The organism is Novosphingobium silvae (genome assembly GCF_009856825.1).
GTDB lineage: Bacteria > Pseudomonadota > Alphaproteobacteria > Sphingomonadales > Sphingomonadaceae > Novosphingobium > Novosphingobium silvae.
This window is the reverse complement of record NZ_WVTD01000008.1, coordinates 1-57,105: the sequence shown is the minus strand read 5'-3', so window position 1 is coordinate 57,105 and position 57,105 is coordinate 1. Positions and strand designations below refer to the sequence as shown.

Genomic DNA, 57,105 nt, shown 5'->3' with positions numbered 1-57,105 from the left:
AACCCGCAAGCGGGCGCGCGGTTGCGGGGTAGGCCAGAGCGCCTCGTGGTAGAGGCTTCGTGATAGGGCCGGGGTAGACCGGCGCGGCCGGAGGGCAAGCGCGGATCGTGCAAGGCGTGCCGCGAACGCGCCGGTCAGGCGTTGAGGCCGCCGTTCACGCTGATAACCTGCCCGGTGATCCGCCGGGCGCCCGCGCTGCACAGGAACAGCGCAAGCGGGGCGATGTCCTCAGGCCCGGGAAGGCCGAGCCCGGCGCGTGCGGCGGCGCGGGCCATCCGCTCGGAACCGAGCGCCTCGGCACTGGCGCTGCCCGCCACGAAGCTAGGCGAGATGACGTGCGCGCGGATGCCGTCGCGCGCCGCCTCCACCGCGAAATTGCGGATGAAGCCGATGGTGCCCGCCCGCGCCGCCCCGATCAGCGTCTGGCGCGGCGCCGCGTAGATCCCGGCGTCCGAGACGAAGGCGATCAGCGTGCCGCCCTGCTGCGAAATGTAGGGGTAGGCCGCGTGGGCAAGCCGCTCGACCCAGCCGACAGAGACATTGAGGAAATCGCCGAAGACATCGGGCGCGGTCTCGGGAAACAGGCCGGTGATGCCTTCGGGACCAGTGGCCGTGCAGTCGATCACGGCATCGATCCGCCCGAACTGTTCGGCAACTTCGGCCACCAGCACTTCGGCGGCATCCTCTTCCCGCAGGTCGGCGACGAACCCGTCGAGCGTGCCGAGAGGCGCCATGCCGGCGACGAGGGCCTGCACTTTGTCCGGACTGCGCCCGTGGAGCGCCACGCTCCACCCCTCGTCCAGCGCCATGCGCGCGATCGCGCTCCCGATCGAACCGGAACCCCCGGCGACGAGGAGCACGCCGCGCTCCATCATGGCCGGCCCGTCATGGCCGGAGCCTCGCCGAAGGCGCGCCGGGACGCGGGAGGGATCGCCCGCGCAAGCGTCAGTCGCTTTCGAATGCGGCGCGCATGTCGTCGGGCGCGAGGTCGGAGAACTTGGTGATCCGCGCCTCGAAGCGCAGGCGCACCTTTCCGGTGGCGCCGTGGCGCTGCTTGGCGATGATGAGCTCGGAAAGGCCGGTGACCTCCTCCATCTTCTGGCGCCAGGTTTCCCACTTGTCCTTGACGTCAGGGCCGTCCATGTCACTCGGGAACTTGGGCTCGGTCGCCTTGACGTAGTAGTCCTCGCGATAGACGAACCAGACCATGTCGGCGTCCTGCTCGATCGAGCCGGATTCGCGAAGGTCGGACAGCATCGGCCGCTTGTCCTCGCGCTGTTCCACCGCGCGGGACAGCTGCGAGAGCGCGATCACCGGCACGCTCAGTTCCTTTGCCAGCGTCTTCAGCCCGCGCGAGATTTCCGAGATCTCGTTCACGCGGTTGTCGTTGGCGCGGCCCGAGCCCGTCAGCAGCTGCAGGTAGTCGATGATGACGAGGCCGATGTTGTGGCGGCGCTTCAGGCGACGCGCGCGGGTGCGCAGGCCCGCGATGGTGAGGCCGGGGGTATCGTCGATGTAGAGCGGCAGTTCGGCAAGCCGCTGGCTGGCGAAGGACAGCTGCTGGAAATCTTCGCGGCTGATCTTGCCCATGCGCAGCGCTTCGGAGCTGATGTTCGACTGCTCGGCCAGGATACGCGTGGCCAGCTGGTCGGCGCTCATTTCGAGGCTGAAGAAGGCAACCGGAGCGCCGACCGACTTCTCGGGCGCGATGCCGTCGCGCTCGGTGTCGTCGACATAGCGCTGGGCGGTGTTGAAGGCGATGTTGGTGACGAGCGAGGTCTTGCCCATGCCCGGGCGGCCGGCAAGGATAATGAGGTCGGAATCGTGCAGGCCGCCGATCTTCTGGTTGACCGAGGTCAGGCCCGTGGTGCGGCCCGAGATGTGGCCGCCCGAGTTGAACGCCTTCTCGATCGCCTGGATCGCGGTGCGCGTGGCGACGCCGAAGCTCTGCGCCTCGCTGGCGGTGGCGGCGCCTTCGGCCACCTGGTAGAGCGCGGCTTCGGCGCGTTCGATCTGCTCCTGCGGCTCCACCGATTCGGAGGTGTCCATCGCGCTCTCGACGAGGTTGCGCCCCACCGAGATCAGTTCGCGCAGGAGCGCCAGGTCGTAGATCTGGTCCGCCAGCTCGCGCGGGGCCAGCAGGCCCTGGCCGTCCGCCGTCAGCCGCGCGAGGTACGAGACGCCGCCCAGCGCCTTCAGCGCTTCGTCGGCCTCGAAATAGGGGCGCAGCGTGACGGGCGTGACCACCGCCTTGCGGTCGAGCAGCTGAAGGATACGCTCGTAAAGGCGCGCGTGGACGGGTTCGAAGAAGTGCTGCGGCCCAAGCTGCGTCTGCAGTTCCTCGATCACGCGGTTGTCGATCAGCACCGCGCCGAGGAAGGCGGCTTCCGCCTCGACGTTCGCGGGAAGGGCGCGCACGGCGGCCGGAGCGCCGTCATCGGCGCGGACGAGAAGATCTTGCTGGGCCATAAGCGCGGCACAATGCTCGCGGCGAGTGAATCGGGCAAGCCGGGGCAAGGCCGATATTAATCCACAAGCTGTGGAAGGCCCGGGGATCGCCCTGACAGAGCTGGCGGCCGGCGCGGCTTGTTGCATGCTTGCACCGGCCCGGGCGCTTGTTGCCGATATGTATCGCAAGCCCACTTCCCCCCCATGCCGCAAGCGCGTAAAGGCTCCACGATCATGGCGGACCCGCGCATCTCCCACATCGAGCTCGACGATGCGACCATCCTGTGGCGCAACGCGGACATCGAGCAGGAGCGGCGCATCGCGATCTTCGACCTGATCGAGGACAACGTGTTCCGCCCCTTGCGGGCGAGTGCGGCCGGGCACGAGGGCCCCTACCGCCTGCGCCTTGCAGTGCGTGACGGCCGCCTCAGCCTCGACATTTCCGCCGACGATGGGACGGCCCTGGAAACCCTTGTGCTGGGCCTTGGCCGCTTCCGCCGCCCGATCCGCGAATACTTCGCGATATGCGAAAGCTACTACCAGGCGATTCGCAAGGCGAGCCCGCAGGAGATCGAGACGATCGATATGGCCCGGCGCGGTGTCCACAACGAGGCCGCCGAGCTGTTGATCGACCGCCTCCACGGCAAGGTCGAGACGGACCATGCCACCGCGCGCCGCCTCTTCACGCTGATCTGCGTCCTCCACATCCGCGGTTGAGGGCAGGGCGATGGCGGCAAGGAAGGGCGGCGGATCCGCAAAAGGCGGCGCATCTTCGAAAGGGGATTGGCGCCTGCGCCTGCTGGGCGCGCTGGTGCTGGCGGCTATCGGGGCGGGCGCATGGGGCTGGTGGCACTTGCGCCACTGGACGCCGGAGCGCGGCGTCTACGCGGTACAGGGCGTGGAGATCGGCGCGGACGACGGCGAGGTCAGCTTCAGTGCGTTGAAGGCGATCGGCGCGGATTTCGCCTATGTCGATGCCAGCGCCAGCGCTTTCGCGCGCGACCCCCGCTTCGTCGAGAACTTCGAGGCGGCGCGGGCGGCCGGGATGGAGGTGGGCGCGCTCCACCGCTACGACCCGTGCCAGCCCGCCGGAACCCAGGCGGCGAACTTCGTCACCACGGTTCCGCGCGACGCGCGCCTGCTGCCGCCGGCAGTCGAGCTCGACATGCTGGCCGATGCCTGCCCGGTGCGGGTCAGCGACGCCAGAGTGGAAAGCGAACTCATGACGTTCCTGAACCAGGTGGAGACGCATACCGGCAAGCCGGTGATCCTCAAGGTGACGCCGCCGTTCCAGTCGCGCTATGCCGTCGCCCACAAGCTCGACCGCAACCTGTGGCTGGTGCGCGACCGGTTCGAGCCGGCGTATGGCGGGCGGCCCTGGGCGCTGTGGACGGCGAACTCCGCGCTCGCCACCGAGGTTGCGCAAGATGGCCTGCGCTGGGTAGTGATGCAGCCATGAGCGATACCTGCCAGACCCTGATCGCCGCCGCGCGCGAGGCCGCCGGCTCTGCCTATGCCCCCTATTCGCGCTTCCACGTGGGCGCGGCGCTGCTGATGGCGGACGGCTCGATCGTCACCGGCGCCAACGTGGAGAACGCGAGCTACGGGCTTTCCCTCTGCGCCGAGACGGTGGCCGTGGCCAAGATCCTGTCCGGCAGCCGGGGGGCGGTGCAGGCCGTGGCGGTCACCGGCGGCGCTCCGGGAGAGGCGGGGCAGGGCGAGCATGTCACCCCCTGCGGTCGGTGCCGACAGGTGCTGAACGAGATCGCGCAGGTGGGCGGCACCGACCCGGTGATCTGGTGCGACGGCGCTACAGGCCCTCTGGAGATGCGCCTTTCCGAGCTGCTGCCGCGCGCTTTCGGGCCCGCGAACCTGCTCTGAGCCGCAGCCGGCGAGCGGCAAGGGAGGCCATCGCCGCGCCGTGAGCGAGGATCGCTCCGTCGCAGCCATATTGTCTATCGCTAAACTTGAGAAAACATCCGTTTCCAGTCGGGACACGGACAGAGTCGACCGGCGGAAAGTCCAAGCAACTGGAGATTCCCATGGCAACCCCTCACAATCCCCATGCCGAGCCATCCACTCCCCTCGTGCTGCTGGTGCCGGGGAGGCCGCTGGCGCCGGGGCACTGGATGCATCGCTGGGCGCGGATGAGCGAGCATAGCGAAGTGCTGGAACTCGGCCTCTGGGACGAGCCGCATCGCAATACCTGGGTCAACAAGCTCAATCTCGCGATCCGGCGTGCGGACCGCCCGGTGGTGGTGGTGACCGACGACATCGCGGCGCTGGCGCTTGCCTGGTGGGTCGAGTTCGAGCATGTGGCGGCAGTTGGCGCCGTGCTTGGGCCCATGCCCGGCCCTGTATTGGGCCCCGTACTGGGCGCAGTGATGGTGGGCGTGCCCAACGTGGACCTGCCGGGTGCCGACCCGCGCCTCGCCCGCTTCGGAGCCTGCCCGCGCCAGCCGCTGCCTTTCCCTTCGTTCCTCGTTACCGATCTTGGTGCAGAGGCGGCGCACCAGCGCGCCGCCGCGCGTCTGGCGCAGGACTGGGGCGCGTCCCCGGTGTCCGACGATACGCGGGGCGGCTGGGCTCCGGGATGGCTGCTCGTCCAGGAACTGCTCGGCACGCAGCCTGCCGGAACCCTGCGCCCGCACTGGACGCGCGACGAGAATCTCGCGGTCAGAGAGGTGCTGCGCCAGTGGGCTGGCTTCTGACCTTGACTTTGTGAACCATTTAGGTTATACGCCGCAGCATCGATTGCGATCCTTGGATCACGATCGAGCAAAGCGGCGGGCCGGGAGCGTGTAGCTGACGCTTCCTTCGTTCCCGGCGCGGTCGGCGCTTCGGTCGTGGACACCGGAACAGCCACAAAGGGATGCGTGGACGAAGATGGGGGTATGCCCTCAGGGAAGACGGCATGGGATGCGAGCCCTGCCCGTCACCCCCGCGCACCGCACGGGCTCGGCTCTCGGGAGTTTTTCATCGCCTCTCCCGGGGCCCTCGGCGAACAAAAGGCCTGAAACCGGCAGCCCTTGCGTGATGCCCGCAAGGAACCCCAGCGCCGACCGCCTCGCCGTCCGCTGAACCTTTCCCCGGCGTTACCCCGCACTCGCCAGCGGGCGATAAGGCGTGCCTTGCACGACCTCTGCGCCTCAGGCGCCTTCGCGCTCCACCAGCCATTCCAGCAGCGCGCCCATGCAGTCGCGGCCCAGCTGCGCCGAGCGTTCGGGGCTCCAGCCCTGCCGCGTGTCGGCGGCGGGGTTGTGATCCTTGAAAGGCATCTCCAGCGTCATCGACACCGCGCCGAAGCGCTCGGCCAGCTGGTTCGTCGACATCGTGAGATTGCCCGTGCCCGGCCGCGTCAGCGGGTAGCCGAGCTTGGTCTGGAAGTCCGGCGTACGGCGTTCCAGCAGCGCGGCATAGCGGTTGTAACCGGCCAGCTGCTCTTCCTTGAGCGAGGGGATGCCTTCGAACCCTGCGAGGAAGACGGCGGGGATCGCCTCGTCGCCGTGCACGTCCATCGCGAAGTCGACGCCGCTCTCGTCCATCGCGCCGCGCAGGGCCACGATCTCGGGAGAGCGCGATGCGCTCGGCTCCGCCCACTCGCGGTTGAGGTTCACGCCCGCGGCATTGGTCCGCAGGTGTCCCCGGCGCGAGCCGTCGGGATTGACGTTGGGCACGACATGGAAGCGGCAGCGCCTGCGCAGTTCGCGGCCCACCGAATCGGCCGGATCGGTGAGCAGGTCGAGCGCGCCTTCCATCCACCACTGCGCCATCGTCTCGCCCGGGTGCTGGCGGCCGTAGAGCCAGACCTGCACCGGACCCGAGCCCATCTCCAGACAATCGATCGGCTGCCCATCGAGGCTGAGGCCGAGCGAGCGGTGCGCCACCCCTTCCGCTCCGGCGGCATCGGCCACGAGATCGTGGTGCCGCTCCATCGAATAGGGCGCGAAGTACGCGAACCAGGCAAGATCACCTTCGGGCCTGTAGCGGACGGTGAGCGTGCCGCCGTCCAGCCCCTCGTCGTAGCGGCTCTCGGCGCGGCCCCAGAACTGGCGGTCTTCCGAAACGACCGCATCGTATCCGGGCCACCCGCCCGGATAGGCCGAGGCGCCGAGCCCGGTGATGCGCAGCGTCAGCTCACGCCCCGCCGCGCCGCTCACCCGGAAGTGGAACCACTGGAAGAACTCCGACTGGTGATCCTTCCGGATCGCGAGGCGGGCGTCGGTGCCGTCGACCGACAGGACTTCGATGTTGCCCGCGTCGAACGCGGCGGTGATGCTGATCTCGTTCATTTTACCTGGATAGTTTCGCCCGACCGTCCCGGGAACCCCTTGAACAGCGCTTCCGTCATTTTTGCCGAGCCGAGAGGGGCCTGGGCGAGCGGCGAATCGGCGCGGACGACGAATTCGGCCCGGCCTTCCCACAAGGCAGTCGCCGTGGCCGGCGCGGCGCGCTCGCGGATGGCGACGAACATGCGCGTGCCGATCTGGTCCTTGGGCGGTCCTGACAGGTCGAAGCCGAGGCCAAGCCCCACGCCCGAGCCATACCCGCCGGTCGCGCCGCCCACGCCGACCGACACGGGCCCGCGCTCGCGCTGCGGCTTGAAGGTCTGCCGCTCGAGCGTGAGCAGCGCCACCTGCGCGCTGGGCGCCTGTCCCGGCAGCACCTCGGTATAGCCAAGCTTCGTCAGCTCGCGCGCGACCGAACCGGCGTAAGTGCGGAACTCCAGCGAATCGGCTTGGCCCTGGGCCGGCTCCACCGTGATCGTGCCACGACCGAGCCGCGTGATGTCGGGCGCGTGGAAACGCGTGACTTCCACCGGCCCCACCGGCGCGACGCAGGCGGAAAGCGCGAGCGCCGCCGCGGCGGGAAAGAATGCGGCAAATGTACGCCTCGAGGCAAGTGTACGTCTCGCGGTAAGTGTGCGCTTCGTCATCGTTCCTCTCCAGCCCGTCCACGCCTGCCAGTGCATCCTCGCGCCGGCTTCCACAAGCCGCGCGATCGGTCGCGGTCTACCGGCAAACCCTCAGGAGATCGCAGATGTTCCTTGCGGTTTCCCCAGATCAGCCTTCGCGGCCGGTGCCCGGCACCGCGATGGCGTCGGCCTTGGGAAATTCGTCGAACAGCACGCCCGCGAGCTTCGTCGCGATCATGGTGTCGTTCCACTTGTCGTCGCCCTCGCGCGTGGCGATCGTGGCATAGCCTTCCCACAGGACCTTGCCGCTCTCCTTCTCGACGATGCGCGCGTCGAGCCGGGTGGAGAGGAGCGCCGTGCGCGGCTTGGTAAGATCGACGTTGATGCCAAGTCCGTAGGACTGGCCGTAGGTGCCCACTTCCATCGCCGCCGTGCCGCTGACCGGGCTGCGCTTCTCCTCGGCCGGGGCGAGGACCTGGCGCGAGATGCGCAGTGTGGCGGTCTGCGGCTGCGGCACGTCGGGATGAAGCGTGTCGTAGCCTGCGCCCACCAGCGCATCGACGATGGCGGCCTCGAACGTCCGGCGCGTGCCCGCATCGACCCAGCTTCCCTGACCCGATTCGCTCTCGACCGAGACCGGCCCCTTGCCGAGTTCGGCCGCGGCAGCGGGGTCGGTGGAAACAAAGCGGCTGACCTCCACCTGTCCTTCGCGCGAATCGCGGGAGGAGCGGGAATCTCGGCGCGGCGAATCGAGCATCGAGCCGCGTCCTCCACTCCAGCCGCGCCCTCCGCTCCAGCCGGGGCCGCCCCAGCCGGGCCCCCACTGGGCATGGGCGGCAGGGGCCGCGAGCAGGATCGCGGCGGTGGCGGCAAGCAGCGCCGTGCCCTTGAACATGTGCATGATGGCTTTCGTTTCGTCCGGATTTTGGTGGAGTCGCGCCCGGAGGATCGTTATGGGGGAGGCAACTTGCCCGTCGATGAACGGGAAGGCCAGCGCACCTCTCGCCGCCGCGTGACTTGGGCGGGAAAAGCGCAGGCCGCTTGACTTTGCATGCGCCGGCCACTAACGGCGCCACTTCGAATTTCCGGCGGTCGGTAACCGCCAAGGCCACACGGACGAGACAGACAATGAAGATTCGCAACAGCCTGAAGTCGCTCAAGGACCGCCACCGGGACAACCGCGTGATCCGTCGTCGCGGCCGCACCTACGTCATCAACAAGACGAACCGCCGCTTCAAGGCCCGCCAGGGCTGATCCGTTTCGCCGGGCTCGCCGCTTGTGGCGGGCGCTGCCTGGCGGATGGCTTCGCGCGCGAAGCATGAGGCCCCCGCCGATCGCGGGGGTCTTGTCATGTCTGCCGTTCCCTTATCTGCGCCGGTCGAGGCGGTCGTCTTCGACGTGGGCCGCGTGCTCGTCCAGTGGGACATGCGCGCGCTGTTCGGCCAGCTGATCGCCGACGAGGGCGAGCTTGACCGCTTCCTGTCCGAGATCGTTTCGGAGGAATGGCATTTCGAGCATGACGCCGGCCGCGATCTTGCCGAGATGGTCGCTGCCCGCAAGGCCGAGTTCCCCGGCCACGACCACCTTCTCGACGCCTACGCCACCCGCTTCGGCGAGACCCTGCCCGGCGATGTGCCCGGCACGCACGAGATCGTGCGGGAGCTTGCCGGGCGCGGCGTCCCGCTGTTCGCGATCACCAATTTCGCCAGCCCCTTCTGGCGCGACTACCGCGCGGGCGAAGCGCTGTTCGACCTGTTCGCGGACATCGTCGTCTCGGGCGACGAGAAGATCGTAAAGCCCGACGCGCGCATCTTCGACCTCGCTGTCCGGCGCTTCGGGCACGCCCCCGGCGCGATGCTGTTCATCGACGACAATGCGGCCAACATCGCGGCGGCCCACGGGCTGGGCTGGCAGGTGCACCACTTCCACGACGCGGCCGCCCTGCGCGCCGACCTTGCGAGACGGGGCCTGCTCGGCTGATGCGTTGCACAATTGCGTGCACCCCGTTGCCGTAATTATCTTCGCAGGCGCAGCGGTAATCCTTGGCAAGCATTCATCCCTGTTGCACAACTTGTGTAACAGGGAGTCATGATGTCGGCTGTGAGCGGTACGAATTTCGACGAGATGCTCGATGCGGATGGTTCCGTCCGTCCCGCTTACGCAGAATTCCGCGATTGGTTCGATGGTCAGGACAAGGCGTGGCTCCAGCGCCAGGACGCGGAGGCGGAGCGGTTCTTCCGCCGCATTGGCATTACTTTCAACGTCTATGGCGATGATGCCGCGGAAGAGCGGCTGATCCCATTCGACATGATCCCGCGCATCATCACCGCGCGCGAATGGCGCAAGCTGACGCGCGGGATCGAACAGCGCGTAAGAGCGCTCAACGCCTTCCTGCAGGACCTGTACCACAGGCAGGAGATCATCCGCTCGGGCCGCCTGCCGATCGAGGCGCTGCGCAACAACGAGGCTTTCCTCACCCAGATGATCGGCTTCACGCCGCCGGGCGGGGTCTATACGCACATCGTCGGGATCGACCTCGTCCGCACCGGGCCGGACGACTTCATGGTGCTCGAGGACAACGCCCGCACGCCGTCCGGCGTCTCGTACATGCTCGAGAACCGCGAGACGATGATGGCGATGTTCCCGGAGCTGTTCACCCGCATCCCGGTGCGTCCCGTGTCGGACTATCCGCGCCGCCTTGCCCGGTCGCTGCGCGCCTGCGCGCCGCCCGCCTTCCGGGGCGACAAGGGCAGCCGTCCGGTGGTGGCGGTGCTGACGCCCGGCATCTTCAATTCCGCCTACTTCGAGCACGCCTTCCTTGCCGACCAGATGGGCGCCGAACTGGTGGAGGGCAACGACCTTCGCGTGGTGGACGGGCGCGTGTGCATGCGCACGACCACGGGGTACAAGGCGATCGACGTGATCTATCGCCGGGTGGACGACGACTTCCTCGACCCGCTCAGCTTCAATCCCGCCTCGCAGCTGGGGATCGCAGGCATCTTCGACGTCTACCGGGCGGGCGGCATCACCATCGCCAACGCGCCCGGCACCGGCATCGCCGACGACAAGGCGATCTACAGCTACATGCCGGAGATCGTCGAGTTCTATACCGGCGAGAAGCCTATCCTCCAGAACGTGCCCACGTGGCGCTGCTCGGAGGCGGATTCGCTCGGCTACGTGCTCGACAACCTCGCCGACCTGGTCGTCAAGGAAGTCCACGGTTCGGGCGGCTACGGGATGCTCATCGGCCCCACCTCCTCGAAGAAGGAGATCGCCGAGTTCGAGGCGAAGCTGCGCGCCAAGCCGGCGAACTACATCGCCCAGCCCACGCTTTCGCTCTCCACCGTGCCGATCTTCCAGAAGGAGGGCCTGGCCCCGCGCCACGTGGACCTGCGGCCCTTCGTCCTCGTCTCGCCGGACGGCATCGACATAACGCCGGGCGGGCTCACCCGCGTGGCGCTCAAGAAAGGATCCCTCGTGGTCAACTCGTCGCAGGGCGGAGGCACCAAGGACAGCTGGGTGCTGGACGAGTGATGGGGGGCGCACTGTAATGCTGGGTCGTGCCGCAAACGGCGTATTCTGGATGTCGCGTTACCTCGAGCGGGCGGAGAACACCGCGCGCCTGATCGACGTGGGTTTTCACCTCGCGCTGACCCGGGGCAGCCGCCAGTCGCAGGACGAGGAGTGGAAATCCGTCCTCACCACCACCGGCCTCCTCGACGACTACTGCGCGAAGCACGCCGACTTCGCCGGGCACCAGGTGTTCAACTACCTGCTGCGCGACCGCGACAATCCGGGCTCGGTGCTGTCGATGGTGGAGAATGCGCGCACCAACGCCCGCGTCGTGCGCACCAGCCTCACCAACGCGGTGTGGGAGACCACCAACGAGGGATGGATGCACCTGCGCGACCTGCTGGCGCGGCCCGTGCGCGAGACCAACCTGGGCGAGGTGCTGACCCAGATCCGCCGCACGGGAACGCTCGTGCGCGGCGCCATCGAAGGCACCATGCTGCGCAACGAGGTGTTCAACTTCTCGCGCATCGGCACCTTCATCGAACGGGCGGACAACACCGCGCGCATCCTCGACGTCAAGTACTACGTCCTCCTGCCAAGCGCAGCATGGGTGGGCTCCAGCCTCGACAACGTGCAGTGGGACACGCTGCTGCGCTCGGTGGCGGGCAACCGCGCCTATTCCTGGCTCAACGCGGGATCGATGGACCCGCGCGGCATCGCCCGCTTCCTCATCCTCGACGGGCAGTTCCCGCGCAGCCTGATCTTCTCCTACGAGAAGATCCGCAGCAACATGGCGGGCCTTGCCAAGCAGTACGGCCACGAAGTGCCCGCGCACGAACTGCTGCGCGATGCCGGCGCGCGCCTCCACCAGCTCACCATCGAGGAGATCTTCGAGGGCGGGCTGCACGAATTCCTGCAGGACTTCATCGGCAAGACCATCGAGATCGGCAACGCCATCGCCGCCGATTACCGTTTCAACGCGTAGGAGGGACCGTGCTCCTCACAGTCAAGCACACCACCCGCTACACTTTCGCAGGAGAGGTCACGCACGGCCTCCAGCGCCTGCGGCTCAAGCCCAAGTCCACCCACGGGCAGGAAGTGGTGGACTGGCGCATGGAACTGGACGGCGCGCTGCCCGAAGCGGCCTACGACGACCAGCACTTCAACCACGTGGACCTGGTCTCGATCCGGCCCGGCGCGCCCGAGGTCGTCGTCACGTGCGAGGGGACGGTCCGCACCGTCGACAACAACGGCATCACCGGGCCGCACACCGGGCTCATGCCGCTCTGGTGCTTCCTGCGGCCGACGCCGCTGACCCGCCCGGGATCGCGCGTGCGCCAGATGCTCGCCTCGATCGAGGCAGACCGCTCGGATGTGCTGGGTTTCCTCCACGTTCTGTCGACGCGCATCGGCGAGATGGTGGAGTATGTCGCGGGCGCCACCGACGCGCACACCACGGCCGAGCAGGCGCTGGCGGCGGGCAAGGGCGTGTGCCAGGACCATGCGCATATCATGATCGCCGCGGGGCGGCTGCTCGACGTGCCGATGCGCTATGTCGGTGGATACCTGCGCATGGACGGGCAGACCGAGCAGGAAGCCGGGCATGGCTGGGCCGAGGCGCACGTGGCGGGGCTGGGCTGGATCGGCTTCGACGTCTCGAACGCGATCTGCCCGGACGAGCGGTATATCCGCGTCGCCACCGGCTGCGACTATGCCGAGGCGGCGCCGATCACGGGTATCGCGATGGGAGCGGGGGAAACCCGGCTCGACGTTCATTTGTCGGTAGGCGAGGATGGGGTACAGGCCCAGCAGCAGCAGTCCGCTTCCGGCGGGCAGCAACAGGTGCAGGGCGGCTGAAAGGGCCGCCCGAAAGTTCGCGCCGGTCTCGCCACGAGAAAAGGCGGGGCGGGTCACGGGTTGGCAAGGGCTTTTGATTCGATGACCTACTGTGTTGGCATGATGCTCGATCGCGGGCTCGTCCTGATGAGCGACACCCGGACCAACTCGGGCGTCGATAACATCTCGACCTTCCGCAAAATGTACCACTGGGAGATCCCCGGAGAGCGGATCATCACCGTGATGACCGCGGGCAACCTGGCGACGACGCAGGGCGTCATCAGCCAGCTTGAGGAACGCAACAAGGCCCCGTCCGAGCGGCACAACTCGCTGCTCGAGGCGCCCACGATGTTCAAGGTCGCCTCTATCGTGGGCAACCTGCTGCAGGATACGATCGAGGAACGCGCGGCCGACAACGGGCAGAAGGCAGGGGCGGGCACCTTCAGCGCCTCGATGATCGTGGCCGGGCAGATCAAGGGCATGGAGCCGCGCCTGTTCCTCGTCTACCCCGAAGGCAACTTCATCGAGGCCAGCTTCGACACGCCCTTCTTCCAGATCGGCGAGACCAAGTACGGCCGCCCGATCCTGATCCGCGGCTACGACCGGGGCATGAGCTTCGAGAGCGCGATCAAGCTGATGACCGTCTCGTTCGATTCGACGCTGAAGGCCAATCTCTCGGTCGGCCTGCCGCTCGACCTGCTGGTGATCGAGCGGGACAACTTCACCCCACGGCACGAACGCCGGATAGACGCTTCGGACCCCTACTTCGCCTCGGTCTCGGCCAGCTGGAGCGAGGCCCTGCGCAGCGCGCTCGACGGGCTGCCGGACTACCGGATGGAGCCTGCCGTGCGCCCGGTGGCGGAACGCCGCGGGTAACAGCGTCCGCGCCGGGAGCGCTGCAGGCCTAGGCCGCGCCCTCCCGCCCGGGCATCCGCGCGGTGTCCCAGACCAGCGGCAGGTTGCGGATCGAGAGCAGGCCCGGGAACACCGAGGTATCCGAGCCCGGCTTCGGTGCGAACTCGGGGATACGCGCGAACCATTCCTCCAGCAGCACGCGCAGCTCGCGCCGGGCGAGGTGAGCGCCCAGGCAGATGTGGACCCCGCCCACGAAAGTGAAGTGCCGGTTGGCCCGGCGCTCCGGATCAAAGGTGCGCGGGTCCTCGAAGCGGGCCGGGTCGAAGTTTCCGGCCGGGTTCAGGCACTGCACCGAATCGCCTTTGCGGATCTGCACCCCGTGCCATTCAAAATCGCGCGTCGCGGTCCGGGTGGAGGAGAGGATCGGCTGCGTGCGCAGGAATTCCTCTACCGCACCGTTGATGAGCGCCGGGTTCTCGCGGATGCGGCGCTGGATGTCGGGCTGGAGGGCCATGCGGCGGAACATCTGCGCGATCGTGGCCGCCACCGTGTCGAGACCGCCGAGCCACAGGAACCAGACCATGCCGATCTTCTCGTCCTCGGTCGGCGCGCGGCCCTGGATCTTGCCGTGGGCGATGGAGGAGACGAGGTGCTCGTCCGGGTTGGCCTCCTTCTCGGCGATGAAGGCGCGCAGGAAATCGAGCACGCCGCGCAGCGCCGCCTGCATCTTCTCCAGCGTGCCCGAATGCAGGATGTCCCACTCCCAGTCGAGGAACTGCTCGAACATCTTCTCCGGAAAGCCCATCAGGCTCATGAAGATGCGCACCGGATAGACGCGGCCGAAGTCCCAGGCCATGTCCACCTCGCCCTTGTCGGCCACGGCGTCGATCATCTCGACCACCACCTTGCGGATGCGCGGCTCGATGTCGCGCGTGATGCGCGCCGGACTGAAGTGGGGCATGAGGTAGAGGCGGTACTTGGAATGATCCGGCGGGTCGATCGCCAGCGGGATCGACTTGAACGTCTCCCCGATCAGGCGCTGGAATTCCGCCGTTCCCGCGTTCGAAAAATGGTCGTTGTCGCAATAGACGCGGTCGATATCCTCGTAATGCGAGACCACCCAGTTCCCCCGCCGCGAACCCGAGATCGCGCCGAGGCCCGAGCGCACTGGCGGATTGTAGAGCAGGCGGGGGATGTCCGGCCCGTTGAGCCAGGCGAAGGGCTCGTAAGGATCGACAAGATCGTTGGGATTGCTGCCGTTCGCGAACGAGAGGTCGACGATGCGGTCTCTGGGCACATTGTCCGGAGCGTCGAACTCCACCCGGATGTCGTCTAGCGTTCGCGCCTGTGTCATGGTGTCGTCTCTCCCAGACCGGGGATTGCCCGATGGGGCCCTGGCCCGCAAGCCCGGGACCTTGCCGGAAGCGGCACCGCCCGCCGCTGCCGCGCCTCCCATCGCCACTCATCGTCTCGGCGTTGCCCTGCGCAATTGTATTCGCCCGGCCCGGTTGCGAAACGAGGATCATTGGATTTTGGGAGAATCGTTATGGCCGATGCAGACTCCGACGCCGGGGAACGGGCGCAGTCGGCGCGCAAGTACTGGTCCGCCGAAGGGTACACCGACGGGGGCGTGATCCGCGAGGTCGATTATGCCTCGCAGTCCGGGGGCCTCCACCCGATGTTCGAGGGCATCAAGATCGTCGACACCGACACCCACATCACCGAGGCGCCCGACCTGTTCACCTCGCGCGCGACGGGGGAGTGGAAAGCGAAGATGCCGCGCGTGGAGCGGATCGACGGCACCGACCGCTGGTTCGTGGGCGACCGCGATTTCGGGACGCTGGGCGGCAACGTCATCCGCGCCGACAACAACAAGCTCCTCGGCCGCCTCGCTTTCCCCAAGCTGGAACAGGCGCACCCGGGCGGGCACGAAATGAAGGCCCGCCTGCAGGCGATGGACGACATGGGCGTTTATGCCCAGATCTGCTTCCAGAACTCGGGCGTGACGCAGGCCGGCGCGCTGATGAGCCTGGGCGATCCCGAACTCGCCCTGCGCGTCGTCCAGATCTACAACGACGCCTCGGCCGAATTCCAGGAGGCGTCCGGCCAGCGCATCTTCAACATGGCGCACCTGCCCTTCTGGGACCAGAAGGCGCTGGAGACGGAAGCGCGGCGCTGCCACGAGATCGGCCTCAAGGGCTTCGTCCTGCCCGACACGCCCGAACGGGTGGGCGTGCCCAGCTTCAACCACGACTACTGGACCCCGTTCCTTGAGATGTGCGACGCGACGGGCATGCCGCTGAACTTCCACCTCAACGCGGCGATCGATCCGAACACGCTGACCTGGGAAGGCTTCAAGTTCGAGCAGACCCTGTCCGTTGTGGCGACGATGTTCTCCATTGGCAACGCGGCGACGCTCGGCAACTGGATGGTATCGGGTCGGCTCGATCGCCATCCCGGCCTCAAGATCGGTCTCATCGAAAGCGGCGCGGGCTGGGTGCCTTTCGCGGTCGAGGCGCTGGAGCACCAGTTCCGCGAGATGCTGCCGATCATGCGCGACGTGCTGAGGAAGCAACCCTGGGACTACTTCCGCGACCACTTCTTCTGCACCTTCTGGTTCGAGAAGATCGCCCCCAAGTACCTGCTCGAGATCATTGGCATCGACAACGTCATGTTCGAGACCGACTTCCCGCACCCGACCTCGCTTTATCCCGGCGTGCAGGAACACCTGAAGGACGTGCTCGGCGGCTACAGCCACGAAGTGCGCAAGAAGGTGCTGCAGGACAACGCGGTCAGGCTATACAACCTGCCGTTCTGATCGGACGCGCCCCTTGCCGTGACGGGAGGCCGGCGCCATCATCGGCTTCCTGCGCGGGGAGAGGGGGTATCATCAGGGCAGCGTAGACGGAATGGCGGCGTGATCATGGAGGCCGCAGGCGCACTCAGGAATAAGTTGCGTCCCGCGTCGAAAAGGAAATACTATCGGCCAAATCCGGCATCGGTGGCGGCAGGGCGATGACGATCAGATGCGGCATTGGCGCCGCTCGCAGTAAAGCTGCTGCAACATGGAACGCGCAAGACCTGCAAGGGCCTTCCCGATGGCCTTTGCACGACCCACCCTTCTGTTGTGAATGCGGATTTCCTGAACGCCATCCAGACCGATCAGCGACCAGAAAGGCCTTTGCCCATGATCCTGCTGCTGGCCCTTGCCATGGGTATCATCGCCGGACTTCGTGCCTTCACGCCGCCGGCTGCGATCAGTTGGGCGGCCTGGCTGGGCGTGCTGGACCTTGGCGACACGGGGCTGGCGTTCCTGGGCTATCGCTTCACGCCCTGGATACTCACCCTTGTCGCCGCTCTGGAACTGGTGGGCGACCAGCTTCCCCGCACGCCGAGCCGCAAGGTTCCCTCGCAGTTCGGAGCGCGGTTGATCTCGGGCGCGTTCTGCGGCGCGGCGATCGGCCTGCCTTCGGGCGCATGGGTGGCCGGTCTGGTGGCCGGGCTGATCGGCGCGGCCATCGGCACGTATGGCGGCGCTGCCCTGCGCGCGGCCCTGGCCCGCAGCCTGCGCAGCGACCGGCCCGCCGGCCTGATCGAGGACGTGCTGGCGCTCGTCGTCGCGATCCTGGTGGTGCAGGCCCTATAGCGAGACTTTGGACATGAGCGAGACTTTCGACGCGATCATCATCGGCGCCGGGCAGGCCGGACCCGCGCTCGCAGGCCGGCTGACCGGAGCGGGGCAGCGTGTCGCCCTGGTCGAGCGGGACCGTATCGGCGGAACCTGCGTCAACACCGGCTGCACGCCCACGAAAGCGATGGTGGCAAGCGCCCATGCCGCACACCTCGCCCGGCGCGCCGCGGGATACGGCGTCTCTACCGGTGCCGTCGCGGTCGATCTCGCCTCGGTCGTTCGCCGGGCGCAGACCATTTCGGCCAACGCGCGCGAGCGGAACGAGAAGTGGCTCGGCGCGATGGAGGGGCTGACGATCGTGCGCGGCTCCGCCCGCTTCACCGCGCCCGGAACGATCGCGGTGGGTGAGCGGACGCTGACAGCGCCGCGCATCTTCCTCAATGTCGGCGGACGGCCTTCGCGCCCGTCCATGCCGGGGCTGGAACAGGTGGAGACGCTCGACAACGCGTCGTTGCTGACGCTCCGGGAACTGCCGGAGCATCTGGTGGTGGTCGGCGGCAGCTACATCGGGCTGGAGTTCGCACAGATGTTCCGGCGCTTCGGCGCACAGGTGACGGTGGTGGAAATGGGGCCGCGCCTGCTCGCCCGCGAGGACGAGGACATCAGCGCCGAAATCCGCACGATCCTGGAAGGTGAGGGTATCGCCGTGCGGACCGGCGCCAAGTGCATCAGCTTCGCGCCTCACACCGGGGGCGTGGCGGTGGGCGTCGAGTGCAGCGAGGGCGAGCCGCAGGTCATCGGCAGCCATGTGCTGCTGGCCGTGGGCCGCACGCCCAACACCGATGACCTCGGCCTTGAGAATGCCGGCATCAAGGTGGACGAACGCGGCTATGTTGAGGTCGACGATCGGTTGCAAACCAGCGCTCCGGGCGTGTGGGCGCTGGGCGACTGCAATGGTCGGGGCGCGTTCACGCACACCGCCTGGAACGACTTCGAGATCGTCGCGGCGAACCTGCTGGACGGAGAGGATCGCCGCGTGAGCCTGCGCGTGCCCGGCTATGCGCTTTACATCGATCCTCCGTTGGGACGAGTGGGGATGACCTTTGCGCAGGCGCGCGCGAGCGGGAAGCCGCTTCTGGTCGCGACGCGGCCAATGTCGCGCGTCGCCCGCGCGATCGAAAAGGGAGAGACGCAAGGCCTCATGAAAATCGTCGCCGATGCCGCGACGCGCCGGATTATGGGCGCGGCCATCCTGGGGACCGGAGGCGACGAGGCGATCCACGGCATCCTCGACATGATGAACGCGGACGCGCCGCTGGACGATCTTCGCTGGGCAGTGCCCATCCACCCCACGGTCTCGGAACTGATCCCGACGGTGCTGCTGGAACTCAAAGCCGAAGAGTAGCGGCGCGGGCCGCGCCTGGTAGCAGGCGCCCGGAGGTCCGCAGACCTCCGGGCCGTTCTCCCTCATCGATGCGACCCGAGAAGGCTCAACGTCGTGGACGAGACCGGCGGCGACAGAGGGGGGAAGCGCCGGCCGGTCAACAGGCAGAAAATATCTGCACCACGCTGCAATCACGGCACTAGCAATCACAACCTGTACGCCTGCTTAACCAGCGCCACGCCTGCGCTACCGGGGCCGCCGGCTGCCCTTGGGCGAAGCCTGATCGCCGCCATTCCTGCCTCCGGGAGAAGCGACAGGCGAGTGCAGTTTCGCCCCGGAAGTCGTTCGCGACGAGGCGTGAAGCGCCGGAAAACTCGCTGGGCCGTGCTTTTTTGCGCATGGTGCCCCGCCGTTTGATCGCTTGCGCACGCACCGTTTTGCCGCTTGCGTCGGCCCGGGATTCGCCGAAGCTGGAGGTGCAAGGGAGAGCGGCGGCCCGATAATCGCGGCTTTCGGCTCGATCTTGCGTCAATGCAAAACAGAAAATACCGCCGGCGGCGGCCGAAAGCCATCGCACGGGGGACAAAGACAAGAACAGGTTCAGGGAAAAGCAGGTGTGCCGCGGTGATCCAGGGTCACCGCGGCCGACGCCCGGCAGCGGTCGAAAGTCGCGCCAGGCGTCGGGCATGGGCCCAGGTGCCGTGCATTTCAGGAGAGGGATACCGGGAACGAAGGGCATTTGGCCATGCCGCGCATCCGTGGATGCGCTCTGACGAATGGGGGTAACTGTGATCACGAGAGCTCGAGTTTTGAAGTCCACGGGCGTCTCCGCACTGGCGCTGCTCGCCGCGACGTGCCCAGTCATGGCCCGCGCCGAGGTGGCGGCGGCAGACAGCGCGGCGGACAGCGCGGCCGGCGAAGCCGCTGCCGCTGCAGATGCGTCGGGCGCGCCGTTCGAGGAGATCGTGGTTTCCGCAGAACGCACGAACGTGACGCTGCAGAAGGCGGCGCTTTCGGTGGCCGTCGTCACCGACGAGACGCTTGCACAGGCGAACATCACCGAGATCACCGGCCTCAACGGTAGCGTGCCCGGCCTTGTCGTTGCCAAGAGCGGCGGCGGCGAACGCAACATCTCGATCCGCGGCATCGGCTCGGAGACGCCAGAGAACCCCTCCACCCAGCCAGGCGTGTCGTTCCACATCGACGGCGTCTACATCTTCAACTCGATCGCCGCCAACGCGGCCTTCATCGATGTGGCGCAAGTCGAGGTCCTGCGCGGTCCGCAGGGCACGATGTACGGCCAGGGGTCGACCGGCGGCACCATCAACGTGGTGTCGAAGCAGCCCGACACGACCGCGTTTTCAGGCACAGCAAACCTTGGCTACGGCAACTACGACCTGTTCAAGGCCGACGCGGCGATCAACGTGCCGCTCAGCGATACTCTGGCGATCCGCGCCGCTGGCCAGCACTATCGCCACGACGGCTACGCCAAGGCAACGGACGTCGCCGGAGATCCCGACTACGAGCTTGACGATGCCGACGAGTGGGGCGGCAAGGTTGCGGTGAAGTGGACGCCCACCGACCGCATCTCCGTCCTGCTGAGCACGATCCAGTACAAGGGCGACCAGAACGCGACGGCGCAGAAGAACATCCTCGATCCCAATCCCGACCCCCGCGAACTGACCCAGGATTTCCCGGGCAAGACCTATATCCGCACGCAGCTCTACTATGGTGTGGTGAAGTTCGATCTGGATGGGGCGACGTTCAGTTCGATCACCAGCTACCAGCGGCTGCACAGCCGCCTTTCGTGGGATGGCGACGGCCTGAACCAGGCTCTGTTCAACGAAGTCAGCGGCGGTATCGCCAACTACGACCACATCGCCACCTGGGAGCAGAACACGACGTCGTGGACGCAGGAGTACAACATCGCCTCGGACAGCGACGGCCCGTTCCGCTGGATCCTGGGCGGGGTTTACCTGCACTCGAAGAACCGCAACTACGTCAATGAATACCGCGCGACCACCGGCGACGGCCTGACGCCCGCCCTGCCGGTCGACGCACCCTTCGATGACCCGAGGGTTCCCGCGCTCACGTATGCGGACCTGTCCGAGATCACGCGAGAGGCCTATGCAGGCTACGTGCAGGCCAGCTATGACCTAACCGACGCGCTGACCGTCACCGGGGGCATCCGCTACAATCACGACAAGTACAGCGGGGTGAGCGACAGTTTTTCCAACGGAGCGACGGGAAGCACGTCCGGCGCCTATCTCCAGCCCATGCCGGGCGTCGGCACCAGCACTGCGCGTGTCACCGGCAAGTTCGCGCTGGACTATGAACTGACGCCCAGCAACATGGTCTATGCCAGCTTCACGCGCGGCTTCAAGCCGGGCGGCATCAACAGCGCCGCTTCACGGGGCGACAGCTCGTTCACGGTGTTCGGCTGGGAAGATGGCGTGAGGCCTGCCTACAAGCCAGAAACTCTCGACTCCATTGAAGTGGGATCGAAGAACCGCTTCTTTGGCGACACGCTCCAGATCAACGCCTCGGCGTTCTATTATTTCTACAAGGACCTGCAGTTCATCGAGGAGGACGCCGTCCTGTTCGGCGACGGCATCAGCAACGTGCCCAAGGCCGAAGTCTACGGCGCCGAGCTGGAGATGAACTGGAAGGCCACGTCGCACCTGCACTTCGACGGAACGCTTTCGCTGCTGCACGGCGAGATCACCAGCGATTACCAAGCGCTCGATCCTTCGGCGGCGGACGCCGCGCAGGCCGCTGCGGGCTTCCCGGGCATCGGCGGGTTCTACGGCAACTTCTACGCCGCTTCGCTCGTGCGCCGTGCGGCCAGCGTCAACATCAAGGGCATGAAGATACCCAAGATGCCTTCCGTGCAGGGATCGGCGGCCGTCTCGTGGACCGGCGAGGTGGGCCCCGGCGAATTCACCGCGCGCGCGCAGTACATCTACCGCGGCAAGTTCCAGTCGCGCGTGTTCGACAGCCCCGTGCAGGACGACACGCCCGACTATTCGCAGGTCAACCTGTTCGCCAGCTATGCCTTCGCCGACAGCGGCTTCAGCATCTCGGCGACGGTGACCAACCTGTTCGACGAGGACGGCATCAACTCGCGCTTCACCGATCCTTATGGCAGCGGGCAGGTGTCCGACACGTACATCGCGCCAAGGCAGGCGATCTTATCCCTCGGCTACAGGTTCTGACAGCCGGAAGGACCGTCAGGGGCTTTGCCCGGGTGAGGGCCGCTGCAGGAATGCGGCGGCCCTTTTGCTTATGGCCGAGAGCAGGCATGGATCGGGCCTGACCTGAACGAGGGCGCTCGGCGGCAAGACGGAGCCCCGGCGACCCGGTTACCGCGTCGGGCACTGCGGCAGGGGATCGTGCATGAGCGTAAGTGTGTTTGGTTCACTCAATCTAGACCTTGCCCTGCGCCTGCCCGTGCGCGCCGCGTGGGGGCAGACGCTGCTGGTGCAGGATGGCGAGACGGCGGTGGGAGGCAAGGGGCTGAACCAGGCGATCGCATCCGCGCGCTTCGGTTCGCAGACGCGAATGGCGGGCGCCGTAGGCCGGGACGAGGCGGGAGCGCTCCTGCGCGAGGCGCTCGATGCGGACGGCGTCGATACCGCTCTTGTCGAGACGCTGGGCGGCCACGCCAGCGGCAGAGCCACGATCCTGATCGAACCGGCGGGCGACAACATGATCATGGTGGAGGCGGGAGCCAATCTGGCGGCGCGCGCCGGCGGAGCGATCGCGGCGATCGATGCGCGGACCCGGGTGCTGCTGGTGCAGCTCGAAAGCGATATCGACGAACTGGCCGCGCTGTTCGCCAGCGAAGCCGCGCGGCCTGTCCGCAAGATCTTGAACGCCGCGCCTGCCGTATCGGCAGGATCGCGCCTGTTCGACCTTTCGGACATGGTGATCTTCAACCAGAGCGAATGTGCCGAGTATCTCCAGCTCGACCGCGAGCCGGAGAACCTCAACGACCTGCTGGTCGCAAGGCGGCTCCTGAACCGTCCCGGGCAGGCCGTGGTGGTGACGCTGGGCGCGGCGGGCTCGGCGGCGGTCTGGGCAGATCGCGCCATCTTCTCGCCAGCCATCCGCGCCGAGGCAGTAGTGGATACGAGCGGGGCGGGCGATTGCTTCTGCGGCACCATCGCCGCCTGCGTGGACCAGGGCATCGGCGCGCAGGACGCCCTGCGGCTGGCGAATGCGGCGGCTTCGCTTTCCGTCGCAAGGAAAGGCGCCGCACCTTCTATGCCGATGCGCAGCGAGGTGGATGCACTGGTGGCAGCAAGTGCCTGATCGCTTCTCCTGCAACACGAGGAGAGGACCGTTCAGAAGCGAAAATGGCGCTCACGCTCAAGATCACGGACCGACCCTTTCGTAAGATGGCGGGAAAGGGCAACCGCATCCCCGGTGGTGTTACGGCAAGCGCCGCACGCCGGGTGCGGCAGGGGTCCTTGGTTGCAGACAGCACGCAGGCGCTTGCCGTATCCGGGGCGCAACAACGTGCAGCGAGACATCATCCCGGTCGCGCCCATCCGCGGCGCAGGTCGACAGGAACAGGAGGGCAGAATGGAAGTCGCAGTCGAGGACAAGCCGAAGAGCGCCGGATACCGGCATCTCACCATCGAGCGGTTGAACCCGACGCTTGGCGCCTATGTGGGGGGCGTCGATCTCACCCGGCCCTATGGCGAGGACGTGGCGGAGGAACTGCGGCGCGCGCTGGCGGAGCATCTGGTCATCTTCCTGCGCGATCAGCCGATCGATTTCGATGCGCACCGCCGCCTTGCCACGGTGTTCGGCGAGGCGCATGTGGCGCCCAGCACGAAGCCGTGGCGGGTGCCGGGCTACGACGAGATCACCAGGATGCACGCCGACGAGAACTCCACATACGTCGCGGGCGAGGACTGGCACTCGGACATGAGCTGCGATCCGGAGCCGCCGATGGGCTCGATCCTCTATCTGCATACGCTGCCCAGCCTTGGCGGCGATACCGTGTTCTCGAACATGTACGCCGCGTGGGATGCGCTGTCTGAGCGCATGAAGGCGCAGCTCGAAGGTCTGAGAGCCGTGCATGACGGGGTGAAGGCCTTTGGGGGCCTGGTGCCCGAAGGCATGGAACTGCCCTGCACGTCCCACCCGATCGCGCGGGTCCACCCCGTCACGGGCCGCAAGGCGCTTTACGTGAACCGCGGCTTCACGACCCGCATCGAGGGCATCCCCGAGCGGGAGAGCGAGGCGCTGCTGGCGTTCCTTTTCGATCACGTCCAGAGCCCGATGTTCCAGTGCCGCTTCACCTGGACCCCGCACGCGATCGCCATCTGGGACAATCGCTGCGGTCAGCACATGGCCATCTGGGACTATTTCCCGGAAGTTCGCTCGGGCTACCGCATCCAGGTCAAGGGCGAACGCCCGGTCTGATCCTGATCGTCCCGCACAGAGAAAAGGGCCGGCAAGCATCGCGCTTGCCGGCCCTTTTCTCTGTGCGGTGGAACGTCCTATTCCGCCGCGATGGCAGTGACGCCGGGCGCCTTGCGCTCGCCCGGCTTGCGCAGGACGGCGACGGCGCAGAACAGGACGGCGCTCAGGCAGGCGAGGCCCAGGAAGATGCCGGAGAAGCTGCCGGTCTGGTCCTTGATCGCGCCGCCCAGCGCCGGGCCTAGCGCCGCCGAGGTCGAGAAGGCCATCATGATCGAGTACAGTTCCAGCGAGGCGCGCTGGCCGAAGTACGACTGCAGCAGCATGACGGTGCTCACATAGCTGAAGCCAAGGCCGCCGCCGAAAGCGACCATCCAGATCAGCAGCGAGACAGAGCCGTCCGCAAGCGCGAGCGTGGCCGCGGAAACGCCCAGGCACCCCAGCGAGAACATCGTGAGGGTCCGCGCCGAGGTCTTCTCGCCGGCCAGCCCCGCGAGCGCGGAGCCGACGGCGCAGACCAGGGCGGAGAGGCTGATCAGCTGCGATGCGCGGGCCTGTGCGATGCCGTGCTCCATCAGGTGCTGATAGGCAAAGCCGTGCGTCGTCGTGTTGATTGCAAGGCACGCGGTATAGGCGCCCACGACCACCCAGAACTGTACGGTGCCGAGCGCCTGGCGCACCGTCCATTCGGCGGACTCCCCGCCCGCGCTTGCCTGCGCTTCGGGCGGGGCGATGTGCAGCCGCCCTGCGGTGAGCGTGCAGAAGGCCCCGACCACGACCGAAGCGATGGCGAACATGAGCCAGTAGAAGCGCCAGTCGAAGCCCGCGCTCTGCGATCCGTACCAAAGCAGCGGGCCGGCGACAGCGCCCAGGTTGCCGATGGTGAAATAGAGGCCGAGCACGGTCGAGCGGCGGCGGAAACTGCTGGACAGCACGTGAACCGCAGGCACCGTCCCGCAGAAGCAGTAGCCCACGCCGAGAAGCGTGGTGCCGAGGTAATACGTCATGGCCCCGGTGGAGGTATAGAGAAGCCCGAAGCCCGCGAAGAGGATGACCGTGCCCGTCAGCAGCGTGCGGCCCACCCCCAGCTTGCGGATGGTGAGTGCCGGGGCAAGGCTGACCAGCCCGCAGGCGCTTCCCAGCAGCGTGAAGCCGAACCCCGCCTGCGCCCACGACATGTCGAACGCCTCGACCATCGATGGCAGGACCATGCCCAGCGAGTTGAACGTCCCGGCCGAGAGCAGGAAGTACATGAGGCAGAGCGCCTGAAGCACGACATAGACGAGCAAACGGTTCTTCATGCTTCGAATCCCTTTCGGGGGGTGGGGGCGGTGGTGCTCACAGCACCGGCCACCGACTGGGTACGGTCTTGCCCGCGCGGGCCAGCACGAGCGGCGCGGTCCTCTCGACGTCGGCGATGATGGCATCCTCGTCGATCGTGGTCGAGCGGTAGCTGTCGATCAGGCGCCGGCCATCCACCCACACGGAATGCACGCCGCGCCCGTCGGCCGACCATACGAGCTGGTTGACGGGGTTGAGAAGCGGGGTCCACTCGGGCCGGTTGCGGTCGTGCGCGACGAAATCCGCCTTCTTGCCGGGTTCCAGGCTGCCGATCAGGTGGCTCATCTGTGCGCCGGCCGCTCCGTTGAGAGTGGCGCATTCGAGAACCTCGTAGGCCGAGAACAGGCTGGAATCGCGGCGCGAATCCTTGAACAGCCCCGCCGTCACGTACATGGCGCGCATCATGTCGGCGCTGTTGCCGTTGTTGTTCCCGTCCGTGCCCAACTGGATCGGCACGCCCGCCGCCGCCATCTCGGGGAAGAGGCCCGAATGGCTGGCACCATAGGCACCCTTCATGGCCGTCATCGGGCAATGGGTCACGTGGGTGCCGCTCGATGCGAGCAGGTCGACCTCAGCCTGGTCAAGGAAGATCGCGTGCGTGAGGGAAAGCTGCGGCCCCAGCGCCCCGATTTCGGCCAGGTGGGCGATCGGCCGCCTGCCGGTGGCGGCAAGGAAGAACGCGGGGTCCTGCGGGTCCGGGCTCATGTGCGCGGTGACGCCTGCTCCGTGCTCGCGCGCCAGCTGCGTCGCGGCGCGCCACAGCTCGTCGGTCGCGGTGACGTGCCCTACAAGCGCCGGCCACGCGGCCAGCAGGGGATCGCCGGCGCCCGAATAGCGCTCCACCTCGCGCTGGAGGGTGTCGATGGCCGCGGCGGTGAGCGCGGCCTGATCTTCGGCCGGATCGAACGCGCGGTCCTGCGCCCACTGACCGATGCGGCCGCGGATGCCGGTCTCGGCAAGGCCGTCGTGGACGGCGCCAAGGTCGAGTATTGTGCCGGCCTCGATGAAGCACGTCGTGCCCGAGCGCAGCATTTCGAGCGCGGCGAAGCGGGCCGAAAGCCGCTCCTCCTCCGGCGTCTGCGCCTGGTATGTGGGGATAAGCCAACCCATCACGTTGGTCTCCCAGTCGGCATCGTCCGGCACCGCCCCGCGCGTGATCGGCTCCCCGGTGATGTGGACGTGGCAGTTCACGAAGCCGGGCGTCAGCACGAACCGCGAGCCGTCAAGCACTTCGCGCGCGCGGACCATGGCCTCCACCTCGGCGCTTGGGCCGACGGCATGGATGCGGTCGCCGACGACGGCGAGTGCCCCGTCACGGAAGATCCGCCGGCTCGCGTCCATGGTCACGATCCAAGCATTGCGGATCAACAGGTCCACCGGGACCGGGATCGGCACCGGGGCGGGGCCGGGGACGGGGAGCGCGGATGCGGGCTGCCCGCTCATGCCGCCCGTCCCGCCGCGCGCAGTGCCAGAGGCACGGTCAGGCCGACCATGCGGCGATCACGGCTTCTGACGTCACCAGCAGCGAGGTATGTTCGCTCAGCGCGCGCAGGGCGCCGGTGTGAAGCGCCTCGTCGAAGCTGGCGCAGGCGTCGGATACCACGAAGGTGTGGAAGTCGCGGTGGAAGGCGTCCCTCGTGGTGGAATCGACGCAGCAATCGGTCGTGAGCCCCGTCAGCACCAGCGTGTCGATCCCGCGCGCGCGCAACTGCTGCTCGAAGTCGGTGCCGTGGAAGCTGGAATAGGCCAGCTTGCCCACTTCCATGTCGCCGGGTTCGGGGCGGACGCGATAATAGTCCTCGCCGCCACTGCCGATGCGGCAGATGCCTTCGCTGCCGGGCGTGCCGCGCCGGGCCATCCAGGTCCGGAGCGCGTTCGAGTCCGTCTCCGGCCGCGTCATGACGCGCATGAACCCGACTGCCGCGCCCGCCTTGCGCGCGGCGGCGATCAGGTCCTCGATGCGGTCGATCGCCCGCTCTGCCGGGGACATGTCCGTCCCGTGCCGCCCGATCAGTCCGTGAGGCGCGGCGAAATCGACCTGCACGTCCACCACGATGAGGGCGGTGCGCTCCGGCGCGATCATGTCGCCCGGCTGAGCGACGTGGGGCAGCGCCTCAACCATGAGTGGTCGCCACGGCATCGGCCGGAAAGCGCTCGCGCAGCACGGGCAGGACCTTCTCGCCAAAGATCGGAAGCGAGGCGTGGTAATCCGGGAAGATCAGCATCAGACCGTCCAGCGACGTCTTCTCGAAGATCTCGCTCAGCCGCTCGACCACGGTTTCGGGCGTGCCCAGCACATGGGGCGTCATGAACGTGGACCGCGCCTTTTTGGTGAAGGCGTTTTCCTTGCCGATCTCGCTATCGAGGAAGCCGTATGCGCGCATCATGCCGTGCAGCGCTCCTTCGTCGAACCCGGCGCGGAAATGGGCGGCGGTCTCCTCCGCAGCCTCGTCGCTCTCGCCGAAGACGATCGTCATCATCGAGTATGTGCGGATCTTCGAGCCGAGCGCGGCGGCACCCGCCTTCGCCCCGGCGCTGGCTTTCGCCAGTTCCTCCACGTCGCCGCCGGAAAGGAACAGGGCGTCCATCTCGTTGGCGGTGAATTCGATGCCGACTTTCGACGTGCCGGCGCAGACCAGGAAGGGCGGGGTCGACGGCTTGGGGTTCGACATGCAGTCCTCGAGCGTGAAGTACTTGCCTTCCATGCTCACGGCATCCTGGGTCCACAGCGCCTTGATCGCGCGGATCCACTCGGTGGCAAGGACGTACCGCTCGTCGTGGTCGACCCCCTCGGGCCATGCCCCCATCTGGGAGAACTCACCACGGTACGAACCGGTCACGACATTGAGCCCCGCGCGCCCGTGGCTGATCTGGTCGAGCGTCGCGATCATCTTGGCCGTCACGGCCGGGTTCTGGAGGATCGTGTGGACGGTGGCCCATACCTTCACCCGGCTCGTCGCCTGGGCAAGGCCTGCCATCATCATGGGCGAATCCAGCGAGGCGTTCCAGTGCTTCGTCTCGCCGCCGTAGCCCCGATACTTGGCCATCGCCATGATGAAGTCGAGGCCGATCTCCTCGGCCAGCTGCGCGGCCTTCAGGTTGTAGTCGTAGGAGCCGTCGAGCGCCGGAGCGTTGCTGGAGAGGATCCAGCCACCATTCGCCATCGGCATGAAGATGCCAAGGTCCCGCCCGCCGGTGTCGGAGGGAAGGCCGAAGCCTGACGGTCGCGGTTGGCTCTGGATCATGTGTCTCCCCTGCTCCTGGATGCCTATCGAGGCTAGGGTGGGGTTCGGCAACGTTCTTGTCACCCTGCGCCCGCGCTCTTGTCACCGTCAAGGCGCGGGGCGCGCGCGGCATAGATGGCGTTGGCGGCAACTGCTAGTGCCATGCAAGGCGCGGCGCTGGGCTGCCGACGAACAGGGAATGATCGCATGGGCAACTGGTTCATCACGGGCGTCAGCACGGGGCTCGGGCGCGAGATCGCGCAAGCGGCGCTGGGCGCCGGCCACACGGTGGTCGGCACGGTACGCAGTGCAGAGGCAGCGACCGCGTTCGAAAGCCTGGGAGAGAAAGCCATCGGCATGGTCCTCGACGTGACGGATACCGCAGCCGTCGCTGCAGCGGTGCACGAGGCGGAAGCGCGCACCGGCGGCCTGCACTTCGTCGTCAACAATGCCGGCCTTGGCTATACCGGAGCGATCGAGGAAACGCCGCTTGCCGACGCGCGGGCGCTGTTCGAGGTCAACGTGTGGGGCGCGCTCGCGGTGATCCAGGCGGCGCTGCCTTATCTGCGCGCGCGGCGGGCTGGGCACATCGTGAACATCGGCTCGATCAGCGGGCTTGCATGCTGGAACGGCACCGGCATCTACGGCGCCAGCAAGTTCGCGTTGGATTGCATCGGGCGCACGCTTGCGCAGGAAGTGGGGCCACTGGGCATCAGGGTGACCAACGTGGCGCCCGGCGGCATGCGCACCGAATTTGCCGCCGCGCGCCTGCTCGGCGCGGAGCCGACGATCAGCGACTATGCGGCGAGCGCCCACATGGCGCGCGAAGTGCTCACCGCCCATCACGGCGAGGAGCCCAGCGATCCTGCAAAGGCGGCGCAGGCGATCCTGACCGCGGTCACTTCGCCCGAGCCGCCGCTGGTGCTGCTGCTCGGCAGCGATGCGGCGAGCTACGCGGCGCGCGAGATGGCCATGCTGCAGGACCAGTTCACGACCTGGGAGCACCTGACCGCATCGGTCGGGGCAGCACCGCTGGCAAAGTAGATTCCGCGCGGCGTTCGCACCGCGCGCCGGTCAGGCGGAGAAGAGGCTCTTGCGGATCACCGCGTGGACGCCCCAGTTGCCGTTGGCCACCTGGCTGATCCCGAAGTCCACGCCCACCGAAAGCAGCGAGATCGCCTCGTCCTCAGTCAGGTCGCGGATGGTCATGAGAAAGCGGCGCGCCTTGCGGAAGGCATCGCGCATGGCGTGGTCGATCGAGCTTTGCTTGTAGACCTCGCTCTGTGCGTTGGCGCCGAGGTCCTTGAGGTACTCCGGGCTGGAAAAGCCCAGGATCACCCACTCGTCGCGGGTCTCGATCATCGGGTAATCAAGGTCGCGGATGTACTTGCGGCTGGTCTTTGCGGGGTGGAGCATGACCTGGATGACGGCAGTCATCGAGCACTCGATCGCGGTCCCGCAAAGTTCGGAATCGCCCTGGCTGGCGTGGGGATCGCCCATCGAAAGCAGGCCTCCGGCCACGCCCACGGGGAGGAACACGCTCGATCCCGCGCCGAGCCGCCAGTTGTCGATGTTGCCTCCGAAATTGGCGGGCGGCACGGAATCGATCAGCTCAGAATGGGCAGGCGCCAGCGCGACGACCCCGAAGTGGGGCCGCACGGGTATCGTGACATCGCGGAGGACATCGAAGTTGCGGGTGATCGTCTCCGGATCGACGGGGACGCCCGGATAGTCGTAGCGCTCGTGAACGATGCCGGAGGGGTCGGTCTGGGGTGTCCAGCGATAGGAGTAAACCGCTTGCGCCGTGGCGCGGCCGGGCTCGTCGTCCAACTCGTAGATCGTGATGACCTCGCGCTGCTTGGGCTCGGTCAGCAGGTCGTTGTAGTGATAGCCCCAGTATGCCGCGACGTTGCTGCCGAACGAGCGCCCGGCGAAGCGCGGGTTCTGGCTGGGGCGGGCCTCCATGTCGAGGATCCTCACCTCGATGACGTCCCCGGGCCGTGCTCCCTCGACGGCGATCGGGCCGGTACAGATGTGGACGCCGAAGCCTTCGCCCGGGCCGCGCCCGAGGGCCGAGGCATCGAAGGGGCCAGCGCCGCGCCTTTCCACCGCCTTGCCGTCGGCGGTCCAGTGGAACACCGCCTCTGCCGCCGCGTCGCCTTCGATCATGCGTTCGGCATCGTCGTTGGCGTGGTGGGTGAGCGTCTCGATCGTCACGTAGTCGCCCGAGCGGATTTCCAGCGCCGGGGCCAGCGAGCGGCTGAAGTAGCCCCAGTGGATGGTGTCGGGCCGGGCCGGAAGGAAATGATGGCGCCGCGTGCGCGCCGCGTCGTCAAGCGCCGGAAGGCTTTCGCCCGTCGGCAAGGCGCCCGTTGGCAGGACGCCCGTCAGGACACTCGCCGGAGCCCGGTTCTCCAGCCTTACGTCCCGGGCCTTTTCGGGACGCCCGCGGCGGGGCGCCTGATGCGTGGTGCCCACGCTTTCGGGCGACTTGCGATATTCGCGCGGGCTCATCCCGTACTGTTCGCGGAATGCCCGGCTGAACGAGGCGCTGTCGTTGAAGCCCCACTGGAACAGGATCTCCGAGATCGAGCGCTGGGCGTGCAGGGGACTGCCGAGGTCGAGACGGCACCGCTCCAGCCTGCGAAGCTTCACGTAGTGGCCAAAGCTCTCTCCGTGGGATTCGAACAGCTTCTGCAGGTACCGGGGCGAGATGTTGTGCTCGGCCGCCACCTGGTGGGTGTTGAGGTTGGGGTCGGACAGCCGCATCTCTATCGACTGGAACACGCGCTCCAGGATCGCCGCGCGGCCGCCCGCCGCGCCGCCGAGCTGCTTTGCGGGCGCGCGGTCGAGCAGGGTGGCCGCGATCATCTCCGGCAGGGCCAGTTCGACGGGGCGGATCTGGTCGTCCGAGATGTCGAGAATGGTGTCCGCGACCGTTCGCAGCAGGCTGGACATCATCCGCCCGACCGCCGTATCGGCGACGAGATCGCTGATCTCGGTGGGCAGTTGCGAACGGGATTTCAGCGCCGGCAGGCTGTGCGGCACCTTGACGAGCAGGATGCGGAAGTCGCCCTGCATGCCGATCCGGCAGCGGGTGTCGCCGCCACCGTAGACCATGTCGCCTTCGCCGATCTCGATGACGCTGTCGCCGCTCGTCGCCACGAGCCGGCCTTCGAGCAGGAGCACGAGCCAGAAGCAGCGCGCTTCCTGCCGGAGGTCGAGGTTCAGGCCCTGTGCGGTGCCGGTGCAGCGGGTGAACTGGATCTTCTGGCCGCTGGTGAAGCTGACGAGGTCTCCGTAGATCTCCTCGTTCTCTGAATCGAGCTCCACGCTGACGCGCTGCAGCGCGAAGCGCCAGGCCTGCAGCCGTTGGTCGTGCGGGTAGGCGTTGGTCGTCAATCGCACGCCGGTCATGCCGGTATTATCCTTTTATGGCGCCCGCAAATCAGCCCGGAAGTGGCCGGGATCTTTCGGAAAGCTTCGGCATTGCGGACAATGGCGCAACAACGAAGCCTTCCAGAGAGGATAGCCTAGTCGATCATTTCCGCGCCCGCCAGTTGCTTGTGTGCACTGCGGTAGCGATGGACCAGCCACTTGTTGAACTGTCCCTGCGCACCCTCCTGCCACGAGTAGCGGCCGCGCGGAGCGAAGCGCGAGCGAAGCCCTTCCTGCACCAGTTCATCGACGTGGAAGTCCTGCGCGATGATGTGCGATGTGGCCCGCATGTTCATGTCCAGCTTGTGGTCGAAGGTGGGGTCCTTCATCGCCCCGGGCGCGAAGAGCAGGCCGGTGTCCATCTCCAGCGATTCCGGCCCGTCCGGACGCAGGATGAGGTAGATCACCATGTCGCTCATCATGATGAGGCTGAGCGAGGGCGGGACGTTGGCGAATGTCATGCGGTGGCGCGCCTCGTCGGAGAGGCCCGGGAAGATCGGCAGGACCGCGCGCTGGGTGGCGTTGAAGCTTGCGTCCGGGTGCAGGGTGCCGTTGTAGCGCAGGAAGCCCGCATCCTCCGGGTCCGAGTGCGGGAACTCGGCCTTGCCCGAAGGCACGAAGTCGTGGAGGGGGCCTGCGTGGAGACGGCTGGCGTGATAGCCGTCGTTATTGTTCTCGAACATGACCTTCCAGTTCCAGGGAAGCCGGGCGCCCGCCTCTGGCTTCGGACCTTCGGCGCTGGCAAGGTCGTACCCGGCGATCGCTGCGGCGACGTCCGCCAGTCGCGGGGCGAGGGGGGCTGCGTTCTCGTCGAAGTTGACGAAGACGAACCCGTTCCAGATCTCCACCGCGAAACGGGGCAGGCTATTGGCCTTGCGGTCGAAGTTGCAGGTCTTGTTCATGGCGGGCGCGGCGACGAGGGTGCCGTCCAGCGAGTAGCTCCAGTGATGGTAGGGGCACAGGAACCCTCGCGCCGAGCCGCTGCCCTCGGCCACCAGCATGGCGCGGTGCTGGCACACCGCCGACATCGCGCGGACCTCTCCCTCAAGGTTGCGCGCCACGATGATGGGCTCGTTCACCGTGCGGGTCGTGAAGAAGTCGCCAGGTTCGGGAATCCAGTCTTCCCGCCCCACGCACTGCCACTCGCGATAGTAGAGCGCTTCCTTCTCGAACTCGTAGAATTCCTTCGAGGTGTAGCACGAAGGCGGCAGCGTCACCGCATCCTCAAGCGCGACCGCCGATGCGGACAGGGATTCGATGAAGGCGTCGGAAAGCTTGGGCGAGAGCGTGGTCGCGGACATGGCGGCAATCCTGAGTCAGTTCTTGTGGCTTCTCACGAGCCTTGCTCATTCCTGCATACTGCAGGCGCGAAGGCAATGTTGCATTTGCGAGACAGCTTACTCGCGAGTGTAGCCGTCCGGGATGGCGGGCGGGTCGCCTGCCTTGCCCCACAGGATGATCTCGTTACCCCAAGGGTCGCGAAAGGCATGGTTGAGGCCGTTGAACGTCCCCCAGAAGTGATTGCGCCACAGCACTGTCGCACCGCGCTCCTCGGCGGCGGACAGGATGCGCTCGGGGGTGTCGTCGTCGCTGATCAGCACCCAGATGCGCGGCTTGCGCCCGTGGGTGGAGATGGTGCGCGGCTCCACGCCTGCGGCCTCGGGATGCGGGCGGGCATCGGCCGGGTTGAAAATGCCGAGGTGAAGGTTGCCGATCTGGCTGTCGCTGCCGTCGGGGTTGGGGAACATCCCGCCCGGCACCATGCGGTGGTAGAGCCCTTCCGGCTTGTGATCGTCGCGCCAGCCAAAGACTTCGGCATAGAACCGGCCTGCGGCGGCCGGATCGTCTGCCGGAAGGTCGACGAAGATGAGCGTGTTGGGCATCGAGGCTTCCCCTATTCGGTGAGCCCCGGGTCTGCGCCATTCGATGGCAGCGCTCTTGGCGGCATGCGTCCGCTTTCTTGACGGCGCCTGGCCGACCCGACCGCGCGCCAAGTTCCAGTGCGCTGACGGCCAAGACCCCGTGCCTCTGGCGTTTGAAGGTGTGGCCTCGATCCTGACACAGCAAAGGGGCAATGCATGGCTTCGGTCACCACTCTCAGTTCACCGAAGGCGCAAGTGCGGCCTTCGGCGATCTGGCATCTCAAGGCCACGCCCGAGACCATCCACTGGGGGTACTTCTCGCCCGAGATCAAACCGGCCCTGACGATCAGGAGCGGCGATCTGGTGCATGCAGAAGCCGTCACGCACCATGCGGGGGACGCACCTGAACTGATGTTCGACGAAGGTATCGAGCGCATCTTCCGCGAGGTCGATCCGGCGAGCCGCGCGCCCGGCGTCCACATCATGACCGGCCCGATCTACATCGAAGGGGCAGAGCCTGGCGACATGATCGAAGTGCGGTACCTGCAGATGGTGCCGCGCAACAACTACGGCTCGAACCTCGCTGCCAACTGGGGGCACCTCTACGAGGAGTTCGGCAAGCAGGAGCGGGTCACGATCTACGAACTCGATCCCGTGGCCAACACCGCGCACGCGCTCTACGCCTACGACTTCAGGGGCGATTACCTGGTCCCCGGCACGATCACCAACTGCCCTTCGTGCGACCGCCATCCCGCGCTTCCCGGCATCACCATCCCGGCCCGCCCGCACCTGGGCACAGCGGGCGTGGCGCCGGCCGTCGGCGAACCCGTCTCCACCATTCCCCCCGGGCTTCACGGCGGCAACATCGACAACTGGCGCATCGGTGCCGGCTCGACGATGTTCTACAAGTGCCAGGTGAAAGGCGGCCTGTTCTCGATCGGCGATCCGCACGTCAGCCAGGGTGACGGGGAAATCAGCGGCACCGCCATCGAGGCGTCGCTCGACTGCCTGTTCCAGATCATCCTGCGCAAGGACTTCGATTTCCCCTCGCCGCTGCTGGAAACGCCCGAGAACTGGATCGTGCACGGATTTGGCGAAGACCTCGACCAGGCGATGAAGAACTGCTCGATGGACATGCTGCACCTGCTTCACGAGCAGCAGGGCCTCAGCAAGAACGATGCCTATTCGCTCATGAGCGTGGCCGCAGACTTCGGTATCACCCAGGTCGTGGACGGCACTCTGGGCGTGCACGCGCGCATCGAACGACGGATGTTCCCGGCCAAGGGCACGGTCAAGGATCCGCCGCGAAGCGACCTTTTCTGACACGATTTCACCAGGCCCCGACGGCGCACACTGGAGCCCGGCCCCACAAGGCCGGGCTCTTTTTTGCGGTCTGTTCTGCACGGGAGCATGGGCCATGAAAATACAACGGAATTGTTTCGTTGCGCAGAGTTACGGGCCGGGTATGCGCGCCCTTGCGACCCGAAGGCAGGATGCACATCCGCCTTTTTTCCTTGAAGCCCGGCAGCCGCAAGGTCGCCGGGCTTTTTTTGACGCCAGAACCTGCCTGATTTCAAAATTTTCACTGCGCCGCAGGGGAGCCGCTGGCTAAGGCGGCGCGGGACGGCGCTCAGCCGTCGGCGGGATCCTGACGATGACCGTGAGGACATCGGCGCGATGGCCGGTTCATGCCGGCCAGAGTGGCGACGGCGAGTTCGACGGGGCAACGCACGCACATGCAGCGGGACTGGAGAACAGGTGATTCCAAGATAGATCACATCTCGGTCAGAGCCGTGCGCGAGCACCCGCAGTTCGCTCGTGCAAGGTCGATCCTTGTGGATGGCCTCGCGGGGCTGTATTTCAATGACCGGCGGCTGCGTAGCCTGATCGAGTACCAGCGCGGCGTCATGTTCATGCTGATCGTCTCGCTCGATGCCGCTCGCGAACCGCACGATCCGTCCGGCGGCGTAACGATGCGATTGCTGAACGACATCCTGCCGAAGATGGGGATCGCTCCGGGCCGCCGGATCGTCGATGCCGTCGCGAACCTGCGGCGGGACGGCCTTCTGGAAAGCACGCCCGCTCTGCACGATGGGCGGGTCCGGCTGATGCGCGCGACGCCGCGCGCCATCCTTGCCGACTGCGAATGGATCCGCGTTTTCCATGCGCCCCTGCCGATCCTGTGCCCGCACGTGGACTACACGCCCGCCCTCGTCCACGACCGGGCGTACCAGCGTGCCTTCCGCCTCGCCGGCCTGAAGACGCTGGCCATCGCCAACCAGATCATGAGCGCCAATCCGCCGATGGATTATTTCGTGCAGGAAACGGTCGGCTTCCGGGTGCTCATGGTCTTCATGCAGTTCATCCGCGGCCGTGCAGACAACCGGACCGGCGCGGGCTTCTATTCGCGGGCGGCGCAGCATGCCGGAGTGTCGCGCACCCACGTGAAGAACGTCATGGTGCGCGCTGCCGAGCGGAGATACGTGACGCTCTCGGACCGGCCGGGTGACTATGTGGAAGCCTGTCCCGTGCTGTTGGAAGCGTTCGATCGCTGGGTCGCCGAGAGCCTGTCGTCCATCGACCGGGTCAGGGCCTGCAGCGTAGAGGCCTGACCCGTCACGTCAGCCGGCGCTCAGCGCCATGTCGGCAGGAGCATCCGCGATCCCGCTGCGGCTGCGCAGCCTGACGCGGCCGTCCTGACCGATGCCGGGAAGCAGCAGGAGAAGCCCCATGCCCGCGCCCAGAACCGTGATGATCGCGATCGATGCCTGGTCGTACGAGCCGGTACGCCCATAGCTTAGGTCCATGGCTGCGGGGGTGAGGCCCTGGGCAAGGATGACCGCCGAATAGAGCACCGAGTTGATCGAACCGAAGTGCTTCAGGCCGAAGTAGCGCGAGCAGAAGTAGGAGAGCGCGCCGTACTCCGCCCCCATGCCGATGCCGAGGAGGACGCCGGCCATGCTCATCGCCAGGCTGCCCTGGCCGAACTGAAGCAGCGCGACGCCCGCGATCGCGGCCCCGTACATCGGAACCACGAGCAGCGGCGTGCGCAGGCGGTCGAGCAAGCCGCCGGTCACCACCTGCCACGCGGCGGTGACGAGTGCGAAGGTGGCTATCGTGGCGGTGGCCTCGGCGAGGCCGAAGCCCCGGTCGGTCATCATCGGGACGACATGCGTGAACACGGCGGTCATTCCCCCTGCGCCGCTGGCCACCGCCGTGAGCAGCACCCAGAAGTGGCGCGTCGCCATGGCCTCGCGCAGGGTCATGCCTTCCATTACGGGAGCCCGCGCCGGTTCGGGAGCACGCGTTCGCGCCGCGTGGGCGGGCGTGTCGTGCAGCCACAGCCACATGACCGGGAAGCCCACGAGGATCACGATGAGCCCGATGGTGCCATACGTGGCGCGCCAGCCCAGCAGCGGCAGCAGCACCCCTGCCACCACCGGCATCAGCGTGGCCCCCACTCCGTTGCCCACGCCCGCCGTCACCCCCAGCATGAGCCCGCGTCGCTGGTCGAACCAGTTGGAGACGATCTTCGCGATCATGGGGGAGGCGCAGGTGGCCCCGGCAAGGCCGATGGCGCCGAACTGGACATAGAACAGCCAGATGTTGCCGGTGGTTTGCGAAAGGCTGATGATGAGGAGCCCCAGCATCAGGTTGCCGCCCAGGATGAATGCGCGTGCGCCCAGCCTGTCCATCATGCGGCCGATCAGCGGGTAGCTCACGGCGGCGACGATGGCGATGAGCCCGAGCACGCCGGACACCGCCGCGCGGGACCAGCCCAGATCCTGCGACAGCGGCACCAGGAACGTGCCGAAAGTGGCGCTGATCGCGGCGGTTACGCATACGAGGTTGCCGGTGGTGGCGGCAATCGCCAGACGGGTCGCGGCGGGATCTCGGGCAGCGGTGGGCATTGCGGGTCTCCAGATCCGAATTTCGCCAAGTAAAAGCGCTCCGGCAGCCGATCCCAAGCGATTATAACGCGGCTGCAACAATTCCTTCGCGGCGCATCAACTCTGCGCACTTGCATGCGCGCACTGCCAATCCGAACTTGCCGACATCATCCACCAGGGCCTTCGCATGGGTGCCGAGGGAAAGCTGGCCGGAAATCAACAAGGGACGATTCGCGGCGATGAATGCACAGACGACGGAGATTACGGCTTCCGGGGGCAGGATGCCGACGTTCTTCATCCCCCATGGCGGCGGTCCCTGTTTCTTCATGGACTGGTCGGTGATGGGCGGACCGGCGGACACTTGGGACAAGACCGAGGCGTGGTTGCGCGCGCTTGTTTCCACCTTGCCGGAAAAGCCCAGGGGCATCGTGGTCGTCTCCGGGCACTGGGAGGAACCTGCCTTCACCGCGTCGAGCGCGGACGAGCCGGGCATGATCTACGACTATTACGGCTTCCCGGCGCATACCTACCAGTTGCAGTATCCCGCCCCGGGCTCCCCCCGACTGGCAGAGCGGGTGGTCTCGCTGCTGAACGGCGCTGGCCTTCCTGCGCGCACCGATCCATCGCGCGGGTTCGACCATGGCGTATTCGTGCCGTTCCTGCTGATCGATCCCGAAGCGACGATCCCTGTCGTGCCTCTCTCGCTGAAGGCCGATCTCGATCCTGCCGAGCACCTGGCCGCCGGCCGCGCGCTGACGCCGCTGCGTGACGAAGGCATCCTCGTCGTAGGTTCGGGCATGAGCTACCACAACATGCGCGCCTTCCGCACCCCTGCCGCCACGCGGCCCTCTGCTGTGTTCGACCAGTGGCTGACGGGCGCTGTCGAGGCGGAGCCGCCGACGCGCGAGGCCAGCCTGCGCGAGTGGGCGGAGGCACCCGCAGGGCGGCTGTCCCACCCGCGCGAGGAACACCTGCTGCCGCTGATGATCGCAGCCGGCGCGGGCGAGGATTCCCCCGGTGCCAAGGTGTTTGGCGACAACGTGATGATGGCGGACATCTCGGGCTATCGCTTCGGCTGAACGGCGCCCTGGCCCGCCGCCGCGTCCTCCATTTGCCTGCGCGAAGGCCTTGCCGCCGGTTGGCAAGGCTGTAAGGGTGCCGCTGACACTTGGCGCGAAGGAGGATGCGGTGGCGCAGGATAGGGGGCAGGCTGCTCGTCCCACGCTGGAGAGCGTGCGCACGCGCATGGCCGAGGCCGGGATCTCGGCACCTGACGCTTGCACGGCCGGCGTCCTTGCCAACCTGATCGTCCTGCAGGACCACGTGGCGACGCTGCGCGCCTTCGCGCTTGATCCGCGCAGCGCCAGTGCCATGCGCTTCGAGGCCTGAGCATGACCGGCTCGCCGACTGCGATCGCGATGGCCGCGCAAGTGCGGTCGGGCCAGACGACGGCGGTGACCCTGTGCGGCCGGGCGCTGGACCGGGCCGAAGCGCTCGGGCGCGAGCGCAGCGGCTTCACCCGTCTCCTGCGCAAGCGCGCCATGCTGCGTGCCGCAGCCGTCGACAAGCTGGTGGAGGCAGGGCTCGATCCCGGTCCTCTCGCCGGCGTGCCGTTCGGCGTTGCCGACCTGTTCGATGTCGCAGGCGAGATCACCACCGCAGGGTCGCGAACGCGCCTTGCCGCCGCATTCGCCAGCAGGGACGCCAAGGCCATCGCCTTGCTGGAGGCGGCGGGAGCCGTGCTCGTGGGCACGCAGAACATGGACGAGCTGGGATACGGTTTCGTCACCATGAACGCCCACTATGGCACGACCTTCAATCCGCACGACAACGCAAGGGTCTCGGGCGGAGCGGCGGGGGGCTCGGCCGTGGCGGTCGCAACCGGGACGGTGCCCATCAGCCTGGCGTTCGATACGAACGGATCGCTCCGCGTGCCGGCCGCGCTTACGGGCGTTATCGGACTGAAGCCGACCTACGGCGATCTTCCGCGGGACGGCGTCTACCCCTTCGTCGAGAGCCTGGATGTGGTGGGGGCGCTGGGGCGCGATCTCGACGACCTTGCTCTCGTCCGCACGGTCCTGCGCGAAGGGGCGCCCGAACGGTCGGACACGCTGCGCGGGGAGATTGCCTTCGGCCGGCTGCTGAGCTGGTTCGACGACAACATTTCCGAAGAAATGCGCGCTCCGCTGGACGCCTTCTGGTCGCGGCTTGGCCGCATCGGCTTCGAGCTGCCACATTCCGAGATCGCCCGCGCCGCCGCATCGGTAATCATCGCGGCCGAAGGCGCCAGCCTTCATCGACCCGCGCTCGAGGCGGATCCGATGCAGTTCGAGCCGCCCGTCCGCGACCGCATGCTGGCGGGCCTGCTCCTGCCGAGCGACGACTACCTCGCCGCCCAGCGCTTCCGCAGCTGGATCCAGGGACGCCTGCGCCGCCAGTTCGAGCTGGCCGACGTCCTCTTCACGCCCGCCGCGCCCGGCTTCGCCCCGCTCATCAGCGATCCGGTGATGACGTTCGAGGGCAAGTCGATCCCGGCGCGCAGCCACCTTGGCATCTACACCCAGCCCATCAGCCTCATGGGCCTGCCCGCGCTGGTGCTGCCGCTGGCGGGAGATCTCGCCATGCCGCTGGGCATCCAGTTGATCAGCGCGGCCGGACACGAACCGCTGCTGTTTCGCGCCGCCCGGCAACTGATCGAGAAAGGGCTCTGCGCGGTCCCTGCGCCGCCCGCCTGATCCCTCAAGGGCGAATGCGTCAAGAATTGCGCCGCACCTGCACAAGCCGGGCAGGCACGTGGCGCTAGGCTGGCCGGGTAACTCGCGGGGACGCATGCAGGCAGACACTCTCATCACCGGTGCGACCATCATCACGATGGACGCAAGGCGCCGCATCATTCGCGACGGTGCCATTGCCTTTTCGGGCGACACCATCGTCGCGGTCGACAAGGCGGCGGCGCTTGCCGGGATCGAGGCGGCCGAGGTGATCGACGGCTCCTCCTTCCTGCTCACTCCGGGGCTGGTGAACTGCCATGTTCACATCACCGAGACGCTGATACGCGGTTTCATTCCGGGCGATCTGCCGTTCGACGAGACGCTGGGACGGTGGGTCATTCCGCTCTACAAGGACCACACTCCCGCCGAGCAGGCCACGGCCGCGAAGCTTGCCATCGCGGCCATGCTGCGCACCGGGACGACGACCTTCCTGGAAGCAGGCACCATCATCGCCTTCGACGAAGTCATGGCGGCGATCGACGATACCGGCATTCGCGCCCGTATCGGCCGCTGGACCGAGGACCGCGCCTGGGAGCCCGCTGCCGACGCTGAGGGACTGACCCGCGCCGCCCTTGCCGCGCTTGGAAACGATCTGGCGCGCTATCCGCAGGACGGGCGGCGCATCGCGGCCTGGCCCAATCTCATCGGCCACATGACGGCGACGGATGCGCTCTGGCGTCAGGCGACCGATCTCGCGAAGCGCACCGGCACGGGCGTGTCCGCGCACATGAGCCCGGTCTCAGGGGACTCCAACTGGTATCTTGCGAACACCGGCCGCCGCGCGGTGCAGCACCTTTCCGACCTGGGCGTGCTGGGCGAGCACCTCAACCTGGTGCACATGGTCCATATCGACAGCAGCGAGGCGGACCTCGTGGCGGCCAGCGGAACCCATGTCACCCATTGCCCCGATGCATCCATCCGCAGCGGCTATGGAGTCACGCCGCGCGGGCTTTTCCCCGAAATGGCCCGGGCCGGGGTGAACATCGCTCTGGGGACGGACGGCGCGGACAACCACGACATGCTGCGCGTCACCGCTCTGATGGCCTCGCTCTTCCGCGACGCGCGCGAGGATCGATCGATCTTCCCTGCGCACGAGGCGCTCGAGATGGCGACGCTGAACGGCGCGAAAGTGCTTGGCCTTTCCGACCGGATCGGCGCCCTTGCCGTCGGCATGAAGGCGGACATCGTGGCCCATGACACCCGCCGCCCGGAATGGCGGCCGCTCAACAACCCGGTCGAACAACTGATAGCCTCCGCCGATGGACGCAGTGTGCACTCGGTCTGGATCGATGGCCTGCGCGTCGTCGATGACTACCGCTGCACGACGATGGACGAGGACGCGCTGTTCGAAGAGGCACAGGCCATGGCCGAGGCGGTGCTCGGCCGTTCGGGACTGCCGCTCGTCAGCGAGTGGCCGATCGAGTGAGGCAGGGCGCCCGCGCTTACCCCTGCTCCTGACGATCTCGATACCGGCCAAGCGGGACCACCATGGGCGATGCTCCGGCCATGTCCATGTATCCGGTGATCCCGTAGACGGTCCGCAGCCGTTCGGCGCTCAGCACCTCGCGCGGCGTTCCTTCCGCAACCAGCACGCCGCGGTCGAGCAGCAGAAGCCGGTCGCAGTAGCGGGCCGCCATGGTGAGGTCGTGCAGGACCGTGACGACCATCGCGCCCTGCCTTGCTTCGCGTGCGAGCAGTTCCATCACGTCGATCTGGTGGCCGGGGTCGAGCGAGGCGAGCGGCTCGTCCGCGACGATCCCGCGCGCGTCTGCCGCCAGTGCCCTGGCCAGCATGACCCGGGCCCGCTCTCCCCCGGACAGTTCGGTGACGGTCCGGCCGGACAGGTGCACGATGTCGGCGCGGATCATGGCCTGGCGCACGGCCTCCAGATCGTGTTCGCCGACCCGGGACATGGGCCCGAGATGCGGCAGGCGTCCGAGCGAGACGACTCGCTCCACGGTGAGCGGCCAGTGCAGCGTATGGCCCTGCGGCAGGTAGGCGATGGCACGTGCGATATCGCGCGGGGACAGTCCTGCAATGTCCCGCCCGTCTATCGTGACCGAACCTTCCAGCGCCGGCAGCAGGCCAAGGATCGCGCGCACGAACGTTGACTTGCCCGCGCCGTTCGGGCCGATCACCCCGGTCAGCGTCCCGCTGCGCAGCACGGTCGACATGTTGGTCAGCACGGCCCGGCCACCCAGGTCCGCCGAAAGGCCCTTGACGGCGATGGTCACCATGAGCGGCGCTCCCGCAGGAGGTGGACAAGGAAGATGGGCACGCCGAGAAAGGCGGTGACGACACCCAGCTTGAGTTCGCTGGAAGTGGGGATCAGGCGCACCAGGATGTCCGCTCCCGAGAGAAGGACCGCGCCGCCGAGCAGCGAGGGCAGCAGCACGGCGGACGGACTGCGATCCGTCAGCGGCCGTACGAGATGGGGAACGATCAAGCCGACGAAACCGATCGACCCCGATACCGCGACGGCGCCCCCCACGCCGATCGCAAGACCCGCGAGCAGGCGGCGGCGCGTCCCGCGAAGATCCACTCCGAGCGAGCGGGCGCCGTCCTCGCCGATCGCCAGCGCGTCGAGCGCACGGGGATCGTGGAGAAGGAGAGCCGCGCCCAGCAAGGTGCAGGGCAGGGCGATCCAGACATGCTCCATCGTCCGGTTCTCGATGGAGCCGAGGAGCCAGGCCATGATCTCCATCGCGGCGAACGGATTGGGCGAAAGGTTGAGCGCCAGGCTGATCGCCGCACCGGCGAGTGTCGATACCGCGATGCCCGCCAGGATGAGCGTGAGCGGGCTCTCCGATCTGCCCGCGAGCAGGAAGAGAAGCACGAGCGCGACAAGGCCGGATCCGATCGAAAGAAGCGGAAGCATGGCGACATGCCATTCCGCGACACCGAAGTAGATCGCCGCCACGGCCCCGAGCGCGGCCGAGTTGGATGCGCCAAGCACCGAAGGCTCGGCAAGCGGATTGCGCAGATAGCCCTGCAGCACGGCCCCCGCGAGGCCCAGCATGCCGCCGACCAGCAGCCCCACCAGCGTGCGCGGCAGGCGCAGTTCGAACAGGATCGCCCTTGCGACGGTGTCTGCATTCCCGCTCATTGCCGCAAGGATGCGCGGCAGCGGCAGGGAAACCGGGCCAAGGCTCATAGAGGCAAGGGCCACGACCAGCACTCCTGCCAGCAGCAGCGGGATCAGAGCCCGCCTCCGCGTGTGCCCAAAGCGGGGGCGCGCAAAACGGGTGGGCGAAGCGTTTTCGAGCACGAATACCTCTGCATGGATTGGTTTCCCGTCACGCTTGTGTCCCGGGATCGTGTTGCTATGGATGCGCTGGCATGGCGCTTACGGCATATCTTCGTTCTGGCAAGATCGCGCTTGGCGCGCTGGCCGGTGTTCTGCTCGCAGGGGCTGCGTGGAGCGCTGCCGTGCCCGCTGCCGTACCCGCTGCCGGGGCGGATAGCGTGCCCCGGCGCATCGTCTCGCTCAACCTGTGCGCGGACCAGCTCGTGCTGGCGCTCGCGGATCGCTCGCAGATTGCGGGACTGACCCGCTACGCCGGCGATCCGGCGATGTCCGCGGCCGCCGCGCAGGCGCGCGGACTGCCGATCCTCAAGGGCTCGGCCGAAGAAGTCATGGCGATCGATCCGGACCTGGTCATCGGCATGCCCGCACGGCGCAGCCCCGCGATCGCGGTTCTGAAGGCGCGCAAGTATCCCGCGCTGGATCTCCGCTCGCCCGACAGCTACCTCGATATCCGGCGTTCCATCCGCGACGTGGCGAAGGCGGTGGGCCATCCGGCCCGGGGCGAGGCGCTCATCGCGCGAATGGATCGCGAACTTGCCGGACTGCCAAGGGCCCGCCGCCCGGTCGTCGCCGCCTACTACCAGCGGCGCGGATACCTGACCGGCACCGGGACGTTGATCGACGACCTGATGACACGGGTCGGAGTGGTCAACCTCGCAGGCAAGCTCGGCAAACCGGCGCTGTCGCAGATGGGGCTTGAGGAACTGACGGCCGCTCGGCCGGACTTCCTGGTCGTCGACACGGCCACCGACAGGGTCGTCGACCAGGGTACCGCGATGATGCATCATCCGGTGCTGGACGGCATCCCGCGGATCGGCATCCCGCAGGCATGGACGGTTTGCGGCGGGCCCGCCTACGTGAAAGCCGCTCGGGCCCTGTCCGGCGGCGTCACCGGAAAGGTCGTCAGCGCTCGCTGACATGGGTCCTCCAGTCCAGGCGGGCCTGCCAGCCCCGGCGCTCAAGCTCGGGCACGGTGTCGTCTTCCTGCGGTCTGCCCAGGCATAGCAGGGCAACGAGACGCCAGTCTTGCGGCACCTGCAGCAGGGCAGTGACGTGGGCCGGATCGAGGATCGAGACCCAGCCCAGCCCTACCCCCCTGGCGCGGGCCGCCAGCCACAGGGTATGGATCGCCATCACCACCGACCATTCGCGCGTCCGGGGCATCGTCGCGGCGCCGAGCCCCGCGCCCACTTCGGTCCCTTCGTCGCAGAAGACGGCAAGCACCTCCGGCGCCTCGCGAAGGCCGTGAAGCTTGAGCGCCGAATACTCGTCCCGCCGCGCGGCCAGCGCGGCTCCGGCGCGTGCGACTTCCTCGTCGACGTGGCAGGCGATCCCCTCCCGCAAGGCCGAAGAGCGAACACGAACGAAGCGCCACGGCTGCGAATTGCCTACCGAGGGCGCGAGCTGCGCGGCGGCGAGCAGTTCCTCCATGGTCTCTTCGCCCACTGGCTCCGCCCGGAAATGCCGGACATCGCGCCGCCAGGCCAGCAGCGAGGCGAGATCCTCGCGGAACTGCGGGCCGAAAAGGGGCAATGCCGCTGGCGGGTTCATCAGAACTCGATGCCGGCCTGTGCCTTGACGCCTTGCTCCCGGAAGGGGTGCTTCACCAGCGTCATCTCGGTAACGAGGTCGGCCTGCTCCACCAGCGCCTCGGGCGCATTCCGGCCGGTCACGATCACGTGCTTCATTTCGCCCCGCGCTGAAAGCACTTCCAGCACCTCCTCGACGGGCAGGTAGTCGTACCGAAGAACGATATTGAGCTCGTCGGCGAGGACCATGTCATAGGCGGGATCGGCAACCATGCGCCGAACCTCGTCCCACGCCTCGCGGGCCAGCGCGATGTCGCGGGCGCGGTCCTGCGTGTTCCAGGTGAAGCCTTCGCCCATTGGCTTGAATTCTACGTTGTCGGAGAAGGCGTCGAAGACGGCCTTCTCACCGGTGGTCATCGCGCCTTTCACGAACTGCACGACCCCCACCTTCTTGCCGTGACCAATGGCGCGTACCACCATGCCCAGCGCGGCCGTGGTCTTGCCTTTGCCTTTGCCGGTATGGACGATCAGCAGCCCTTTCTCGACCGTCTTGCCGGCCATGATCCGGTCATGAGCGGCCTGCTTTTTCTTCATCTTCTCGGTGTGGCGTTCCTCGGTGCGTTCCACCATGTTCATACTCCTGCGGAAGGACTTGAAAGCTCGGCGAGCAGGATGCCCGCGCTGTTCGATCGGGGGCTCCACATGCCGCGCTCCAGGGCCTCGGCAAGGCGGGCGGCGGTCTCGCGCAGGGCCGCCGGGTTCGCCTCGGCCATGAAGGCGCGAACTTCCTCGTCCTCGATGAAGGCGGCGTGCACGGCGTCGAAGTGATGGTCCTTCACGGCATGCGTCGTGGCGGCGAAGGCGAAGAGATAATCCACCGACGCCGCGATCTCGAACGCTCCCTTGTAGCCATGGCGCATGACCCCCGCGATCCACTTGGGATTGGTCACGCGTGCACGCACGATCCGGCCGATCTCGTCCTCCAGCGTGCGCACCACCGGGCGCTCCGGCCGGCTGTGGTCGTTGTGATAGGACAGGGGCCTGCGGCCGGACAGGTGCTCGACCGCTGCGGCGATGCCGCCTTCGAACTGGTAATAGTCGTCGCTGTCCAGCAGGTCGTGCTCACGGTTGTCCTGGTTCTGGACCACGGCGTCGGCCTGCGTGAGGCGAGTTGCGAACAGTTCGCGTTCGGCCTCTCCCTCCACCCCGCCGCCATAGGCATAGCTGCCCCAGTCGAGATAGACGCCTGCAAGGTCTGCGCGGTCGTGCCACAGCTTTTCGTCGATCATCGCCTGAAGCCCGGCGCCATAGGCTCCCGGCTTCGAGCCGAAGACGCGCGTTCCGGCGCGCCGCGCGGCGGCTTCGTGGTTTTCCCCGAGCGCGCCGAGAGCGGCGGTCTCGGCGCGGTGGCGTTCGGCGGCCGGATTGTCGCCCGGCGGTTCGTCCAGCGCCATGACGGCCCGCGCCGCGCTGTCGATCAGGTCCATCTGCTCGGGGAAGGCATCGCGGAAGAACCCCGAGACGCGAAGAGTGACATCGACCCGGGGCCGGCCGAGTTCGGCCACGGTCATGATCTCGAAGCCGGTCACGCGGCCCGAACTCCACTCCCAGCGCGGCCTGACGCCCATCAGGGCAAGGGCCTGCGCGATATCGTCTCCCCCGGTGCGCATGTTGGCAGTGCCCCACGCGGAGAGCGCCATGGCACGCGGGTACTCGCCTTCGCGCTGCAGGTAATCTTCGACGAGAAGCTGGGCGGAACGCTGGCCAAGGTCCCATGCAACGGCGGTGGGCACGGCGCGGGTGTCGACCGAGAAGAAGTTGCGTCCCGTCGGCAGCACGTCGGGACGCCCGCGCGTGGGGGCTCCCGAAGGCCCGGGCGCAACGAAGCGGCCGGCAAGCCCGGCGAGGAGGGCGGCAGCCTCGCTCGCGCCGCAGCGGTCCACTCGCGGCGCGAGATCATCCGTTATGTCAGCCAGTACGGCGGCCGTGCGTGGGCCCACCGGCTCTCCTCGCGCGGGAGTGGCCGAGGTCTCCACCATCTGCGCCGCGAGCAGTTCCAGGCGCTCCACGGTATCGCCCAGCGTGCGCCACGGATCGGCGGACACCGCCGCGAGGGCGTCGGGGCGCGGGCCCTCCCACCGGTCGCCCATGCGGCAATCGAGGGGGTCGAAGCCGAGCGAGAGGTCGTCCGCCATGGCTCTCAGGAGCGAGGCCTGCCCGTCCCGGTCGTGCCCGCGAGGGGTCCGTGCCAGCGCCACCAGCAGGTCCCGCCTGAGCCGGTTTTCCGGAGAGTGGCCAAAGATGTGCAGCCCGTCGCGGATCTGCAGTTCCTTCAGCTCGCACAGGTAGTTGTCGATGGCCGACAGCGCATCGTCTCCATCGCCGCTCGCACCCGCATCCTTGTCGAGCCCATGGCTGCGGGCGAGGTCGAGGATGTCGCGGCGCAATCTCTCAAGGCGGCGCGGGTCCATTCCCGCTGCGAGGTAGTATTCGTCCACGAGCGCCTCGAGCTGCTTGAGCGGGCCGTAGCTCTCGGCACGGGTGAGGGGCGGCGTCAGGTGATCGACCACCACCGCGCCGATACGCCGCTTCGCCTGCGTTCCCTCGCCCGGATCGTTCACGATGAAGGGGTAGAGTTGCGGAACCGGCCCGGCGCAGATTTCCGGGAAGCAATCGGAAGACAGCGACACCGCCTTGCCGGGCAACCATTCAAGATTGCCGTGCTTGCCCACATGGACGATCGCCTGGGCGCCGAACTGCCCTTCGAGCCAGGCGTGGAAAGCCAGATAGGCGTGGGGCGGCGGCAGCGCAGGGTCGTGGTACGTTTCCTTCGGATCGATGTTGTACCCTCGCGCGGGCTGCACCGCGACAGCGACGTTGCCGAAGCGGTGGACGGGCAGACGGAAGGCGCCGTCCCGCACGAAAGGATCCTCCTGCGGCAGCCCCCAACGATCCAGGACCATCCGGCGTGCCTGCTCGGGAACCTTGCTGAGGAACGTGTCGTAGTCGGCAAGCGGCAGGGCCACGCCGCCTTCGCGGGCGAGTGATGAAAGGTCGTTGGTGACGCTGCCGGTCATCAGGGCCATGAGGCCCGCACCATCTTCCGGTGCTTCGCCCGTGTCATAGCCGGCGGCTCGCAGGCTTTGGAGGATGGAGGCCGCACTGGCGGGCGTGTCCAGTCCCACCCCGTTGCCGATCCGTCCATCGCGGTTGGGGTAATTCGCCAGGACGAGCGCCACGCGCCGGTCGCAAGGGGATGTGCGGCGCAGGCGTGCCCAGTTGGCGGCGAGGCGGGACACGAAGGAGACCCGGTCCGGCGCGACGCGGGGAACCACGATGCCGCATTGGGTCACTTCGTCGAACCGCTCGGCGGCCTTGAACGCGACGGCTCGGGTGAACAGACGCCCGTCCACCTCGGGAAGCGCCACGTTCATCGCCAGATCGCGCGGCCCCAGCCCTCGTGCGGCCGCTCTCCAGTCGTCTTCCTCGACCCCGGCGAAGGCGACCTGCAGGATCGGGCAGTCGGCACGTTCCAGCACTCCCGGGGTGCGGGGTTCGCCCGAGGAAGAGGCCGCGAAGCTGGTGGCGTTGACGATCACGTCGGGTCCGATCTCGCCCATCAGGCCGCCCAGCCAGTCGATGGCGAATGGCTCCCTGAGGGAGCGGACGTGGACAGCGGCGGTGTTGAGCCCCTGCGCCTCCAGCCCCGAAAGCAGGGCGTCCACCGCGTCCAGTGTGCCCGCGATCATCAAGGCGCGGTAGAAGACGAGGAGCGCGACCGGCGCCCCAGGCTTCCAGCGTGAGCGCAGGTCCGACAGCATGGGGCGATCGACGCCCGGCAGGTACAGCCCGGCATCCGCCACTGGCACCGGATCGTCTAGCGGGCCGCAATCCTCACCGATCAGGCGGGCTGCGGTGCGCAGGAAGGACAGCGCGTTTGCGGTGCCGCCCTGCCGGATGTAGTCGCGCAGGCGCTGGACGTCGCTCGGCGGCAAGGTGCAGGCGCGGTTGAGCGCCGGATCGGCGTCGCGTCCCTCGGCTATGGCGGCGAAAGCGATGCCGCGCCGCTGCGCCAGACCGGCGATCTCGTCGATGCCGTAGGGCCAGTAGCTCTTGCCGCCCAGCAGGATCACACAAACGAACCTCGCGTGCGCGATCACCTTCTCCACGTAAAGGTCGATAGAATAGGGGTGCTTCAGCTGCAGCAGGTTGGCGAGGCGGACGGAAGGCCCTCCATCGTCAAGCTGCGCCGCCGCGGCTGCGAAGCACGCGAGTTCGCTGTCCGCCACCGTCAGGATCACGATGTCGCCCGGCGCCTGATCGAGGTCGATCGCCTCCTCGCCGTTGGAGATCGAGCCTGGGGTGGCGGAAAGCAGGTGCATCAGGCGGCGCTGGCGCCAAGGACCAGTGCCAGCCCGCTCTTGATCGCTTGCCGGTCAAGGCCCTTCTGGCCGATCACCACGAGCTGGGTCCGGCGCTCTTCGGAAGGGGCCCAGGCGCGGTCGTAGAAGTGCTGGATGCGTGGACCTACCGCTTGAACGACAAGGCGGCCGGGCTTTCCGGCCACTGCCACCATGCCTTTGATCCGCAGCACGTCGTGCTGGGTGATCAGCGCGCCGAGGCGCTCTAGCAGCGCGTCGAGGTCCGTCACTTCGCCGCCCGCCGCGACGAAGCTTTCGAAATCGTCGTGATCGTGGTCCTCGTCGAGGCCGTCTATGTGGGACTTGCGCGAATCGAGGTCATCCTCGGCGGCAGCGACGATGCCGAGCAGGGCGGCGATATCGACCGCGCCGTGGTTGGCGCGGATGATCTTCACGCCCGGGCGCGTCTCGGAAGCGACGATACGCTCCACCCGCTCGACCTCGCCCGCCTCGACGAGGTCGGTCTTGTTGAGGACGACCATGTCGGCGCAGCCAAGCTGCTCCTCGAAGAGTTCCTCGAGCGGGCTTTCGTGGTCGAGCATGGGATCCGCGGCGCGCGCTGCGGCAAGCGCGGCCTCGTCCGTCGCGAACCGTCCCGCCGCCACCGCGTCCGCATCGATCAGCGCCACCACGCCGTCCACCGTGGCGCGGGTTCGGATGTCCGGCCACTGGAAGGCCTTCACCAGCGGCTTGGGCAGCGCCAGGCCAGAGGTCTCGATGATGATGTGCTCGGGCGGGTTGGGCCGGTCGAGCAGCTTCATCATGGTGGGCAGGAAGTCGTCGGCGACGGTGCAGCAGATGCACCCGTTGGCCAGCTCGACGATGTCGTCCTCTGGACAGGAGTCCTCGTTGCAGCCCTTCACCAGCTCGCCATCGACCCCGACATCGCCGAACTCGTTGATGATCAGGGCGAGGCGGCGGCCGTGCGCGTTCTGCAACAGGTGGCGGATGAGCGTCGTCTTTCCGGCTCCGAGGAAGCCGGTGATGACGGTCGTGGGCACTTTGCTCAAAGGTAATCTCCCTCGCGCCGTCGACTTCGCGCGGCGGGGCATACCCTCGATCTCGTGATCGACGGCCCGGCGTCCGCGTCGGACAGGCGCAAGGACGCCCGGCACGAACACCGATGCGGCCCCGGCCGCATGGCATGTCGTCGCTCAGACGGAGTACCGTACCCGGGCCATCCCCTGGACCAAGGCAAGAGCGACCAGAACGCCGGCAGGTCTCCTGGCTCGCGGGTCAGGGCTTGATGCAGACCTTCCCAGGCAACGCATGTGCATGCGTTCGGCCCAGTGGCTGGCTTTCCGCTTACGAAAAAGCCTTCTGCATCGCGCTCGCCGCTTACAGTTGCAGGGACAGCTGCGGACTTGGGAGGAGAACTCCCGCACCGCCTTCCCGTTTTAAGCCTCTTTCGAGGCACCGACGCGATCTATGAACGAGTGCCTGAGCGCTCGTCGAGGGTGGCAATAGGGCCTTTCGGAACGGCTGCCAATCGGAAGATTGTTTTTGGGTGGGTCAACGCCGCACGGATCGCAAGATTACTCTGCGGCCTCGTTCAAGGCATCGGCTTCCGCAGCCTGGCGCGCCCACATCTCGGCATAGAGACCATCGCGGCGCAGCAGTTGCGCGTGCGTGCCGCTTTCGACCAGGCGGCCCTCGCTGATCACGAGTATCCGGTTGGCATCCGCGATGGTGGAGAGGCGATGCGCGATCGAGAGCGAGGTCCGGTGCTCTGCCACCCGGTGCAGCGTGGCGAGGATGTCCTGTTCGGTACGCGTATCGAGCGCGCTCGTCGCTTCATCGAGCACGAGGATCGGCGGGTTCTTTACGAGTGTCCGCGCAATGGCGACGCGCTGCTTCTCGCCTCCGGAAAGTTTCAGGCCCCGTTCGCCGACCTCCGTGTCGAAACCCTTGGGTAGCCGGGCGACAAGGCTGTTGAGCGACGCCCCGCGCGCGGCAGCCTCGATCTCCTCGCGTGTCGCGCCATCACGGCCATAGCCGATGTTGTAGCCGATGGTGTCGTTGAACAGCACCGAGTCCTGCGGAACGATGCCGATCGACGCGCGGAGCGAAGCCTGCGTGACCTGGCTGATGTCCTGCCCGTCGATCAGGATGCGGCCGGACTGGGGGTCGTAGAACCGGAACAGCAGCCGCGCCAACGTTGATTTTCCGGCGCCCGAGGGGCCGACCACGGCAAAAGCCTCGCCGGCAGGGACTTCGAACGAGAGGCCATGCAGGATCGTGCGGTCGGGCTCGTATCCGAACACGACATCGTCGAACACGATCGAGGGCTTGCGGATGACGAGTGCCGGCGCGCAGGGAACGTCCGGCACCTCCACCTCGGTGTCGAGCAGGCGAAACATTTCGGCCATGTCGATGAGCCCTTGCCGGATGGTGCGATAGACCATGCCGAGCATGTCGAGCGGGCGGAACAGCTGGGTCAGGTAGGTTTGCACAAAGACCAGCTGGCCCGCCGAGTACTCGCCCCTGTACCAGCCCCAGACAGTCCATGCGAGTGCGCCCGCCATCAGCAGCCCGACGACGATCCCCTGCGCGATGTTGAGGAGACCAAGCGAGTTCTCGCTCTTCACTGCGGCGGCCGCGTAGGCTCGGGTGGCCTGGGCGTAGCGCGCTTCCTCCCGCTGCTCGGCCGAGAAGTACTTCACCGTCTCGTAGTTCAGCAGCGAGTCCACAGCGCGGGACAGCGCCTGCCCGTCGAGGCGGTTCATGTGCTCCCGCAGCTTGGTGCGCCACTCGGTGATCGTCCGCGTCACCCAGATGTAGGCAGCGACGGCCACAGCAGTCGCGATCACGAGGCCGGGACCGAAGTTGAAGTAGAAGATGACCGCGACCACCACCAGCTGGAGCACGGTGGGCGCGATGTTGAAGAGCATGAAGTAGAGCATCGTATCGATGCTCTTCGTGCCGCGCTCGATGGTCTTGGTGACTTCACCGGTGCGCCGTGCCAGGTGGAAGCGGAGCGACAGGCGGTGGAGCTGGCCGAAGACGTTCTCCGCAAGCGCCCGGGTGGCGTCCTGCCCAACGCGTTCGAACACGATGTTGCGGATATTGTCGAACACCGTCTGTCCGAGCCGGGCGGCCGCGTATCCGAGGACCGTCAGCATCGCGAGCTGGAGCAGCTTGGGCCCTGTCGTCCCCATAAGGTCGACGGCCCACTTCATCAGGTAGGGCAGGACAAGCTGCGTGGCCGTGGACAGCAGGATGAACACGCAGGCCCAGACGATACGCCACCGCAGGCCTCGATCCTCACGAGGCCACAGATATGGCATGAAGCGCAGCAGGGTGCGCCAGCCATCGTGGCGGGCTTGAGAATCGAGAGCTGCAGTGTCGGGAGGCATCGCCGCTATTTAGGGACGGACCGTTGCGAAACAATCCGGAAACGGCGTGTAGCGCGGCGTGTTTGGGAGGCGGTGCACGCCGCTATCGATCAGGCGTATGCTCGAAGCCCGCTCTTGTTAGCGCCTGTTCCCGGCCGGATCGCCAATGTCGAGCAAGACCTTCCTGGTCGAAAAATCGATCGCCACGCGCTTGAACACGCGCAGTTCGCGCATGCCCAGAAAGATCGCCGGGCGCTTGGCGAGCTTGAGTTCGCCGAAGGCCGGAGCATCGGCATAGGCTATGATGACGTTGGACACGGAGATGCCGGCAAGTTCCAGCTTGCTCGCAATTCCGATCTCGACCGGGAGGTCATGCCCGGTCACGCTCGAGAGCGAGCCCTTCAGCATCGCCGGCAGCCGCTTCCGCCCGGCGAGTGCCCGCTGGAGGGCAGGATTGCCGACGCTGCCGCTTGCGCCGGTATCGATCACGACGTCCACATGCACGCCGTCGATCTTGGCATCGGTCAGGATCAGCCGCCCGGACTTGCGCCTAGCCCGCACCACGATCTCGAAGCCGCGCCGTTCGCCACCCGCCCGCGCGTCCCCAAGGTGGATGGCGTTGTGAGTGAAATCGAGCAAGACGCGCTCGTGCTGGAGGCTGTCGGTGCCCAGTATGCCGTCGGCACCGATGTTCTCGCCTTCCAGCAGTGGCACGGTGAGGTCATGGAACGAACGCGAGCCCACGGCGATCGTCTCGACGTGGGCGGTCGCCACCCGGTGCGTAGCGGCGATTCCCACCACGCGCGCCTGTGGCCCAGCCTGGAGCCCCAGCACCTGCGCCAGCCTCGTGGAAACCACCGTGCGTTGCGACCCGGTATCGACGAGGAACCGGTAAGGGCCCGCGCCCTGAACGAGGACGTTCACGGTCATGCGCGCGTGCGCGTCGCTCCACCCTTCCACCACGGTCTCGGCGGGCGCCTCTTCACTGGCAGGGACGAGAGCCGGCTTAGCGCCGAGGATCGAGGGATCGGCAACCAGCATCGCCAAGGCCAGGCCCATTCCAGCCATAGCATCCTCCACGCGAGTTCACGCCCGCGCCTGTTTATATGGAGGAGAGACTATCAGGATGTCGCGCGGCAAGCCAGCGCGCGCACTTGCCTCAGGTTCGCCGCGAGCGGAAACGCACAAGAAGCGGCGCGCAGGCATGTCCGGCCATGTCGGCCAGGTCCGTGCGTGCGGGGTGGCGCAGGAGCCAGATCGCAGCGACCCATGCAGAACCCGATGCTGCTGCGGCCGCCACAAGGCCGTCGAAGCCAAGGGTCCCCGGCTCGCGCCACATGCCCACCGCGAGCAGGGCGGGCAGGATCGTCGCCAGGGTCACAGCTCCACTCGCCGCATAGATGCGCAAGGCAGCCTTCCAGCGGAAGCCGATCAGCTTCTGCAACCACGCGGCATAGAGGCAGAACCATGCCGCCCCGTAGACCAGGCGCGATGCGGCTGCGGCCTCCACTCCCATGGCGGCACCACCGGCAAGCGTCGCCACCGACAGGAGGGTGTCGGCGATGTTGAACAGCAGCAGTTGACGCAGGCGTCCGAAGAGGATCGGCAAGTCGATGTGGAGCGGAAGCGCCACGAAGAAGCACTCTGCCGCCGCGACGAAGGCCAGCAAGGGCGCCGCTTCGCTCCAGCCCGGTCCATAAAGGAGAAGGATCACGGGTTCGCTGAGGACGGCCAGAAGCGCCATGGCAGGCCACACGATGGCGCCGTGGGCGGCAACGACACGCTCGTAATAGGGGCCAAGCTCCTTCCCCTCGGCGCGCAGACGGGCGAAGGCCGGGTAGTAGATCGCGCTCACTGCGCCGACGATCAGCGTATGGAGTTGCGCGGCCAGGGCGGCGCCCCGGCTGAACAGGCCGGCGGCCGTCATCCCTTGCAGCCCTCCGACGATCATGTCGGGTGTGCGCACCCCGATGCCGCCCGACAGGTAGATGGGCGTGGTGCCTGCGCTGAACTTCAGCATCGCGCGGATCTCCGTCCAGCTGGCGCCTCTTCCGGGGAACGCCGGGTTGGCGATCTGCGCAAGGATGGCTCGCGTGACTGCCTGCGCCACCATGCCCCAGGCCAGCGCAAGCGATGACCAGCCCATCCATGCGAGTGTCAGCGCGACTGCGCTGTTGGCGAGCGCACCGCCCAGGTTGACGACGAAGCTGCGGCGAAAGTCCAGGCGGCGGGACAGGAGCGCCAGCGGCACGATGCTCCATGGCACGAAGATGTAAGAAGCTGCGATCAATTGCAGGATCGGCTCGATGCCCGGTTCCGAATAGAGCGCTGCGAGAGGCCGCGCCAACGCATAGATCAGGACGGCCAGGGCCAATGCAAAAACAACCGCGATCGTGGTGGCGGAGCGGACCATGGCCTCGTCACCGGTCGGATGGCGCCCTATGTACCGTTGAAGACCGAAATCCTGAATGATGGAAAGCACCATCGCCGCTGCAAGGGCCACCGAGAAAAGACCGATTTCTGCGGGTCGAAGAAAGAACCGCGAAATGATGACGGAGGTCGCGAATTGCAGCGTGAAGAGCGAGTACTGGCTCGAGGCGGCCCACAAGGCGGCCGACTTCACGCTGCCGGTTTCCCGAGCTTCCGGCTTGCTCTCCTGCGCAGTGTTCATCGTCGTTCAGGTTGTGCGCAGGAGCGTGGCGCCGAGCCTCAGCGCGCGTGCAGGCTCGCCAAAACGCACAAGGCGGGCAACGACGCGCCACATCCCCTTCCGGTCTCCACCTTCATGCAGGTATCGGGTGAGGAGATCGAAGCCCGCGTCACGCAGGCTGCTGCGGGAATACAGCAGGGTCGGCGCGACCCGGGCCCGTACCCAGCGAGATACGCCTTCCCGCCCGAACAAGGCGTCCAGTTCGTCGATGGCGGGCAACCGGTCGAGCGCCTCGGTCGGATCCGGCCTTCCGGCCTGGCGTTCACGATAGGCGAGGTACGAGATCGCCGCGCCGATCTGCTGCTCGGTCGCATGGCGGCTGGAAACCTGATTGTCGTAGTGGCGGTAAAGGAGAAGCCGCTCGGGAATGCTGCACAGGCGGGTCACGCTCGCCAGGCGCAGCCAGAGGTCGTAATCCTCGCAGTGCCGGAAAGCCGCATGGTAGCCGCCGACTTTCCGCACGATGTCACGACGGAACATCGCTGCCGGATGGCAAAGGAGCGGCCAGGCGTTCTCGATGGCAGCCAGGAAGGCGTCGTGTGTCTCGGGGTGCTCCCTGCCGATGAAATGGTAAGGCCGGCCATAGGCATCGATGTCCTCGGTCCATGTTCCGACCACTCCGTAGTCGGGATGTTCGGACAGGAAGCGCATCTGCTTGGAAAAGCGGTCGGGACGGCAGATGTCGTCCGCGTCCATGCGCGCGATGAAAGGCGCGCGCGCATGATCGATCATCTCGTTAAGGCTGGCGACCAGCCCGCGGTTCTCGCGCAAGGTCGCGCGGATGCGGGGATCCTTCCTGGCGAACTCCCCGATGATCTTCGCAGATGCGTCGGCGGAGCCATCGTCGATGATGAGGAACTCGAAATCGGCGAAATCCTGCGCCAGAACGCTCTCGATGGCAGCTGCAAGAAACCTCTCGCCATTATAAACGCTCATCGCGACGCTGATCGCCGGTGCCGGCATGAATCTTCCCACTTGCTGTGCCGCACTTTCCAAGGCGCGGTCCGAACCATCAGAACGTCGTCGCCGCTACGCCGCGCTTGTGTGCGGCTCTAGAGGCGCAGGGTAAAGAAAGCGTTCGGACATGGCCACCACTTGGAGGAGCCCGGTTTGGCTGCGTTTTTGGAGTGTGATGGTTTTTTGAAAAAGGGTGTTGACCGAATCGAGGGGTAGCTTTAGAGGGCCGTTCACCGCAGCGGAACGCACCGGTTTTACTGGCTTCTGCGGTTGCTGACATGACGGGCAACGTGCTCCTCGAGATA

The 57,105-nt window shown here is 67.1% G+C and carries 49 protein-coding genes and 1 riboswitch; of the genes, 24 read left to right on the top strand and 25 right to left on the bottom strand.

The genetic code is table 11. The features are described from left to right. Positions 1-134: 134 nt before the first annotated feature. Together GR702_RS12015 and GR702_RS12010 are read right to left on the bottom strand one after the other, a co-directional pair. The gene (locus GR702_RS12015) at positions 135-875 is read right to left on the bottom strand and encodes an SDR family NAD(P)-dependent oxidoreductase (protein WP_160986137.1); all 741 of its coding nucleotides are present in this window, start codon (positions 873-875) and stop codon (positions 135-137) included. A 70-nt stretch (positions 876-945) separates the two neighbouring features. Continuing rightward, positions 946-2,469 (bottom strand): replicative DNA helicase, encoded by a 1,524-nt coding sequence (locus GR702_RS12010; RefSeq protein WP_160986136.1) that lies wholly within the window; start codon positions 2,467-2,469, stop codon positions 946-948. Between the two features lie 213 nt (positions 2,470-2,682). Between GR702_RS12010 and GR702_RS12005 the strand changes: the two genes are divergently transcribed. From GR702_RS12005 to GR702_RS11990, 4 genes are all read left to right on the top strand, one after another. After that, complete coding sequence (locus GR702_RS12005; protein WP_160986135.1) at positions 2,683-3,165, top strand: UPF0262 family protein; 483 nt, start codon at positions 2,683-2,685, stop codon at positions 3,163-3,165. Positions 3,166-3,175: 10 nt separating this feature from the next. Continuing rightward, a complete protein-coding gene (locus tag GR702_RS12000; protein ID WP_160986134.1) occupies positions 3,176-3,907 on the top strand; it encodes a glycoside hydrolase family 25 protein in 732 nt (243 codons plus the stop codon). Continuing rightward, positions 3,904-4,329: a cytidine deaminase gene (locus GR702_RS11995; protein ID WP_160986133.1), complete on the top strand. Its 426-nt coding sequence runs from the start codon at positions 3,904-3,906 to the stop codon at positions 4,327-4,329. The genes GR702_RS12000 and GR702_RS11995 overlap by 4 nt, the downstream gene beginning before the upstream one ends. A gap of 161 nt (positions 4,330-4,490) precedes the next feature. Beyond that, a complete protein-coding gene (locus tag GR702_RS11990) occupies positions 4,491-5,159 on the top strand; it encodes an RBBP9/YdeN family alpha/beta hydrolase (protein ID WP_160986132.1) in 669 nt (222 codons plus the stop codon). A 438-nt stretch (positions 5,160-5,597) separates the two neighbouring features. Here the strand turns inward: GR702_RS11990 and GR702_RS11985 are convergent, their stop codons facing one another. The 3 genes from GR702_RS11985 to GR702_RS11975 form a co-directional block, all read right to left on the bottom strand. Then, positions 5,598-6,740: a M14 family metallopeptidase gene (locus tag GR702_RS11985; RefSeq protein ID WP_160986131.1), complete on the bottom strand. Its 1,143-nt coding sequence runs from the start codon at positions 6,738-6,740 to the stop codon at positions 5,598-5,600. Beyond that, a complete protein-coding gene (locus tag GR702_RS11980) occupies positions 6,737-7,384 on the bottom strand; it encodes a DUF4136 domain-containing protein (protein WP_160986130.1) in 648 nt (215 codons plus the stop codon). Before GR702_RS11980 ends, GR702_RS11985 begins: the two co-directional genes overlap by 4 nt. A gap of 127 nt (positions 7,385-7,511) precedes the next feature. Then, positions 7,512-8,264, bottom strand: a complete 753-nt coding sequence (locus GR702_RS11975; RefSeq protein WP_237449687.1) for a hypothetical protein — start codon at positions 8,262-8,264, stop codon at positions 7,512-7,514. A 227-nt stretch (positions 8,265-8,491) separates the two neighbouring features. Between GR702_RS11975 and ykgO the strand changes: the two genes are divergently transcribed. From ykgO to GR702_RS11945, 6 genes are all read left to right on the top strand, one after another. Continuing rightward, complete coding sequence (gene ykgO / locus GR702_RS11970) at positions 8,492-8,617, top strand: type B 50S ribosomal protein L36 (RefSeq protein ID WP_003046794.1); 126 nt, start codon at positions 8,492-8,494, stop codon at positions 8,615-8,617. A gap of 96 nt (positions 8,618-8,713) precedes the next feature. Continuing rightward, a complete protein-coding gene (locus GR702_RS11965; RefSeq protein WP_160986129.1) occupies positions 8,714-9,343 on the top strand; it encodes an HAD family hydrolase in 630 nt (209 codons plus the stop codon). A 111-nt stretch (positions 9,344-9,454) separates the two neighbouring features. After that, positions 9,455-10,897, top strand: a complete 1,443-nt coding sequence (locus GR702_RS11960) for a circularly permuted type 2 ATP-grasp protein (RefSeq protein WP_160986128.1) — start codon at positions 9,455-9,457, stop codon at positions 10,895-10,897. 16 nt (positions 10,898-10,913) lie between these two features. Next, complete coding sequence (locus GR702_RS11955; RefSeq protein ID WP_160986127.1) at positions 10,914-11,861, top strand: alpha-E domain-containing protein; 948 nt, start codon at positions 10,914-10,916, stop codon at positions 11,859-11,861. Between the two features lie 8 nt (positions 11,862-11,869). After that, on the top strand, positions 11,870-12,733 hold the full coding sequence (locus GR702_RS11950) for a transglutaminase domain-containing protein (protein ID WP_160986126.1): 864 nt from the start codon (positions 11,870-11,872) through the stop codon (positions 12,731-12,733). An 81-nt stretch (positions 12,734-12,814) separates the two neighbouring features. Further along, positions 12,815-13,588, top strand: a complete 774-nt coding sequence (locus GR702_RS11945) for a proteasome-type protease (protein ID WP_160986125.1) — start codon at positions 12,815-12,817, stop codon at positions 13,586-13,588. Between the two features lie 28 nt (positions 13,589-13,616). On the opposite strand, the gene GR702_RS11940 is transcribed toward GR702_RS11945, so the two are convergent. After that, positions 13,617-14,921: a cytochrome P450 gene (locus GR702_RS11940; protein ID WP_160986124.1), complete on the bottom strand. Its 1,305-nt coding sequence runs from the start codon at positions 14,919-14,921 to the stop codon at positions 13,617-13,619. 192 nt (positions 14,922-15,113) lie between these two features. On the opposite strand from GR702_RS11940, the gene GR702_RS11935 reads away from it, so the two are divergent. The 6 genes from GR702_RS11935 to GR702_RS11910 all read left to right on the top strand — a co-directional run bounded on the left by GR702_RS11935 (position 15,114) and on the right by GR702_RS11910 (position 24,018). Further along, the gene (locus GR702_RS11935) at positions 15,114-16,385 is read left to right on the top strand and encodes an amidohydrolase family protein (protein ID WP_160986123.1); all 1,272 of its coding nucleotides are present in this window, start codon (positions 15,114-15,116) and stop codon (positions 16,383-16,385) included. A gap of 369 nt (positions 16,386-16,754) precedes the next feature. Continuing rightward, positions 16,755-17,213 carry a DUF4126 family protein gene (locus GR702_RS11930; protein WP_160986122.1) on the top strand — a complete coding sequence of 153 codons (459 nt, stop codon included), beginning with the start codon at positions 16,755-16,757 and terminating at the stop codon, positions 17,211-17,213. Between the two features lie 13 nt (positions 17,214-17,226). Further along, a complete protein-coding gene (locus GR702_RS11925) occupies positions 17,227-18,603 on the top strand; it encodes an FAD-containing oxidoreductase (protein ID WP_160986121.1) in 1,377 nt (458 codons plus the stop codon). A 788-nt stretch (positions 18,604-19,391) separates the two neighbouring features. Then, positions 19,392-21,797: a TonB-dependent receptor gene (locus tag GR702_RS11920; protein ID WP_160986120.1), complete on the top strand. Its 2,406-nt coding sequence runs from the start codon at positions 19,392-19,394 to the stop codon at positions 21,795-21,797. Between the two features lie 181 nt (positions 21,798-21,978). Next, entirely contained in the window at positions 21,979-22,896 is a 918-nt protein-coding gene (locus GR702_RS11915) for a ribokinase (RefSeq protein WP_160986119.1), read from the top strand. Positions 22,897-23,169: 273 nt separating this feature from the next. Continuing rightward, positions 23,170-24,018, top strand: coding sequence for a TauD/TfdA dioxygenase family protein (locus GR702_RS11910; protein ID WP_160986118.1), 849 nt, complete (start codon positions 23,170-23,172; stop codon positions 24,016-24,018). 77 nt (positions 24,019-24,095) lie between these two features. Here the strand turns inward: GR702_RS11910 and GR702_RS11905 are convergent, their stop codons facing one another. The 4 genes from GR702_RS11905 to GR702_RS11890 are packed head-to-tail and all read right to left on the bottom strand — an operon-like array spanning position 24,096 to position 28,601. Continuing rightward, positions 24,096-25,442 (bottom strand): MFS transporter, encoded by a 1,347-nt coding sequence (locus GR702_RS11905; protein WP_272916669.1) that lies wholly within the window; start codon positions 25,440-25,442, stop codon positions 24,096-24,098. Further along, positions 25,354-26,799, bottom strand: coding sequence for an amidohydrolase family protein (locus tag GR702_RS11900; RefSeq protein WP_160986116.1), 1,446 nt, complete (start codon positions 26,797-26,799; stop codon positions 25,354-25,356). The genes GR702_RS11905 and GR702_RS11900 overlap by 89 nt, the downstream gene beginning before the upstream one ends. Before the next feature lie 37 nt (positions 26,800-26,836). Further along, a complete protein-coding gene (locus GR702_RS11895) occupies positions 26,837-27,478 on the bottom strand; it encodes a cysteine hydrolase family protein (RefSeq protein ID WP_160986115.1) in 642 nt (213 codons plus the stop codon). Next, positions 27,471-28,601 (bottom strand): LLM class flavin-dependent oxidoreductase, encoded by a 1,131-nt coding sequence (locus GR702_RS11890; protein WP_160986114.1) that lies wholly within the window; start codon positions 28,599-28,601, stop codon positions 27,471-27,473. Before GR702_RS11890 ends, GR702_RS11895 begins: the two co-directional genes overlap by 8 nt. Before the next feature lie 186 nt (positions 28,602-28,787). Between GR702_RS11890 and GR702_RS11885 the strand changes: the two genes are divergently transcribed. After that, on the top strand, positions 28,788-29,624 hold the full coding sequence (locus GR702_RS11885; protein WP_160986113.1) for an oxidoreductase: 837 nt from the start codon (positions 28,788-28,790) through the stop codon (positions 29,622-29,624). A gap of 30 nt (positions 29,625-29,654) precedes the next feature. On the opposite strand, the gene GR702_RS11880 is transcribed toward GR702_RS11885, so the two are convergent. The 3 genes from GR702_RS11880 to GR702_RS11870 form a co-directional block, all read right to left on the bottom strand. Beyond that, on the bottom strand, positions 29,655-31,997 hold the full coding sequence (locus GR702_RS11880) for an acetamidase/formamidase family protein (RefSeq protein ID WP_202408227.1): 2,343 nt from the start codon (positions 31,995-31,997) through the stop codon (positions 29,655-29,657). 116 nt (positions 31,998-32,113) lie between these two features. Continuing rightward, positions 32,114-33,319, bottom strand: a complete 1,206-nt coding sequence (locus GR702_RS11875) for an aromatic ring-hydroxylating oxygenase subunit alpha (protein ID WP_160986112.1) — start codon at positions 33,317-33,319, stop codon at positions 32,114-32,116. Positions 33,320-33,415: 96 nt separating this feature from the next. Continuing rightward, entirely contained in the window at positions 33,416-33,901 is a 486-nt protein-coding gene (locus GR702_RS11870; protein WP_160986111.1) for a VOC family protein, read from the bottom strand. Between the two features lie 195 nt (positions 33,902-34,096). Here GR702_RS11870 and GR702_RS11865 point away from each other — a divergent pair, with 195 nt between their 5' ends. Beyond that, positions 34,097-35,203 (top strand): acetamidase/formamidase family protein, encoded by a 1,107-nt coding sequence (locus GR702_RS11865; RefSeq protein ID WP_160986110.1) that lies wholly within the window; start codon positions 34,097-34,099, stop codon positions 35,201-35,203. Positions 35,204-35,616: 413 nt separating this feature from the next. Next, positions 35,617-36,492, top strand: a complete 876-nt coding sequence (locus GR702_RS11860; protein WP_160986109.1) for a hypothetical protein — start codon at positions 35,617-35,619, stop codon at positions 36,490-36,492. Positions 36,493-36,501: 9 nt separating this feature from the next. Here GR702_RS11860 and GR702_RS11855 read toward each other — a convergent pair whose 3' ends face one another. Next, on the bottom strand, positions 36,502-37,791 hold the full coding sequence (locus tag GR702_RS11855) for an MFS transporter (protein ID WP_160986108.1): 1,290 nt from the start codon (positions 37,789-37,791) through the stop codon (positions 36,502-36,504). A 61-nt stretch (positions 37,792-37,852) separates the two neighbouring features. Next, positions 37,853-38,068: a hypothetical protein gene (locus tag GR702_RS11850; protein WP_202408239.1), complete on the bottom strand. Its 216-nt coding sequence runs from the start codon at positions 38,066-38,068 to the stop codon at positions 37,853-37,855. Here GR702_RS11850 and GR702_RS11845 point away from each other — a divergent pair. From GR702_RS11845 to GR702_RS11830, 4 genes are all read left to right on the top strand, one after another. After that, complete coding sequence (locus GR702_RS11845) at positions 38,010-38,849, top strand: DODA-type extradiol aromatic ring-opening family dioxygenase (protein WP_160986106.1); 840 nt, start codon at positions 38,010-38,012, stop codon at positions 38,847-38,849. The two genes, GR702_RS11850 and GR702_RS11845, sit on opposite strands and share 59 nt — an antisense overlap. Before the next feature lie 76 nt (positions 38,850-38,925). Beyond that, positions 38,926-39,159, top strand: a complete 234-nt coding sequence (locus GR702_RS11840) for a hypothetical protein (RefSeq protein WP_337192596.1) — start codon at positions 38,926-38,928, stop codon at positions 39,157-39,159. 2 nt (positions 39,160-39,161) lie between these two features. Continuing rightward, positions 39,162-40,505: an AtzE family amidohydrolase gene (locus tag GR702_RS11835; RefSeq protein WP_160986105.1), complete on the top strand. Its 1,344-nt coding sequence runs from the start codon at positions 39,162-39,164 to the stop codon at positions 40,503-40,505. 94 nt (positions 40,506-40,599) lie between these two features. Further along, positions 40,600-41,967 (top strand): amidohydrolase family protein, encoded by a 1,368-nt coding sequence (locus GR702_RS11830; RefSeq protein WP_160986104.1) that lies wholly within the window; start codon positions 40,600-40,602, stop codon positions 41,965-41,967. A gap of 16 nt (positions 41,968-41,983) precedes the next feature. Here GR702_RS11830 and GR702_RS11825 read toward each other — a convergent pair whose 3' ends face one another. Continuing rightward, the gene (locus GR702_RS11825; RefSeq protein WP_160986103.1) at positions 41,984-42,778 is read right to left on the bottom strand and encodes an ABC transporter ATP-binding protein; all 795 of its coding nucleotides are present in this window, start codon (positions 42,776-42,778) and stop codon (positions 41,984-41,986) included. After that, positions 42,772-43,710 carry a FecCD family ABC transporter permease gene (locus GR702_RS11820; RefSeq protein WP_337192595.1) on the bottom strand — a complete coding sequence of 313 codons (939 nt, stop codon included), beginning with the start codon at positions 43,708-43,710 and terminating at the stop codon, positions 42,772-42,774. Before GR702_RS11820 ends, GR702_RS11825 begins: the two co-directional genes overlap by 7 nt. A 170-nt stretch (positions 43,711-43,880) precedes the next feature. On the opposite strand from GR702_RS11820, the gene GR702_RS11815 reads away from it, so the two are divergent. After that, positions 43,881-44,765, top strand: a complete 885-nt coding sequence (locus GR702_RS11815; RefSeq protein WP_160986102.1) for an ABC transporter substrate-binding protein — start codon at positions 43,881-43,883, stop codon at positions 44,763-44,765. On the opposite strand, the gene bluB is transcribed toward GR702_RS11815, so the two are convergent. From bluB to GR702_RS11775, 8 genes are all read right to left on the bottom strand, one after another. Next, entirely contained in the window at positions 44,752-45,399 is a 648-nt protein-coding gene (bluB, locus tag GR702_RS11810) for a 5,6-dimethylbenzimidazole synthase (protein WP_160986101.1), read from the bottom strand. The two genes, GR702_RS11815 and bluB, sit on opposite strands and share 14 nt — an antisense overlap. Beyond that, positions 45,399-46,007 (bottom strand): cob(I)yrinic acid a,c-diamide adenosyltransferase, encoded by a 609-nt coding sequence (gene cobO / locus GR702_RS11805; protein ID WP_160986100.1) that lies wholly within the window; start codon positions 46,005-46,007, stop codon positions 45,399-45,401. The genes bluB and cobO overlap by 1 nt, the downstream gene beginning before the upstream one ends. Positions 46,008-46,009: 2 nt before the next feature. Further along, entirely contained in the window at positions 46,010-49,759 is a 3,750-nt protein-coding gene (gene cobN, locus GR702_RS11800; RefSeq protein ID WP_160986099.1) for a cobaltochelatase subunit CobN, read from the bottom strand. Further along, positions 49,759-50,808 carry a cobalamin biosynthesis protein CobW gene (gene cobW, locus GR702_RS11795; protein ID WP_202408226.1) on the bottom strand — a complete coding sequence of 350 codons (1,050 nt, stop codon included), beginning with the start codon at positions 50,806-50,808 and terminating at the stop codon, positions 49,759-49,761. The genes cobN and cobW overlap by 1 nt, the downstream gene beginning before the upstream one ends. Before the next feature lie 187 nt (positions 50,809-50,995). Further along, a riboswitch (cobalamin riboswitch) is annotated at positions 50,996-51,234 on the bottom strand. A gap of 99 nt (positions 51,235-51,333) precedes the next feature. Beyond that, positions 51,334-53,154, bottom strand: a complete 1,821-nt coding sequence (locus GR702_RS11790; RefSeq protein ID WP_160986098.1) for an ABCB family ABC transporter ATP-binding protein/permease — start codon at positions 53,152-53,154, stop codon at positions 51,334-51,336. 117 nt (positions 53,155-53,271) lie between these two features. Next, entirely contained in the window at positions 53,272-54,201 is a 930-nt protein-coding gene (locus GR702_RS11785) for a retroviral-like aspartic protease family protein (RefSeq protein ID WP_160986097.1), read from the bottom strand. Positions 54,202-54,292: 91 nt separating this feature from the next. Beyond that, entirely contained in the window at positions 54,293-55,804 is a 1,512-nt protein-coding gene (locus GR702_RS11780; RefSeq protein ID WP_160986096.1) for an oligosaccharide flippase family protein, read from the bottom strand. 6 nt (positions 55,805-55,810) lie between these two features. Continuing rightward, entirely contained in the window at positions 55,811-56,806 is a 996-nt protein-coding gene (locus GR702_RS11775) for a glycosyltransferase (protein ID WP_160986095.1), read from the bottom strand. Positions 56,807-57,105 lie beyond the last annotated feature (299 nt).

Bases quoted from the DNA above. Each gene is read 5' to 3' on its own strand.
- GR702_RS12015 (WP_160986137.1), bottom strand. From the start codon at position 875: ATGATGGAGCGCGGCGTGCTCCTCGTCGCCGGGGGTTCCGGTTCGATC.
- GR702_RS12010 (WP_160986136.1), bottom strand. From the start codon at position 2,469: ATGGCCCAGCAAGATCTTCTCGTCCGCGCCGATGACGGCGCTCCGGCC.
- GR702_RS12005 (WP_160986135.1), top strand. From the start codon at position 2,683: ATGGCGGACCCGCGCATCTCCCACATCGAGCTCGACGATGCGACCATC.
- GR702_RS12000 (WP_160986134.1), top strand. From the start codon at position 3,176: ATGGCGGCAAGGAAGGGCGGCGGATCCGCAAAAGGCGGCGCATCTTCG.
- GR702_RS11995 (WP_160986133.1), top strand. From the start codon at position 3,904: ATGAGCGATACCTGCCAGACCCTGATCGCCGCCGCGCGCGAGGCCGCC.
- GR702_RS11990 (WP_160986132.1), top strand. From the start codon at position 4,491: ATGGCAACCCCTCACAATCCCCATGCCGAGCCATCCACTCCCCTCGTG.
- GR702_RS11985 (WP_160986131.1), bottom strand. From the start codon at position 6,740: ATGAACGAGATCAGCATCACCGCCGCGTTCGACGCGGGCAACATCGAA.
- GR702_RS11980 (WP_160986130.1), bottom strand. From the start codon at position 7,384: ATGACGAAGCGCACACTTACCGCGAGACGTACACTTGCCTCGAGGCGT.
- GR702_RS11975 (WP_237449687.1), bottom strand. From the start codon at position 8,264: ATGCACATGTTCAAGGGCACGGCGCTGCTTGCCGCCACCGCCGCGATC.
- ykgO (WP_003046794.1), top strand. From the start codon at position 8,492: ATGAAGATTCGCAACAGCCTGAAGTCGCTCAAGGACCGCCACCGGGAC.
- GR702_RS11965 (WP_160986129.1), top strand. From the start codon at position 8,714: ATGTCTGCCGTTCCCTTATCTGCGCCGGTCGAGGCGGTCGTCTTCGAC.
- GR702_RS11960 (WP_160986128.1), top strand. From the start codon at position 9,455: ATGTCGGCTGTGAGCGGTACGAATTTCGACGAGATGCTCGATGCGGAT.
- GR702_RS11955 (WP_160986127.1), top strand. From the start codon at position 10,914: ATGCTGGGTCGTGCCGCAAACGGCGTATTCTGGATGTCGCGTTACCTC.
- GR702_RS11945 (WP_160986125.1), top strand. From the start codon at position 12,815: ATGACCTACTGTGTTGGCATGATGCTCGATCGCGGGCTCGTCCTGATG.
- GR702_RS11940 (WP_160986124.1), bottom strand. From the start codon at position 14,921: ATGACACAGGCGCGAACGCTAGACGACATCCGGGTGGAGTTCGACGCT.
- GR702_RS11935 (WP_160986123.1), top strand. From the start codon at position 15,114: ATGGCCGATGCAGACTCCGACGCCGGGGAACGGGCGCAGTCGGCGCGC.
- GR702_RS11930 (WP_160986122.1), top strand. From the start codon at position 16,755: ATGATCCTGCTGCTGGCCCTTGCCATGGGTATCATCGCCGGACTTCGT.
- GR702_RS11925 (WP_160986121.1), top strand. From the start codon at position 17,227: ATGAGCGAGACTTTCGACGCGATCATCATCGGCGCCGGGCAGGCCGGA.
- GR702_RS11915 (WP_160986119.1), top strand. From the start codon at position 21,979: ATGAGCGTAAGTGTGTTTGGTTCACTCAATCTAGACCTTGCCCTGCGC.
- GR702_RS11910 (WP_160986118.1), top strand. From the start codon at position 23,170: ATGGAAGTCGCAGTCGAGGACAAGCCGAAGAGCGCCGGATACCGGCAT.
- GR702_RS11905 (WP_272916669.1), bottom strand. From the start codon at position 25,442: ATGCCATCATCGCCGACGTCGAGAGGACCGCGCCGCTCGTGCTGGCCC.
- GR702_RS11900 (WP_160986116.1), bottom strand. From the start codon at position 26,799: ATGAGCGGGCAGCCCGCATCCGCGCTCCCCGTCCCCGGCCCCGCCCCG.
- GR702_RS11895 (WP_160986115.1), bottom strand. From the start codon at position 27,478: ATGGTTGAGGCGCTGCCCCACGTCGCTCAGCCGGGCGACATGATCGCG.
- GR702_RS11890 (WP_160986114.1), bottom strand. From the start codon at position 28,601: ATGATCCAGAGCCAACCGCGACCGTCAGGCTTCGGCCTTCCCTCCGAC.
- GR702_RS11885 (WP_160986113.1), top strand. From the start codon at position 28,788: ATGGGCAACTGGTTCATCACGGGCGTCAGCACGGGGCTCGGGCGCGAG.
- GR702_RS11880 (WP_202408227.1), bottom strand. From the start codon at position 31,997: ATGACCGGCGTGCGATTGACGACCAACGCCTACCCGCACGACCAACGG.
- GR702_RS11875 (WP_160986112.1), bottom strand. From the start codon at position 33,319: ATGTCCGCGACCACGCTCTCGCCCAAGCTTTCCGACGCCTTCATCGAA.
- GR702_RS11870 (WP_160986111.1), bottom strand. From the start codon at position 33,901: ATGCCCAACACGCTCATCTTCGTCGACCTTCCGGCAGACGATCCGGCC.
- GR702_RS11865 (WP_160986110.1), top strand. From the start codon at position 34,097: ATGGCTTCGGTCACCACTCTCAGTTCACCGAAGGCGCAAGTGCGGCCT.
- GR702_RS11860 (WP_160986109.1), top strand. From the start codon at position 35,617: ATGCAGCGGGACTGGAGAACAGGTGATTCCAAGATAGATCACATCTCG.
- GR702_RS11855 (WP_160986108.1), bottom strand. From the start codon at position 37,791: ATGCCCACCGCTGCCCGAGATCCCGCCGCGACCCGTCTGGCGATTGCC.
- GR702_RS11845 (WP_160986106.1), top strand. From the start codon at position 38,010: ATGAATGCACAGACGACGGAGATTACGGCTTCCGGGGGCAGGATGCCG.
- GR702_RS11850 (WP_202408239.1), bottom strand. From the start codon at position 38,068: ATGAAGAACGTCGGCATCCTGCCCCCGGAAGCCGTAATCTCCGTCGTC.
- GR702_RS11835 (WP_160986105.1), top strand. From the start codon at position 39,162: ATGACCGGCTCGCCGACTGCGATCGCGATGGCCGCGCAAGTGCGGTCG.
- GR702_RS11830 (WP_160986104.1), top strand. From the start codon at position 40,600: ATGCAGGCAGACACTCTCATCACCGGTGCGACCATCATCACGATGGAC.
- GR702_RS11825 (WP_160986103.1), bottom strand. From the start codon at position 42,778: ATGGTGACCATCGCCGTCAAGGGCCTTTCGGCGGACCTGGGTGGCCGG.
- GR702_RS11815 (WP_160986102.1), top strand. From the start codon at position 43,881: ATGGCGCTTACGGCATATCTTCGTTCTGGCAAGATCGCGCTTGGCGCG.
- bluB (WP_160986101.1), bottom strand. From the start codon at position 45,399: ATGAACCCGCCAGCGGCATTGCCCCTTTTCGGCCCGCAGTTCCGCGAG.
- cobO (WP_160986100.1), bottom strand. From the start codon at position 46,007: ATGGTGGAACGCACCGAGGAACGCCACACCGAGAAGATGAAGAAAAAG.
- cobN (WP_160986099.1), bottom strand. From the start codon at position 49,759: ATGCACCTGCTTTCCGCCACCCCAGGCTCGATCTCCAACGGCGAGGAG.
- GR702_RS11790 (WP_160986098.1), bottom strand. From the start codon at position 53,154: ATGCCTCCCGACACTGCAGCTCTCGATTCTCAAGCCCGCCACGATGGC.
- GR702_RS11785 (WP_160986097.1), bottom strand. From the start codon at position 54,201: ATGGCTGGAATGGGCCTGGCCTTGGCGATGCTGGTTGCCGATCCCTCG.
- GR702_RS11780 (WP_160986096.1), bottom strand. From the start codon at position 55,804: ATGAACACTGCGCAGGAGAGCAAGCCGGAAGCTCGGGAAACCGGCAGC.
- GR702_RS11775 (WP_160986095.1), bottom strand. From the start codon at position 56,806: ATGCCGGCACCGGCGATCAGCGTCGCGATGAGCGTTTATAATGGCGAG.